A 57,671-nucleotide genomic window follows, 5' to 3' on the forward strand; every position below is an offset into this window, starting at 1 on the left:
TGCAGAAGAAGCAATAATCATGGAGTCATTATTAGCATTTAAGCGTGCTGGCGCAGATGGCATCCTAACTTATTTTGCAAAACAAGCAGCAGTTTGGTTAAAAAATAACTAATCTAAAGTAAATATTCTAAAAATTGGAAATTATTCCTATTTTATTAACATTTTGCATTTAATTTGTCATAGATTTTTCTTAAAGTACTGTGTCCCATATTGGGACTTTAAAAATACATACACGGGAAAAATAATGATAAATACAAAATTAACGCCGCTCGCGCTTGTTATTGCAAGCCTGAGCGCGCCTGCTTCTGCCAACCTAATCATCTCTGAATACGTTGAAGGAAGCTCTAACAATAAAGCGGTAGAACTTTACAACAACTCTGGCGCTGAACTATCGCTTGATGGTTACACTATCTCTTTATACTCAAATGGTAATGGAGACCTAGCAGATCCAAACAACAGCTTAGCTTTAACAGGTACACTTGCAGCAAATGCGACCTACGTTATTGTTAACGCTGGTTCTGTTGATGAATTGAAGACAAAAGCCGATACAGAATCAACAATTACTTACTTCAACGGTGATGACGCGCTAGTCCTAACTAAAGACGGTGAAATAGTTGATAGCTTTGGTCAACTAGGTGTTGATCCTGGTTCAGCATGGGATGAAGGCGGTGTAACAACAGCCAATAAAACACTACGTCGCAAAACGACTGTGACTTCAGGTCGTACTGATGCAACATCAGCATTTAACCCTAGCGAAGAGTGGGAACAATTCGACCAAAATGATTTTAGCAATATTGGTCAATACGGTGAAAGCACAGAACCAACTCCTGAGCCAGAGCCAGTTACTCCGCTTGAGTGTGGAGCAACAAAAACATTAATCAACGCAATTCAAGGTGAAGGCGGCGACAGCCCACTTATTGACACTGAAGTTGAAGTTGAAGGTGTAGTGACCGCAGACTTCCAAGCTGATGATCAGCTAAAAGGCTTCTTTATTAGCTCACTTGCTGCTGATGCTGATACAAACCCACTTACCTCTGAAGGTGTATTTGTTTATTTCGCAGATACTGATGTTGCCGTTGGTGATCATGTACGTGTTAAAGGTAGCGTAGCTGAATACTACAGCGCGACACAGCTAGGTGATGTAAGCCAAGTTGAAATCTGTGCTACAGGCCTATCTACAGATCCAACCGTTGTTACTTTACCAGTTGCTGAAGTTGCAGACCTTGAAGCCTATGAAGGTATGTTAGTAACCATAGATCAACCTTTAGTTGTCAATAACAACTACGGTCTTGGCCGTTATGGTGAGGTTGACTTAGGTACTGAGCGTTTATACCAAGGTACTCAAATTGCACTACCGGGTGATGCAGCAAATGCTGTTGAAGCTGAAAACCTGAAAAAACAAATCTTACTCGACGATGGTTCAACAAAACAAAACCTTGATCCAATCGCCTACCCAGGCACAGGTCTTGATGCCTATAACACATTACGTTCGGGTGACACAGTAAACACTGTTACAGGTGTGATGGGTTACAGTTTCAACCGTTACCGCATTCACCCTACAGTGCAACCTGAGTTTACAGCAACAAACCCACGTACCGATGCGCCAGAGCTTAACGAAGATGCAGATCTTCGTGTAGCGAGCTTCAACGTATTAAACTATTTCAATGGTGATGGCCAAGGCGCAGGTTTCCCAACTAGCCGTGGTGCAGACAGCGAAGAAGAGTTTATTCGTCAGCAAGCAAAAATTGTCAGTGCAATTACAGCTATCAATGCTGATGTCATTGGCTTAATGGAAATCGAAAACGATGGTTTCGGTGAAAACAGTGCTATTGCAAGCCTAGTTTCAGCACTTAATGACGAAGATGCAGAAAACACTTACGCATTTGTTGATTTTGATGTTGAAAAAATTGGTACTGATCAAATCACAACAGCTTTAATTTATCGCTCAAATAAAGTATCAGAAGTAGGTAAGGCAGCTCATACAACTGCTGAACCTTTTGATTACAGCAATCGTCCGCCTATTGCCCAAAGCTTCAAATCTCTTGAAAGCGAAGAAATCTTCACAGTTGCAGTTGCCCACTTAAAATCTAAAGGTGGCTGTGGCAGCGCTGAGGGTAATAATGCTGACTTAGGCGATGGTCAAGCCTGTTGGAATGAAATCCGTGTTGCGGGTGCTAATGCTTATGCAGATTGGTTAGCAACTTACCCAACTGAAGTTGAAGATGAAGATATCATCCTAGTGGGTGACATGAACTCTTACGCGATGGAAGATCCTATTCGTGCATTTGCAGACAAAGGTCTTAAGAGTGCGGTTGCTGAACTAGACGGTGATACATTAGGTTACTCTTATAGCTTCTCTGGCCGTATTGGTAGTCTTGACCACGCGCTAGTAACTGAATCTATGCTTGATAAAGTTGTTGCTGCGACTGATTGGCATATCAATGCCGATGAGCCAATCAGCCTAGACTACAACCTTGAGTATAAGTCAGCAACACAACAAGCAGGCCTTTATGCAGATAATGCATATCGTGCATCTGATCACGATCCTGTGATTATTGATATTCAATCTGCAGAGCCTATTCCTGAGCAACAAGCACCTATAATCGAAGCAGATCAAACATTCGAAATCGTAGAAAACAGTGAAATTGGCGCAGTTATAGGCCAATTAGTTTTCTCTGATGGCGATGCTGATTACACACCTGTAGTAAGTTTTAGTATTGTTGGTGAGCATGCAGATGCGATTGCAATCAGTGCCGCAGGTGAAATCACAGTTGCTAAAGAGCTAGATTTCGAAGAAGAAGATAAGCTTACGCTGATGATCCGTGCACAGGATAGCGCAGGCAACTTATCAGAAGCGCAACTGCTATACATCAACATTACTAACGATGAAGCAGATGATGTAACTGAAGAAGATGAAGCAGAGAAAGAGTCTAAAGATGATGATTCTGGTTCACTTGCTTGGTTAAGCTTACTAGCTTTACCATTTGCACTGCGTCGTCGTCTAAAGAAATAAACGACACAATATGAATAAATGGCCGCTTTCGCGGCCATTTTATTTGTATCGTTAAGCGATTTGTTCTTCTTTATTGTCAGGTTGGTAAAGTGCTGTTATCGAGCCCTGTTGCTGCTCATCAATTTGCCAATTAATAAACCTTAATACTTTGCCATTTTTAAGGAAAACCCTAAAAACAGTCAAAAATGCCACCGATTTAAACTCAATTTCCTTAATGTCCTCAGCATTTATATAACGCTTTCCTAAGCCTAATGAGTAACATATCCCTGCCTTATAACAATATAAAGAGCGCATCCCTAAATAGCTCAGCACAAGAAATATAAGTAATACAGGCAAAATAATAATTAATAATGATGTTCCAAAGGAGTTGGCAACTAATGCAATAAGCATAGCCAACGCGATCTTGATTCCTTGTAAAATCCAGTTTGGACTTAACTTGATCATTTTCATAAATATAAATCTTAATTTGATAGCTTTAGAAAATTAATACTAAATAACTAAAAATGGTTGTTATCACGATTCTACATTGCTGAAAATAGGTACACAAGTGAATAAAAATACTTTATAAGTGCATTTCAATATTTGGATTGCAACCTACTAAAAACACAGTCTTTTATGAAATATTAATTTTGTATGAAAATAACACTTAAAAAACCAACACCAAGACTTTAAGCTTAATGTTAGAGATATATAGATACTAAAGAATGAGATTATTGGATTGCGACAATTAATACCAATCCGCTTAATTAAGTAGTCTATTTTGAGGCAATTAAACCTCGTTGAGAACAAGGCAAAAATTTCGTTATTTAGTTGTTCTAAATGAGAAATTTTTAACGCAGTTAGCGACAGGTTTAATCCCTCAAAATGATTAAGTATTATTGCGGGTTGGTATAAGAAGGACTGAACAAAAATCAACCATTTACATTGAATAGTTTTGTTTATATCAATTAAATATCTTTTTAGAATATAAAAAACCCGCAACTAGTGCGGGTTTTTTCAAAGAATTAAAAGGCTAATTACTTAGCAGCTTTTTTCTCTTTTTCTGCAGCGATTACTGTTTCAGCAACGTTTGCAGGACATGGTGCGTAGTGTGAGAACTCCATAGAGAACTGACCACGACCTGACGTGATTGTACGTAAGTGGCCGATGTAACCGAACATTTCAGAAAGTGGTACATCACCCTTGATGCGAACGCCCATTGCGCCAGCTTCTTGGTCTTTGATCATACCACGACGACGGTTAAGGTCACCGATTACGTCACCTACGTTGTCTTCCGGAGTGAATACGTCAACTTTCATGATTGGCTCAAGAAGTTGTGCACCCGCTTTAGGGATAGACTGACGGAAAGCGCCTTTAGCAGCGATTTCGAACGCGATTGCTGATGAGTCAACTGCGTGGAAAGCACCGTCGAAAAGTTCAACTTCAACGTCTAATACTGGGAAGCCAGCTAGAACACCTTCTTGCATCATTGATGCGAAGCCTTTCTCAACTGCAGGCCAGAATTCTTTAGGTACGTTACCACCAACAACTGATGAAGAGAACGTGAAGCCTGAGTTTTGCTCGCCTGGCTTGATGCGGTAATCGATCTTACCGAATTGACCAGAACCACCAGATTGTTTCTTATGCGTGTAGCTATCTTCGATTTCTTTCGTGATAGTTTCACGGTAAGCAACCTGAGGTTGACCAACAACTAGGTCTACGCCGTAAGTACGCTTAAGGATATCTACTTTGATATCTAAGTGAAGCTCACCCATACCTTTAAGGATGGTTTCGCCTGAATCTTCGTCAGTTTCAACTTGGAATGAAGGATCTTCTGCAACCATCTTACCGATCGCGATACCCATCTTCTCGTTACCGCCTTTGTCTTTAGGAGCAACAGCGATTGAGATTACTGGATCAGGGAAGATCATCGCTTCAAGTGTACATTCGTGCTTAGGATCACAAAGAGTGTGACCAGTTTGAACGTTCTTCATACCAACAACAGCGATGATGTCACCCGCTTGTGCTTCAGTAAGTTCGTTACGCTCGTCAGCTTGCATCTCAACCATACGGCCGATACGCTCTGTTTTACCAGTTGCTGAGTTAAGGATTGTGTCACCTTTCTTCATGCGACCAGCGTAGATACGGATGAACGTAAGTGCACCGAAACGGTCGTCCATGATTTTGAACGCTAACGCTTTAAGTGGCTCATCTGCAGAAACAGTTGCTACTTCACCAGTAGGCTCACCTGTTTCAGGATCAGTTAGAGGTTGTGGGTCAACTTCTGTAGGCGAAGGTAGGTAATCTACAACCGCGTCTAGTACTAACTGCATACCTTTGTTTTTGAATGCAGAACCACAGTATGTTGGGAAGAACGCAAGATCACGAGTACCTTTACGGATACAACGTTTGATGTCTTCTAGAGAAGGCTCTTCACCTTCCATGTAAGCCATCATTAGGTCTTCGTCTTGCTCAACAGCAGACTCAACAAGCATCTCATGGTATTCATCAACTTTGTCTACCATGTCAGCTGGAACGTCTTGTACTTCGTAGTTTTCAGGAAGACCAGTCTCGTCCCAAACGTATGCTTTTTTCTCAAGTACGTCTACAACACCACAAAATTGGTCTTCGATACCGATTGGTAAAGTCATAACTAGTGGGTTAGCACCTAGTACTTTCTCAACTTGACCTACAACGCGGTAGAAATCAGCACCCATACGGTCTAATTTGTTTACGAAGATTACACGTGCAACTTCTGATTCGTTCGCATAACGCCAGTTAGTTTCTGACTGCGGCTCAACACCACCAGAACCACAGAATACACCGATACCACCGTCTAGTACTTTAAGTGAACGGTATACTTCTACTGTGAAGTCAACGTGTCCCGGAGTATCGATAACGTTTAAGCGGTGGCCTTTCCACTCACAAGTTACAGCTGCTGATTGGATTGTAATACCACGCTCAGCTTCTTGTTCCATGAAGTCAGTAGTAGACTCACCGTCGTGTACCTCACCAGTCTTATGAATTTTACCCGTAAGCTTAAGGATACGCTCAGTGGTGGTAGTTTTACCCGCGTCAACGTGGGCGAAAATACCAATATTTCTGTACTTCGATAAATCTGCCATTATTTTACTCTTAATAAAGTCGAAAAATTATTCGGCGGGAGTATAGCATTACTTAAAGCGAACATCACCATCGAAGTCGCTTAAAATGCAATCAATTTTATAAAATTTTTCTATGCTCAGGATAAGCGGCACTTTTTAACGTGCCGAACAGTGAGTTTATGCTACTAAAATCGCTAATTTAGAGCTGATTTGGCAATTAAATGATGCGATTAGCTGCTTGTCATTTTATAACAGCGCTCAGGTCGCCCGATACTCCCGTAGCTCTGATCAGCACTGACTTGCTCGGCTTCAAGCAAGTATTCGAGGTAACGGCGGGCTGTTGAGCGACTTACGCCCACTAAATCCCCCATTTGCTGAGCAGTAAAAGCCGTGCCAATATTCGCTTTAAAAGCTTTTAAGATCTTTTGCAAAGTAAGCTGATCCACCCCTTTTGGTAGCCTAACTGGCGTTTTTAACTGTTCTTGCGATCCAAATAAAGTATCGACCATAGATTGGGTTACTTCATCGGCATCTGAGAAACATTGTTGTCTTGCTTCGAATCGTGCCAATGCTTGATCTAAGCGATTTAGCATTAATGGCTTAACCAAGAAGTCACAAGCGCCAAGCTGCATGGCTTTTTCTAGTGTTTCTACTTCTTTTGCTGCGGTTAAAAGCATTACTTCGCTTTTCATTTCCTCGCGGCGCAACTCATTAAGTAAATCAAGACCATTGCCATCGGGTAAATGAATATCGAGCAAAATTAAATCGGCATTAACGGCCGATAATAACGCTTTCGCAGTGGCAAGATTGCCTGCAATACCAACAACCTGATATTGCCCTTGACGCAGTGTTTGCCGCGCCCCTTGTTGGCCAGCTACGCCATGAGGAAGTAATAAATATTGCGCCAATAATTGGGCAACTTCTACTTCATCTTCAACAATGACAACTGAGTAAGTCATGTTCTTTACCTTTTATTTATAGGCTGATCATTTTTATTATTTTGGAATGTAGACACTTAAACGTGCCCCCATCAGATCAGACTCACCTATTTCTAAACTACCACGACACGAATCTAAGTTGGTTTTGACTAAATAAAGGCCAATACCATGCTCAGCCCCTGACTTAGAACTGTATTGTGGTGTAAATATCACATCCTTGTCATCGCCTAAACCAAAACCGCTGTCTTCAACATCAAACAATAATGTTTTACTGGTTTCATCAACCGTAACACGAACCTTAGGGGTACGTGTATCGCTAGCTCGAATAGCGGCTTCAATTGCGTTATCAATCAAATTGCCAAGTATCGAGACAACCCGTTCCAGCATATCTTTACGGGTGATTGATCCCAATAAGCTATCTGGATTAAGCTCAAGTATTACGTTTAATTCACGGGCTTTATGGTATTTACCAACAAGTAACCCAGCAAGTACCGGATCTTGGATCCTTTCGAGTAAATGATGGATCTGTGCTTGCGAGCCCTTGCTTTCTTGTCCAATTAACTCAATAGCCTGCTCAGTTTGTCCCATTTGAATTAATGCACCAATCAAGTTTAGCTTGTTTGAGTAATCATGAGTTTGTACTCGTAATAGCTCAGCAAAAGCTTGCACTTTAGTTAGTTGCTGCGATAAATACTCAAGCTCATCCGCTGGGCGCATACTCAATAAAATCCCATCAGCCTGATCTTGAACTTGCAGTGCATATCGCGACAACACAATGCGTTTATCTGCAGCAAATAATTCAAAACCTACAATCGGACGCTGTTGGTTATGCATCAAAAACTCAGTATGTTCAGGAAGTAAATCTTCAAGCTTAAGTGGCTGATGAATACAGCTGATCGGTTTACCAAGGATTTCGCAAGCACGTTGGTTTAAGTTACGCACGTTACCTTCAGGATCGAGGGCGATAATGCCGCTACGAACAGTATTCAAAATAGCATCTTGCTCTGAGAACAGCCTTGCAATTTCGTCAGGCTGTAAACCAAAAATAGCGTTACGAACCCGTTGCCCGATATACACCGCAGCCAAAATACTTAAACCGACTAACAACAAGCCCCAAAGCATAATTTCAGCACTGCGAGCACGAATGAGCGGTTCAATTGATTGCACTAAAAAGCCAACCGATACCAAGCCGATGACTTCGCCTTGCTCTGAGAGCACAGGGACTTTGCCACGGATAGACTCGCCCAAACTCCCCTTTGCAATCGACACATAACGCTCACCACGTAGCGCCGCTTTACTATCCCCACCCACCATAGGTTTACCCAGCTTGTCAGAGTCGGGGTGAACAATGCGACGGGTATTCCTATCACCGATAACAATAAAACTAGCTGCGGTTAGTTCATGAATATGCTCTATTTGCTTATTTAACTCATTAAGCCCTTGCTTGGTTTGTAATGCGTTTAGCACGTCATCTCGTGAAGCAATACTGGTTGCTAGCGAAAGCGCTTTATCACCCATGTGGTTATGTAAGCTTTCTGCAGTGATCTGATACACCAAAGCGCCAAACAACACAGCCTGTAAAACACATAGACCGGTAACCCAAATGATGAGCCGCGTTTCTAAGCGCTTTGGTTTTTTAACCACATGCTGAAATGGGTTTAGCTTATTGGTGTATCTCATATCAGTGCCTTGTACTACGCATGTTGCCCTGTTTGCGTAGCTGCTTTGTCTTTACGACGTTGGACAATATAGTCTTTCAGTGGGAACAACAACACTAAGATCGAAATCACAAAAATACTCAGTGTTAATGGGCGGTCCCATAAAAAGCTCAGCGAGCCATCTGAAATCATCATCGCACGGCGGAAATTTCGCTCAATCATATCACCGAGGATAAAGCCAAGTAATAAAGGCGCCATCGGGAAAGCTAACAATCTAAGCACCAAGGCCACCAGCGCAAAGCCCACCATCATAAATAAATCAAAGGTGTTAAATGACACTAAATACACGCCAATTAAGCTGAAGAATAAAATCATTACTGTCAGCACAGATTTAGGCATTGCCAGCACTTTGGCAAAATACGGAATCAACGGCAAATTCAAAATAAGCAGTACAATATTGCCAAAGTACATACTGACAATTACCGCCCAAAACACACTTGGATTTTCTTGCATTAGCATAGGACCCGGCTGAATACCGTAGGCAATTAATGCACCTAGCATAATCGCAGTAGTGCCCGAACCCGGAATACCTAAAGTCAGTAATGGTACAAATGAGCCCGTACAAGCAGCATTATTAGCAGACTCAGGTGCGGCTAAGCCACGCATTGAGCCCTTACCAAATTTATCTTTCAGTGCCTTTGGAGCAAGGTTCCGCTCAGTGGCATAGGCCATAAAGCTGGCAATGGTTGCCCCTGCGCCCGGTAAAACACCGACAATAAAGCCAAGTAAAGATGATCGGCCAACCACAGGAGCCATGTCTTTTACTTCTTCTTTAGTCAGTTTTGTTGAGCCAATTTTTGGCGTATCAGGATCATCAATTTTTTTATCTGGTTCAGCTTCAGGGCGTGCCACATTAATCAGAGCTTCAGCCAACGCGAACGTTGCCATTGCTACTAATAAAAAGCTAATACCATCTAATAAATCAGCTTGGCCAAAGGTAAAGCGCTCGGTACCTGAAGAGGGATCAATCCCTACTGTTGCCAGCATTAAACCAAATACCGTCATCATCATGGCTTTTAGAAATTGCCCTTTATTAGAGAACGCGGCAATGGCCGTTAAGCCTAAAAACATCAGTACAACATAATCAGGCGATTGGAAACTTAATGACACTTTTGCTAATAAAGGCGCAGCCACCATCAGTAAAATGGCCCCAATCGTACCGCCTATAAAGGATGAATAAGCTGCAATCGCAAGGGCTTTACCTGCCTTACCCTGCTTTGCTAGCGGGTAGCCATCAAACGATGACGCTACCGTCCCCGCCACACCCGGCGCATTAATCAAAATAGAAGAAGTAGAGCCACCGAATATAGCCCCGTAGTAAACACCGGCCATTAAAATCATGCCCGAATCAGCACCGATGCTGTAAGTGATCGGGATCATCAACGCAATCGCAGTAATTGGACCTAGACCAGGTAACATACCGATGAACGTGCCAACAAAGCAGCCTACAATCACATATAACAAGTTGTTCCAGTCGAGTACGGTCGACAAACCTAACATAATTCCATCAAGCATAACTTAACTCCACAGATTGCCAGGTACTAAGTAGATGCCCAGTACTTGTGTCATTAAAAACCAAAAAACCACGGCCACAGGCACTGAAGCAAACAACAACACCTTCTTACGGCGTTCACCCATAATAAAAAAGCCAGCAATTAAAAATGCACTGGTGGCAATTAAAAAACCAAACGGTTCAAGCATGGCGCTATAAGCAACCATTAAAACCAACAGTGCAAAGGTACGTAGTAAGTTGCCTTTACTGAGTAGCTCTGCTTTTTCTGCAGGCGCCTGCTTTAATAAGTTGGCACCAATCGAAAGTACACACACCACGATACCGAATACTGCATACACTTTTGGTAAGGTTGCTGAAGTAACACTTTCGTACTCTTCAAATGGCATAAGTGGAATTTGCCAAGCCACAAGGGCGTAGAGGGTAAAGAGGACCAAGAATAAACTTGGTCCAATTAGTTCACGGTTTAACATTGTCTAACCTTAGCCTCGGATAAAACCAAGTTCTTTCATTACAACGCGTAATTGCGCTTCTTGCTGCTCAAGCGATTTAATAAACGCGTCTTTTTCTTGAAACAGATTTAGCCAACCATTACGGGCACGAACCGCTTCCCATTCAGGGGTTTGTTGCAGCTTACGCAGCTTTTCTGTGTACTCTGCTAGCTTATCTGCAGGTAAATCTGGGGTCGCAAAAAAGCCGCGCCAGTTTACGAACTCCATGTCGTAACCTAGCGACTTTAAGGTTGGAATTGCTGGGTAATCTGGCAATTTATCTGCAGAAGTCACCGCTAAAATCCGTGCCTGACCGCCATTAGCGACTTCGAGTGCCTCACTTAAGCCTGTCGAAAGTAAGTTGACCTCACCCGACAATAAACCTGCTTTCGCTTTACCACCGGCATCGTAAGGAATGTAACGTAATCGACGACCATCAATACCCGCTGCTTTCACCGCTTGTGCTGCTACTAAGTGATCCATGCTGCCGCGCGCTGAGCCACCCGCTACTTTTACAGAGCCAGAGTCTTTTTTCATTGCATCAATAACGTCTTGCCATGTTTTAAAAGGTGAGTCATTACGGACAACAAACGCACCATAATCAGCAATCATGCTGGCAACTGGCGTTAAATCGCGATAACTGTAAGGGATTTTTCCTGATAATGCGCGCAGTACGATAGGCGTTGAGTTAACCATCAACATATCGCCTTTTTTAGTGCCCGACTCAATCAAATAAGCAATCGCACGGCCACCGCCGCCGCCCGACATATTCTGAAACGATGCATTATCTTCAATGCCCGCTTTCACCATTGCTTCACCGACACCACGTGCTGTGGTATCCCAACCGCCACCAGGGCCACCCGGTACCAAAAAGTGTAAGTTTGCCAATGCTAGCGGGCTGGTTACTAATAACGAAGCTGCTAAAAGAGAGCTTTTTAATGATTTAAACTTAGTCATAATGCACGACTCCTAAAATAAGTACTGCATACGAGCACTGATGCCCATACCTGAATCTTCATCACCTACCAGCGTAGAAGCACCGGCACCATCAACATCGCTGTAAATCAGGTTGCCCATAAATTTGATATCGCTGCTTAGGTAATATGATGTGCCTACTGTGTAAGTGGTTACGTCGGTACCTTGCTGTTTGCTGCTGGCGTTCATTTGTGACACACGTGCAACAAGCTCCCATGCATCTTTAATCCCTTTTGGTTGCACAAATAATGCTGAACCTGCTTTGTAACGGCGCTGCTCACCGCCTAAGAAATAACTTGCCGAAACATGAAAGCCATCAAAACGCTCTCCATCAAGTTCATTGCTGCTATCAACCGTATCGAGATAACGGCTGGCATATTCAGCCTCTAGAGTGAATGCATTCGCTTGGTAGGCAAATTCAAGACCGCTTTGCGACATGCTATCAAGCGCAGCCGTTTCACCACCGACCGCGTAATCCACTAAGCGAACATTGGTTTCACGCACTTCACCACGGGCAAAACGAGCGCTTAAATCATTACCACCCATATCACGATAAGAGTGCCAAGCACCTAAATGAATCACATCACCTGGTGCTGCACTAGACCACGTTAAGCGACCTGTTACAGCCAATGTCAGTTTGTCATCTTCGTCGTGGCCTGAGGCACCAAACGCATCGTTCTTGTAAACACCCACGGCATAACGTAAACCTGAGTCTTTAAAGTATTGATAAGCCGAGATACCCCAACGGAAGAAAGGTGAGAAAGAATTAGCAAGGGTGCTGCGCTCAATAGTATTAATATGTTTTGAACTGGTTAGTGCATTGAGCGACATATCTTCGCGGATTTTACCGGCTTTTACTTTTAAGCCGTTGTCGAATGCATAACGTACACGCGCTAACACGATTTCAGCCGTGCCTTCAGCAAATTCGAGTAGTAGTTTGTGATCCCACTTGCCATGTTCACTTTCAACATAAGTACGGATACGACGAGGGAAGAATTCACTCCCCCCTGTACCTTCATTATTGGCATTGTAGGCACCATCAAAGTAGTTGTAGTCAAGTTGAACGCGACCGCCAAACTCTAAGTTAAAGCTACTTGATGCTTTCAATGAGTCCACTTCTTTTTGAAGTGCGTCGAGTTGTTGCTGTAATTGTTCAGTGTCGCTTTGTGCGAATGCTGATGTACTTGCTAACGCCGCTACAAAGGCTAAAGCGAGCTGTGTGTTACTTGCTTTCATGAATTACTCCACACCAGATTATAATTATTTGTTGTCGTTGATCGGCCTACTGCAAATGGCGATCTGGTTTGGAGCATAGTGTTAACGATAGATTAACGAAATGTTTAGGGGGTAAGTTGCATTGATGGTGATAAATAGCTTTTTGTTCATAAAAGTCATGAACAAAAAGCACATTATTGGGGTTTAGTATAAATTCTAGGCAAATTAACTGCTTAAAGTCGTAAAACTAGCTAAAAGTCATCTCAGGAATGTCGCCAGAGACAATAAGCTTGCCCTGTGTCTTAGCAATAATCTCATCAACCGAGACACCCGGGGCACGCTCTAATAAATGAAATGCACCGTCTTTAATTTCTAAAAGTGCCAAATCGGTAATCACTTTATTGATACAACCAACACCTGTTAACGGCAAACTACATTCGGTCAGCAGTTTTGATTCGCCATGCTTGTTGGCATGGGTCATGGTACAAATAATGTTTTTAGCACCGGCGACTAAATCCATCGCACCGCCCATTCCTTTAACCAACTTTTTCGGGATCATCCAACTGGCAATATTGCCGTTTTGGTCCACTTCAAACGCACCCAGCACGGTTAAATCAACGTGGCCGCCGCGGATCATGGCAAAGCTTTCAGCAGAGCTAAAAATAGCCGCCCCCGTTGCAGCAGTGACCGTTTCTTTGCCTGCGTTGATCATATCGGCATCAACTTGGTCTGCACTTGGGTATGGCCCCATACCGAGTAAACCATTTTCAGATTGCAGCATCACTTCGATGCCATCAGGGACATAATTAGCGACCAAGGTTGGAATACCTATACCCAAGTTAACGTAGTAACCATCCTGTAGTTCCATCGCCACGCGTTTAGCGATTTGTTCTCGTGATAATGCCATCAGCGTGCTCCTTATTGATTCTCTTGCTTAGTGGTAACTTTCTCGATGCGCTTTTCAAATTCACCCTTAATCACCCGATCAATATAGATACCCGGCGTGTGAATTTGGCTTGGCTCCAGCTCTCCTGGCTCAACAATTTCTTCAACTTCAAGAACCGTAACTTTGCCTGCGGTTGCTGCCATCGGATTAAAGTTCATCGCCGTATGACGATAAATGCAGTTACCGTAGCGATCTGCTTTCCATGCTTTAACTATCGCAAAATCGCCAGTAATGCTTGGCTCTAATAAATAATCGCGACCATTAATATTGCGGGTTTCTTTACCGTCAGCTACCGGGGTCCCCACCCCTGTTGCGGTATAAAATGCAGGGATGCCCGCACCGCCAGCACGCATTTTTTCAGCTAAAGTGCCTTGCGGTGTTAGCTCAACTTCAAGTTCACCATTTAATAGCTGCTGCTCAAATAGTGCGTTTTCACCTACATAAGATGCAACCATCTTGCTGATCTGTTTGTCTTCAAGCAGCACACCTAAACCAAAACCATCAACGCCACAGTTATTCGATACCACAGTTAAATCACGGGTGCCTTGACGTTTAATTTGTGCAATCAGACCCTCAGGAATACCGCATAAACCAAAACCACCCGCTATCACTGTCATGCCATCTTCAAGGCCTGCCATCGCTTCGCTGTAACTTGTAACTACTTTATCAAAACCTGCCATTGGCTCCTCCTATTGTGCAGTCCAACCGCCATCAATGGCGATTGCTTGGGCGGTAATATTGCGTGCTGCATCGGCCATTAAAAAGCTAACGGTATGCAGGATCTCATCTAAACCGATAAATGCTTTTTTCGGCATTGGTGCCAGCATAATCGTGTCAATCACTTGTTGCTCTGAAATACCGTGTTCTTTTGCTTGTGAGGCAATTTGTTGCTCCACTAGCGGCGTTTTTACATACGCTGGGCACACAGTGTTAATAGTGATATTGGCATCGCCAGTTTCCAGTGCCATAGTTTTAGCAAAGCCGATTAAGCCATGCTTCGCAGCGATATAAGCTGACTTATATTTGGACGCCACCATGGCGTGGATTGAACCAATATTAATGATGCGACCAAAGTCTTGTTCACGCATTCGTGGTAGCACGGCTTTGGTCATCATCGCCGGGCCAACGAGCATAACTTGCTGTAAAAACTGCCACTTATCAGCCGGAAAATCTTCAAGCTTTGCAACGTGCTGAATACCCGCATTATTAATAAGCACATCAATCGGCTGATTAAGCTCATTGAAAAACTGCTCTATTGCATCACTATCTGCCACATTAAGTGCATACCCTTCGGCGCTACCACCTTGCTCAACAATACCTGCTGCCGCCTGTTTTGCAGCTTGCTGATTTAAATCAGTGACAATAATAGTGTGGCCTTGCATCGCTAGTTGCTGGGCAACATATAAACCAATACCACTGGCTGCACCAGTAATTAAAACTGTTTTGCTCATCGGGCTACTCCTCTAAAAACTCACTGATAAGCTGCGCTTTAGGGGCTATTGAGAAAATGCCATCAAGGTGTCCCCAGCCCCCTTCAATTTCTGAAATCTCAACGTCTTTACCTGCTGATTTCATGGTGTCAAACACGGTGCGCATGTTTTCAGGGCGAAGCAGTAAGTCGTTCGTTGCGGGTAGTAATAATGTTTTGGCAGATACATTTTTAAGTGCAGTTGTTAAATCGCTTTGCATGCCAGCGGTAAATAGTTGTGATGCCCGGACCAAATAAAGTACATGATTTGCATCTTGGGTTTTCGCACGCGCCATTGCACGTTGTGCTAGTACTTGGTTTAACTTAGGCAAGGTACGAATATCTTTTAACGCGCCTTCATCAAGCACGTTAAAGTCAGGGAAGCTCGCGTTATAAATAATTGGATGCATCGCATCTTGCGTAATATTAAGCATGGTTGCCGCTAAGCCATCTAACGGACGCTCTTTGCCGTAATAATTACCTTGCTGCCAGTTTTTATCTAAACGAATTGGTAACGCCCATTTTTCAAGTGCTGCGACTGTCCATGCATCCATCGTTGCAGCGCCAATCACATGAATTAAACGCTCAACTTTATCTGGGTAACGTGTTGCCCACTCAAGTGCTTGAAACGACCCCATTGATGCGCCCATCACAGCATGTAACTTAGTGATACCTAGGCTTTCAAGTAAACGCTTTTGCACATTCACAAAATCAGTAATCGTAACCACAGGAAAATCTAAACCATAAGGTTTGCCTGTTTTAGGATTAGTTGATGCAGGGCCTGTGGTGATTACATTTTCATCATGCCAGTTGGCATTCACTAACGTATCTGAACTAATCACATAATATTTATTCGTATCGATAGCTTTGCCTGGGCCGATAATCGCATCCCAATAACCCGGTAGGGCATCATCCGCTTTATATTTGCCTGCGGCATGAGAAGTGCCAGAGAAATAATGAGTAATTAAAATCACGTTATCTTTATTGGCGTTTAGTTTTCCGTAACTTTCCCAGCCAATATCCACTTGCTCCAAGGTCACGCCAGACACAGTGGTAAAATCCTTTGTCGTAAAATGCTGTTTTTCCACTAGCATGGTTTCGGCTTTGTTTTCGGCACCAAACGCAGTACTACTAAATACAACCAGCCATAGCAAAATTATTAATTTGGTTTTCATTGCTGTTCCTTAAAAGAAAATAAAGAGTCCAAGTGCCAATGCGACACCGATAAGCGGAACGACCGCAGTAAGTGCTGCCATTGACCAATACGCTCGTTGATGCGTTTCTTTACAGATAGCGCGTATTGTTGTCACTACATAGCCATTATGCGGCAAGGTATCGAGAGCTCCAGAACTAATTGCCACCACGCGGTGCAGCTGTTCAGGATTAACTCCCATATCTAAATAACCCGGTGCTACAAGTGGTAATGCAATAGCTTGCCCGCCAGAAGCAGAGCCCGTTAAACCAGCAATTACACTCACTGCCACTGCAGCGCCAACCAGCTCATTCCCAGGCATATGAGTCATCACATCTACTGCTGCGGTAAATGCCGGTGATACTTTCGCTACAGCTCCAAAACCAACCACTGCTGCAGTATTACCGATTGCCACTAAAGCGCCTGTTGTACCAACATTAATTGCATTTCCCATATCGTGAAAATGCTTGAAGTTGATAATCACAATACTCAATACGCCACCAAGCAAGGCTACAATAAGTGCTGTTTGCTGCAGTACATCATGTAGAGTAAATGATAAAAGTAACACCACGATTAGCGGGATCACACCAGTAATTGGGTGCGGACGACGACGCTCAATAATGACAGGATCATCATCACGAGCTTCAAAAGTTTCACCATTGGCAACGGCTTTTTTGATCATCTTGTTTAACCAAAAATAACCTACTGTTGCCATGAAAATGGCCACCACTAAGCTCACTTCCCATGCTGCATATGGCGACGTGCCAAGGTGCTTAACCGGGATCCAGTTTTGAATTTCTGGCGAGCCTGCCGAAGTCATGGTAAAGGTCACCGAGCCAAATGCCAGGGTTGCTGGAATAAAGCGGCGCGGTAAGTTTGCATCTTTAAACAAACTTAATGCCATTGGGTAAACAGAAAACGCAACAATAAAGACGCTCACGCCGCCGTAGGTTAAAACTGCACAGGCGATCACCACCGCAAGAACTGCGTGTTTCATACCTAGTTTGCCTACAATATAGCTCGCAACACTGTCTGCAGCACCGGTGTCTTCCATGAACTTACCGAATAAAGAACCCAGCAAGAACATAAAGAACCACGCACTTAAGAAACCAGCAAAGCCATCCATATAGGCGTTAATAAAGTTTGTATCTGCCGATACAGGGAAAATGGCCATGCCACTACTAAGTGCGACTAACAACGCACAGATTGGCGCGGCGATAAATAAATTTACCCCACGCAGCGTTAAAATGATCAGCAGTATTAAACCGCCTAACAGTCCTATCATGCTCAGCATAGACATTCCTATAATTATTGTTATTACACAGATGAGGTGACATCGGAATAATGCTATCAGTCTTACCTTAAGCGCCTAAAAAATACATAACACTAAGGTACTATCTGCTTTAAAAATAGCTTAATTGCTTGATAAATAAAGAGCTGTGGTGGGTATAGCACTATGGTACTAATTCAATTTTTGCAACTATCTTCTACATTAACTGACAGGTGACACGGGCAAACTTATTAAGTCTTCGGCAACATCAACGAGAGTGGCCATAAGACTAATGACAACAATAACAAGGAATACAACATGATAAAGCTTAACCCAAAAGTCGCGCCACTTACTCTGGCTGTATCACTTGCATTAGCAGGTGTCAGTGCTCAAGCGGCAGAACAAGCCGAACCTGCAGCAAAAAAAGGGGAACTAGAACGTATTCAGGTAACAGCGCGTAAAACCGTTGAAAACCTGCAAGAAGTTCCTGTTGCTGTAACTTCAGTTGGTGCTGAAGAGCTTGCAGAAAACGGTATCGTCGTTATGACCGAAGTTCAGCAGTTCTCGCCAAATACCACCTTGCAAGCAAGCCGTGGTACTAACTCTACAATTACTGCGTTTATTCGTGGTGTAGGTCAGCAAGACCCATTGTGGGGTTATGAGCCGGGTGTTGGTATCTATATTGATGATGTCTATCTTGCTCGCCCACAAGGTGCGGTGCTTGACCTTCTTGATGTGCAACAAATCGAAGTATTACGTGGTCCACAAGGTACGCTTTACGGTAAAAATACCATTGGTGGTGCAATTAAATACGTCACCAAAGAAATGAGCGGTGATGCAACTTTAAATATACAAGGCACTGTAGGTAGCTATAACCAAAAAGATTTAAAAATTACTGGTCAACTGCCAATTATTGACGAAAAACTCTATGTAGGTTTTGGTTTTGCAACACTTAATCGTGATGGTTTTGGTGAGTTTTTAACATCAGCTCTTGATAACCAAGACCGCGAAAACTACAACAAAGACGTTACCGCAGCTCGTGTTACTTTAGAATACACGCCTACTGATGACCTATTTTTCCGTTTTGCGTGGGATAAAACAGAAGATAAATCTAACGCGAAAGGTGGCTACCGCTTACTTCCTAGCCTACTAACAGATGCACCAGTTCCAGACAGTGTGTATGACTCATACACCAGCTTACCAACATGGAACAAAGTTGAACTAGAAGGCTACAGCTTAACTGCTCGTTGGGATATGACTGACAGCACGAGCATAAAATACATAGGCTCAAGCCGAGAGAGCTACTCACCAACTAATATCGACTTTGATAATACGTCGTTGCCGATTTTCGATGTACCCGCTATTTACGATGATGAACAAACTACTCACGAATTACAGCTAAACCATCAAGGTGATAACTACAAATTTGTATCTGGCCTTTACTATTACGATGGTGAATCATGTGGCCAGTTTGAGGCAATTTTAGGTATCTTAGGTCAAAGCTTAGGCGCTCCTGGCCTCACTCGTGAAGTTAGTGGTTGTAGTAACTCAAATAGTAAAGCTGCGTATATTCAAGGTAGCTATGACTTTAATGATCAATGGTCAATGACATTGGGTGCACGTTACACCAAAGACAAAAAAGAGGCGCTTGTTAACAACGGCCTAATTTTTGACATTGTATATCCAGAATCAGGTTGGATCCCTGGTTATACTCGCCCAGAAGGTCAACTCGTACCAACCGTACTAGATGATGAAGAAGAATGGTCACGCTTCACACCACGTGCTGGTGTTGAATATCAGTATTCAAACGACATCATGTTCTTTGCAAGTTATGCGCAAGGCTTTAAGTCAGGTACTTTCAACCCGCGAGCAACAACCGCAGAGCCTGCAGCAAAACCTGAAATCGTTGATTCATTCGAAATCGGTATGAAGAGTGAGTGGAATAATAACTTACGTGCGAACGTAACCTTGTTCACCCTTGATCATAAAGACCGTCAGTATATTTCGGTGTTACCGGGAGACAGTGCATCTGATCTAAACCAACGCTTAGGTAACATTGGTGAGTCAACATCAGATGGTATCGAACTTGAACTTAACTACGTAGCCACAGAATCACTAAGCTTTGATGCATCAATTGGCTATATAGACAGTAGCTTTGATAACGTAATTGATTACGACCCTGAAACAGGTGAGGCATTCGACAAATCAGATCGCTTCACAGTATCAAACACGCCAGATTTGACCTTCAATCTAGGTGCGACCTATCGCATGTACACAGAAATGGGTGATTTTGTAGTAAATGGTAACTACTACCACCGAGGCGACTACGCTCTATTCGAAGAAGATAGCCTACTCACTCAAGATGCTTACGGTATCTTTAACATGGGTATCACTTGGTACAGCACAGACGGTCACTGGACTGCTGGTCTTTACGGCAAAAACTTAACGGATGAAGAGTACATGATTGGTGGTTACCAATTCGTAGCACCTGATCCAACAGATCCAACTGATACGAGCAAATACACCCCTGGTTTAGGTGGTGATAATACGCTAATCGGTTACTACGGCGACCCTCGCACTGTTGCCTTCACTGTTGGTTACCGTTTCTAAAAAAGAACCTAAATCCTTGTGTGAGAAAGGTTTGTCTGAAACTTCCCTTCAGGCAAACCTTGTTTCAAAGCGCAAAATCACTTATAACATAACGCATTGGAGAATCGAGGGAATGTCTTTAGCTGTGAACACTATAATCGCCGATGATCACCCGTTATTTAGAAGTGCACTGCGTCAAGCCGCCGCGACATCAGTGCCCGAAGAACATATTAAAGAAACAAGTGACATTGATGGCTTGTTCGCACTATTAAATGCACATCCTGAAATTGAACTGATATTCTTAGACCTAACTATTCCAGGTGCAAATGGCCTGCAAGCCCTTTCGCAATTACGAAATCACTACCCAGATATCTTAGTGATTATGGTCTCTGCCAATGAAACCCCCGCCATAATCAAACAAGCCATGAGTCTTGGCGCTGCAGGCTATATTCCTAAATCATCATCACTGGATGTGATAAGCGAAGCAATTAGCCATGTATTAAATGGCGACACTTGGCTACCACCCGAAGTTGATTTAACCGATGTAGTGATAAACGACGAACAAAGCGAATTTGCTCGCAATCTTGAAAAGCTTACACCACAGCAATATCGCGTATTGGCGATGATTGCCGACGGTTTATTGAATAAACAAATCGCTTTTGAAATGTCGATTCAAGAAACTACTATCAAACAGCATGTTTCAGCGATTTTACGCAAGCTTAATGTTTATAACCGCACCCAAGCAGGCATTTTGTTTAATCAACTTTCACAGGTTGGCAAAATCGAAGAAAGCTAATTTAAGCTTTCACTCCCAGTTTTAATTTGAAATTCCCATAAATGGGAATTCCTAAACCAAGATACAAAATAAAAACTATAAATTTCAAAACGTTAAATATTGGCATACTCCTCGCTTTAGTGCTCACATCAAAACTATCTAAGTAAAAAGTAATAGATAAAAATGAACACTAAGGACAACATCGTGTACACAGCTTGCAAAAAACTAGCAAAAAAATTAATTCTTCCGACCATAACACTGCTATCAGCCAGTTTCTGCGCCTTTTCTGCACATGCAGATGAGCTTGACCAATGGGTGGTTGAGTTAATGCAAAAAAGAAATATTCCAGGGCTACAACTCGCCGTCGTTCGAGATAATAAAGTAACTAAAGTTGCCAGCTACGGAGTTGCAAATATTGAAGATAATATCGCCGTTGATGGCAACACTTTATTTGCCATTAATTCTGCAACAAAAGCTTTTGTTGGTGTGGCGCTGATGCAGCTTGTTGAGCAAAAGAAATTAGATCTTAATGCGCCTATTGGCACTTATCTGCCAGAATTGCCAACTGAGTGGCACGCTATATCAACCAGAGAGTTAATGAGCCATATATCAGGCTTACCTGACATAATAAAAGGTGAAGTTGCTGATTTAATCTCAGATCAAGGACCCGATGATGCATGGCAACTAGTTCAAACCAAGCCATTAGAATTCGAAACAGGCACTCGCTTTAAATACAACCAAACAAATTACGTTATTATTGGTAAGTTAATTAACAAACTATCGGGGATGCCATTTCAGCAATTTATCGAAAGAAACCAATTACAGCAGGCTGAAATGAGCAGAACACTTGAAGCGGGCTTTAATAACCTCAACAATGCTGTAAAGCACTCAGCAAGACGATACGAAAATCAAGGCGATGAACTGTTCAACTCAAGAGAAGCCATTTTTTCTGAAATGTTACAAACCGCCGCAGGCATGGCATCAACAGCAGCAGAATTGGCAAATTGGCTAATCGCTTTACAAACAAATCAATTTATTAGTGAAGACAGTATACAGCAAATGTGGACTCCGACTCGCCTAAAAAGCGGTCACACTCAAGGCTTCAATCAACGTTTAAACGGCTACAGTCTTGGCTGGCCTGTTATGGACCGAGAAGAGCATCCTGCATTAGCCGCTGTGGGTGGTAACAGGGCTGGTATCTTTGTTTACCCAGAAGATAATATGTCAATTGTGATCTTAACCAACTTAATGGGTGCAATGCCATCGCAATTTGTAGATGAAATTGCTGGCTTTTATATTCCAGAAATGAAACAAGAGAATGGCTTTGGCCTGCCCAAAAATATAAAACGCTTATGGCAAGTTCTTGAAGTACAAGGCTACGAAAATGCAATTGTGGCTGCGGATCAATTAAGTAAAGAAAAGAAGATTCAATTTGCTGAAAACGATATTAACTTATGGGGTTATTCGCTTATCAACCAAGACAAACTCAATGAAGCATTAGCGGTTTTTAAGCTTAACACACACCTTTACCCTAATAGTTATAATACCTTTGATAGCCTAGCAGAAGCGTACTGGTATCTCGGTAACCTTAAACAAGCAATAGCCAACTATAACCAAGTACTCAAGCTTAAACCTGATAACGCACATGCTAAAAAACAACTGGCTAAACTTGCAGAATTAACCCAGTAAACACTGCATTATAGTTTGTCCCACTTTTGATTTTATTAATCCCAAAAGTGGGAAAGCCCACCTAATCACAAAATTAAAAAACGATAAAAATCAATAAATTAAACCTTGGCACGTTCCTCGCTTTTGTGTTGCTAAACTTACAACGCAATGAAATATAGCCAATGGATTTAGACAGCACTCTAAAACGTAAACCTCAGCAATCAAAAGCTAAAAAATGGCTTATTGGTGCAGCTATTAGCGTGTCAGCGCTTGGCGCTATAATGGTTTATCAATGGGCGACACCCACAGTAGTTTCTGCAAGTCAATTGCAAATAGCAACCGTAGAACAAGCCGATTTTGTAGTAAAAATACGTGGCTTTGGCCGTTTAAAACCGAAGTATCAACGCTATTTAACCAATACTGACACCGCAATGGTCGAAGCTATCCACGTTTACCCCGGCACTATTGTTAACAAAAACACGGTGATTTTAAGCCTAGTAAACCCTCAGCAAGCGCAGCGTTTATCGGTCGCTCGGCTAGAACTCGCTCGCCAAAAAGCCAGTGTTAATGAGCAAAAAATTAACCAGCAAAGTGAGCTACTTGAACGCCAAGCGAATCTCGCCATTTTAAAAAGTGAGCTACAAAGCGCAGAGCTTAGAGTCGATGCCGAAAGTAAACTGATCGAACAAGGAATTGTTTCAAGCCTAGATTATAAACGAAGCATGCTAAACGTTGCACAGCTTACAGAGCGCGTAAGTATCGAGCAGCAACGCCTCGCTCAGCTCAAAGAAATGCACTTACAACGTAGCAAAATACAGCAAGAGCTATTAAGCCAATTTGAGCTTAATTATCAAGTTGAGCAACATGCTTTTGATCAGCTGCAAATAACGGCAGGTATCGATGGCATGCTACAAGAATTGAATGTTGAACTTGGTCAGAACCTAGTGCCGGGCACCCGCCTTGCTGTGGTTGGCTCAAACAAAGCACTAAAAGCAGAGCTGAGTGTGAAGCAAGCTGATGCCGAAAAAGTGGCACTCAATATGGCAGCAAAAGTAAACACCTTTAGCCAAGCAAGCCACGGTGAAGTTGATGCCAAAGTCACCCGAATTGACCCTATCGTTACCGATGGTCGGGTTATTATTGAACTTGATTTACAAGGCACACTGCCTGCCAATGCCCGCCCAGATTTAAGCATTGAAGGCTATGTTGTTAGCAACATTATTCCCGATGCGTTAACCATTAACGTGCCGCAAAAAGCGCAAGCACACAGCGAAGCCACGCTATTTAAACTTAATCCAAATACCCAGTTAGCAACGCCAACGAATATCGAATTTGGTACACTCAGTGACAATCAAATTCAACTTTTGAGCGGTGCCACCGTGGGCGAACAGCTGATCATTTCTGACCTTTCTAAATGGCAGCATTTGGCAACAATAAAAATCGAACAGGACAGCTTATGAAAACCAACACGCTTATCTCATTAAACAAAATCGCCAAAGTTTATCGCGGCCAAAATGTTGAAACCTATGCATTAAAAGATATCAGCCTGAATATTAACCAGGGTGACTATATTTGCATTAGCGGCCCATCTGGCTGTGGTAAATCGACGTTGCTGTCATTACTAGGCTTACTAGATAGCCCAACTGCTGGCGACTATTTCATTAAAGAAGTCGACACAAAAACCCTCGATATGGATCAGCAAGCTGAACTTAGAAACCTTCACATTGGTTTTATATTTCAGTCGTTTAACCTAATTGATGAATTATCGGTGTTTGACAACGTGGCACTGCCGCTCACTTACCGAGAGCCAGCCATGAGCCCGAGCGAAATAGAGCTTGCGGTAAAACAAGCCCTTGATGAAGTTGAAATGGGCCACCGTGCTCAGCATAAACCAAACCAATTATCTGGTGGTCAACAACAGCGTATTGCCATTGCCCGCGCATTGGCTGGCAAGCCAAGCATTTTATTGGTGGATGAGCCAACCGGTAACTTAGATTCAAAAAATGGTGATGCTGTCATGGACTTGCTCGATGAGCTAAATAAAAAAGGCACCACGATTTGTATGGTAACCCATGACTTACGTTATGCCGGGCGCGCTAAAACGCAACTTAAATTGTTAGATGGTGAAATTGTTTCCTACTCTGAAGCTCGCCAAGCACCTAGCAGCGACACTGCTGAGCAAGTTCTCGAAAGCGCCGAGGTGATGTAATGAAATTAACCAAAACACGCGCCCAATTAAGCTTAGCGTGGGCATCATTAATGAATGCACCGGGCTTTGTCACTGCGGTTATCGCAACGCTTGCTTTAACACTGGCCACCTTGTTTGTGGTGCTTAGCCTTGTTAACAGCTACTTTTTAAAGCCCCTTGATGTGTACGATGAAAGCCGCATGGTGGTGGTTGAGCAATCACTTACCTATGATGACTATGATGCTACTGGCTTTCAAAGCTATCAGTCGATGGTGCATTGGCTTAAGCATAATCAAAGCTTTGAACAAAGTATGATGATCAATGCAGGTGAGCAAATTTTTGCAAACCTCGATGGCGAACCGAAAGAGCCGGTGCTGTATGTTGGCGGCAACTATTTTGACTTATTAAACACGCCATTTTTAATGGGACAAGGTTTTGACCTTGGAGAAACACTAGAAACTCCTGATGACCGGGTTGTTATATCTGCTAACTTCTGGCGCAAACATTACAACAGCGACCCGAACATTATTGGTAAAACACTCTCAGTCATGGCTGGTGAAACCGATTATGTTCACCGTATCGTCGGTGTTGTTGATGACTCATTCAGCCCACCTTACATGTTTAAAGCAAGTGATGTTGAAGTGTGGTTTCCATCCAGTGCTGACCGCCGTTTCTTTCACAATGACGATTGGCAAAGCCCATGGACAAACACGTTCAAAAACCTAAAACTAATTGCTGTTTTAAAGCCTGGGGTCACCATAGATCAAGTTAAAGTCGATTTAAAACAGCAAATTGATACGGTTAAATCAGAATGGCTAAACAACGGGGGGATCACCGATGTAAAACCTGAAGTAACCCCTTATCGTGACGTTGAGCTGGGTAATAACGATGACTTAAGCTTGATGATGTTAGCCGGTGCGGTAGGGCTACTGATTATTGCAGTACTTAATGTAAGCACTTTGTTCTTCTCACGCGCTCTTGCTCAACATAAAACCCTCGCCTTGCAGGCGGTGTTAGGTGCAAAACGCAGCACGCTATTTAAAAGTATCTTTTTACAATCACTGATTTTAATGACCTTATCGGTAAGCATTGCGCTGTTTTTATCGGTATGGGGCATACGTTTATTTAAAGTATTGGCAGAAGGGCGTTTACCACTGGTGAATAGCTTAGCCGTTGATACCACGTTAGTTATTGTTGCCATTATACTGTGTATTGCTCTTGCTTATATTTTCTCTGTAATTACAGCACGTTTGGTAAATTACAAAACCCTAAATACGCAAATGCAAAACAGTGGTAAGGGCGGTGTTTCGCAGGTATCTGGCCGCACAGTGCGTATTTTAATTGGCTCACAAATGTTTGTTGCCGCGCTGCTTGTAAGTTTTTCTGTGATGGTAGTCAGTAAAGCCATGGGCACGATTAACCGCCCACTCGGTAGTGATACCGAAAACCTATATTTTGCCAACCTGTTCCAGCCAAATAATCAAATGTCATTGGCTGAACGCTACGAACACATGCTGCAATACAAGCAGGTTTTGCTTGATAGCCAAGGTATTGATGATGTTGCCCTAGGTCACAGCCCTGTTTCGCAAAGACAAAACGCCAACACCTTGACTGATGTAAACGGTAAAAGCTCAGTTTTCTTCCCTAGTCAGTGGGTAGGGCCTGATTACTTTGCTTTAGTTAATACCAAAATTCTCGCCGGCCGCACCTTTACTGAACAAGCAATACGAGGTGAAACCAACGAGATACTGGTATCAGTCAGCGTGGCAGAGAACTTATTACCAGGCCAAGACTATAGAAATATTATCGGCAAGAGCTACCAAGGCTTAGAAGAAAAGATGTATGAAGTGGTGGGTGTAACCGAAGATTTTAATCACCCTAAATACTACGATGAATCGTTTGGTCGTCACATTTGGTGGCCTGCAACACCGTATAGCTACATGTTTACTATCAAAGCTTCTGAAGGCGTTAAGCTGACTAATAAACAAATACTTAATACGCTAAAAGAAAAGAACAGCGACTTAACCATGTGGCAGTTTAATGACCTGCAACAAGAGTACGACAATTTACTGTATATGAGCCGACTGACAGTGGTTCTGTGTAGTACCTTAGCGCTATTTACTCTATTATTAGCAGCAATCGGTATTTTTGGGGTACTGAGCTACAACCTCGGTCTACGCCGTTATGAGTTTGGTATTCGTATGGCATTAGGTGCGAAAAAAGCGCGCTTATTCAAGCTGATGAGTGTTGAAGCTATTATCCCTGTGCTCATTGGCTTTGCGGTTGCTCTCGCCGCGGTAATGGTGGGTTTTTACATGTTACAAGGACAGCTAATGTCATGGCTGATACTTGATGTAAGACTGCAATTACTCGCTTGGAGTATTACCTTATGTATTGCGCTATTCGCTTGCTTTAGACCTTTGGTTTTACTGCTTAAAGCAAAACCTATGGCCGCACTACGTAACGATTAACAGCACAAAATGGTGGCTTAAATTTAAGCCACCTCAACAGGATAATAAGAAAACATCATGGACAAAATCTTAGTCATAGACGATCAAGCTGATGTACGTCTGGCTGCTACTGTTGCATTACAACAACTGGGCTTACATTGCCTTGAGGCCGAAGGCCCTGAACATGCCCTTGAGTTATTAAAATCAGAGCACATTAGCCTGATTTTGCTCGATATGAACTACAAGCTCGACACCACCTCAGGTGAAGAAGGGTTACGCTTTTTAAAGCAACTAAATCAATTAGGATCGACCATACCTGTCATTGTGATGACCGCTTGGGCTAGCATTGATGTTGCCGTTAAAGCCATGCAATTAGGGGCTGTCGACTTTGTTGAAAAGCCATGGAATAACTTACGCTTAACCGCCGTTGTGCAACAACAACTCAAGCTCAAGCAAAGTAATCACGACAACGCGTGCTTAAAGGCGCTTACCAGTGACACACAAGCACATTACATAGCTAAATCAGAAATCATGCAACTGTTGCTTGCCAAAGCTGAGCGCGCAGCAAAAACCGATGCCAGCATTTTAATTACCGGCGAAAATGGTACAGGCAAAAGCTTATTAGCACATTATATTCATAAGCATTCTCTCAGATGTGATAAACGCTATGTAAGCGTGAATATTGGCGCTATTGCGCCAACGCTATTCGAAAGTGAATTATTTGGCCATAAAAAAGGCTCTTTTACTGATGCCAAAGAAGACCGCTTAGGGCGTTTTGAAATTGCCGAAGGCGGCACCTTATTTTTAGACGAAATTGCGACTTTAAGCCTTGAGCTGCAAAGTAAAATGCTCCGCGTGCTAGAAAGCAAAGAGTTTGAAGTGCTAGGCTCAAGCCAAACCAAAACCGCCGATGTTCGCATTATTTCTGCCACCAATAGTGAATTAGCTACGGCAATTGAGCAGGGTGAGTTCCGCCGTGACTTATTATTTAGACTCAATACCATTGAACTGCACATTCCACCGCTTCGCGACAGAAAAGACGACATCGCCCCCTTGGCAGAACACTTATTATTGGTGCATGGTAAAAAATACCAACGTGCAAATATGGCGCTAAGTCCTGATGCTCTAAACGCGCTAAAAAACTACAGCTGGCCTGGTAATATTCGTGAGCTAAGCCACTGCATTGAACGCGCGGTGATCATGAGCGATAACAACAATATTCAAGCCAATGACCTCATTTTAGATCAACCAAGTTGCGAGCAAACGAATAGTAATGCTGAACAAGCCTTGCCACTATTGCCCCTTGAAGAGCTTGAGAAACAAATGATTCAAAAAGCGCTGCTGCAATTTAATGGTAATGTTATCGCCGCAGGAGAATTTTTAGGATTAAGTAAATCGGCGATTTATCGTCGCATTGATAAACATCAGCTCGATTTAAAAGAAGTAGAACGCTAAATGAGTAGCAAGTTGTCGTTAGAGCAGCGTATTCGACGCTATTTTTTTATGGTTATAGCGGTGCTATTTACGCTTGGTATTGCCCTTTCGCTCAGCTTAAAACTAGATTGGTTTGCCAGTATTAGCCTATTATTGCCGTTTATCGGGATAAGCGCTTTTGCTTTAATTAAAAGCTACCGCGTGATCATCGATGTGATTGAACGCTTTGGTCTGCAACTAGATGCACTGGCAAATGACGAAAGTAATAGTTGGCATTTAGCGTCTTATCAAAGTGGACGAGTCGCAGCGCTTAAGCAAGATTTTGCCAAGCTCAGCAATAAAATAGCCAAAAATAAGCGCCATTATATGCAAACAGAAGAGTTTGTGTTTGAGTTTGCCAGCATGCTGGACTTACCCATCGTTATACTAGACCCCCATGGCTTGATTTACTTTAGTAATAAGGCGTTTAAAAACAGTATTATCCATCGCCAGATTGAAGGTAAATCGGCCAGCGACTTAGGCATTGCCCTGCATGATGGCGAATGGCAACAAAACAACGACTCACTGTTTAAACAACGCTTTCAAATCTCATCGCAGACTTTTTGGCGGACCGGCAGAAACTTTGAATTACTGACCTTCTTTTCAATTGAGCAACAGCTTCGCGATAATGAACAACTTGTTTGGCAACGGTTAATTCGAGTGTTAAATCATGAAGTGCGTAACTCACTCACGCCGATTTATTCAATGAGTCAATCATTGCAAACCCTTAAGCGCCAAGGACAAATTAGCAGTCACGATGATCTCGCCCAAGATATGCTGCAAGTTATAGAAAAACGCGCTCAGCACTTGCTTGATTTTGTAGCCAGTTACAGTGCGTTTGCCAAGCTACCCCCCGCACAAAAACAGACAATCAGTAGCGAGCAACTAAACACACGTTTAAGCGCTATATTTCCTGAACTAGTGATAAATAGCAGTGAAGAATTATATGTTGATGCCGACTTAGGCCAGCTAGAACAAGCATTGATCAACCTGATAAAAAATGCCTTTGAAGCAGGCAGCAATTCAGCCCCTAGCCTCACTTGGTCAAGGCAAGGTGATAGCTTAAATATTGCAATTAGCGACCAAGGTTGTGGCATTCAAAACCCTGATAACTTGTTCGTGCCATTTTACTCAACCAAAGCAAATGGCACAGGTATAGGGCTTGTGATCACCCGAGAACTTGTGCGCAACCAAGGTTTTGAGTTATCGATAAACTCAAAACCCCAGCAAGGCACAGAAGCTAACATCACCGTACCTACTTAAGCAACAAAAAGGTTAGTACTTTAAACAAAAACAACAGATTGTTGCGCTTATAAAAAAACCACGCTATGTTTATTTTTTAAACTACGGAAGGTCATAAAAATGAAAAACGCCATAAAACCCATCGTATTAGCAACATCACTTATTCTAGTTACAGCCTGTAATTCAACGGCCCCTATTAATAAAACAGCAACGACAGCTATTAACCAAGAAAAATTTAGCCAATTTCATCAGTACGATGAAAAATCAAATATCACCCTTGAGTACACTGACTACGGACAAATATTAAATGCCTCAGTGATTGATTTAGGCATGTCAGACCGCTATCGCATTTCACAAAACACAACCAAAATTGGCACCCGGTTGTCGTCGAACCCAAAACCGTCGACTGCAACAGAAGCAAACCGCTTTTATTATGATTCGTACAAAAAGAATCCTCAGATGAAGCAAGACTTGCAAATAGTGCAAGAAAATATGGCCGACCTGCCAAACAAAATTAATTTAAGTAACTTACCAAAATCAGAGTTACTCGCTTACTGGCTCAACCTCTATAACGTGACGGTACTCAATGAATTAGTGCAGCAGTACCCTGTTAAAAACCTGACCAAGTTATTAAACGAAGAACCAAGTTTTTTTGATAAGCCACGCTTTAACTTTAATGGTAACCAGTATTCATTAAACGATATTGAGTACAACATTGTTGCACCGCTATTTAACAATGACCCGCTATTAATATATGGCTACTACCGTGGCTACATTGGCAGCCCAAACTTGCTTGACCACCCATATACAGCAAAAAATGTGTTTACCGCCCTGACCACCAATGCAGTGCAATTTGTAAATTCAAACCGCGGTAGTGTGATAGGTAACCATAGCACTCGAGTTTCTTCTTTATACCTTGAAAAGAAAAACTATTTTCCTAACTTTGAAGAAGATTTAGCTGACCACCTTCAATCGTTAGTAATTCAAGAGCCAGATAAAGACCAAGTTGTGCAAAACCTCTCTTTTAGTATCGATAACTACGATATTACCGACATTCTAGGTAGCGATGTTGAATATGGTGGAGGTAACGCGACTGTCGCCGATCCGAGTATAGTAGCAGAGGGCTTCGATACTAATTTTGTTACTTATGGTGAAAGCTTAACCAAAGAAGTCGGCCATGTAAGCCCGTTACGCCGCGAGATTTTGCAAAAAATCACGCAAAAATACTATGAAGCAAATACTCGCGTTGAAATAAAAGACTTACCAACTAAAGAGTCTGAAGATAAATAATATAAACCTAAAGCGGCTCGCTATGAGCCGCTTTAATCCCCCTGAAATACCCAACTAAAACACTTAGCAAAACCGCAATAGCCAACTTTAAGTCTTGTTTTTTCTGTGTTAATTACCTGGATATTGCCAATTTAAAGTAAAAGTAATATGTTTATTTTCTGTACTAAGGAAGGTGGTAAAAATGAAAAGCGCTATAAAGACCATCGCATTAACAACATCACTAATTTTAGTTACGGCCTGTAATTCAACGGCTCCTATTAATAAAACAGCCATCACAGCAATTAACCAAGAAAAATTTAGCCAATTTCATCAGTATGATGCAAACTCAAACATTACTCTTGATTACGCTGGCTATGGGCAAATATTAAGTGCTTCGGTCATTGATTTAGGCATGTCTGACCGCTACCGCATCACCTCACACACCACGACGATTGGTACACATTTATCATCCAACCCTAAACCTTCAACAGCAACAGAAGCAAACCGCTTTTATTATGATTCATATAAAGACAATCCTAAAATGAGGCAAGCCTTGCAGGTCATACAAAAAAATATGGCCGACCTGCCAAATAAGATTAACTTGAGTAACTTGCCAAAGTCTGAACTGCTAGCTTACTGGTTCAATCTTTATAACGTGACGGTACTCAATGAGTTAGTCCAGCAGTACCCAGTAAAAAACTTATCTAAGCTAATAAACGAAGAGCCAAGTTTTTTTGATAAGCCACACTTTAACTTTAACGGTAACCAGTATTCATTAAACGATATAGAGTACAACATTGTTGCACCGCTATTTAACAATGACCCGCTATTAATATATGGCTATTACCGTGGTTATATTGGTAGCCCAAATTTACTTAACTACCCATATACAGCGAAAAATGTATTTACCGCCCTGACTAACAATGCAGTGCAATTTGTAAATTCAAATCGAGGCAGTGTTATTGATACTCATAGCACACGTGTTTCTTCGTTATACCTTGAAAAGAAAAACTATTTCCCTAACTTTGAAGAAGACTTAGCTGACCATCTTCAATCATTAGTTATTCAAGAACCAGATAAAGACCAAGTTGTGCAAAACCTCTCTTTTAGTATCGATAATTACGATATTACCGATATTTTAGGTACCGATGTTGCTTATGGTGGAGGTAATGCAGTTGTTGTCGATCCTAGTATTGTGGCACTGGGCTGGGATAAAACATTTACGACCTATGGTAACCACTTAACTAAAGCTGGCACCGTAAGCCCGTTACGCCGCGAGATTTTGCAAAAAATCACGCAAAAATACTATGAAGCAAATACTCGCGTTGAAATAAAAGACTTACCAACTAAAGAGTCTGAAGATAAATAATATAAACCTAAAGCGGCTCGCCGTGGGCCGCTTAGACTCACCTCTTCCTACGAGACCTACCTATAAATATTTAATTTTTATTTGGCTCATGCCGTGAAATTCAGTAATTTGTCATATAAAACTAAACGTAATTAGAAAATAACAATGAAATGGATGCACTTACAACTTAAGGTACTGGCTGTTTTTTTATTCTTTGTGAGCTGCTTTGCAGCCGCTGAAGATTATCAGATTGCACCTGCAGCTAACTGGGTAAAACAACATAAGTTACTAACCCCTGAGATTCCTCGAGACCAAATAAAAGACGGGACTTTCTACCTGATGCTCGACACTCAGCTTCAGGTATCTGAACAAGCCCCACAGCAACGCTTTAATCGCACTGTAATGCAGGCAGTCAATCAGTCTGGGGTTGATTATATTAGCCAGCTAAATATTGATTTTGACCCAAACTACCAATCTCTTACGCTCAATAGTTTAGGCATTATTCGTGACGGCCAATATATAGATAAACTAAATAGTGCCGAGCTTCAGGTGTTACAGCGCGAGACCGACTTAGCAAGTCGTATATACAATGGCACCTTAAGCCTAAATGTCATTATTGATGATATGCGGGTCATGGATATTTTAGATTACAGCTATACGGTTTCGGGCAGTAACCCGGTTTATCAGCACTTCAGCACCATGCGTACACTTAATTGGTCTGTGCCGATAGTGCAGCAATTTATGCGGGTAAAGTGGCAAAAGCCTACGCCCTTATATATCAACTTTATGAATGGCGAGTCGCCAGTTACTAAAACCAAGTTAGATACGGGTTTTGACTACCAAATTAGCCAACACAATGAGCCGACCCTTAGCTCTGCAAGCGAAGTACCGCATTGGTATTCGCCTTACAAGGAAGTGTATTTTTCTGAAGTAAATAATTGGCAAGAGGTAGTCAATTGGTCGTTACCTTTGTACCAATCTGCCATCGAAGTTAGCCCTGCTATTGAAACAATTGCCCGTCAAATTAAGTTTCAACATGCCGATTTAGAGTCTCAAATTGTCGCAGCCCTGCGCTTTAGCCAAGACGAAGTACGTTATTTGGGCCTAGAAATGGGCACCAACTCGCACCAGCCTACTCCTGCATCAGAAACCTTGGCACTGCGCTATGGCGACTGTAAAGACAAAACCGTCTTGCTCATTTCTTTACTTAAAGCGCTCGGCGTAGAGGCTCACCCTGCTTTAGTTAACACTGAAGACAGAAAACGTACTGCTAGCTTACCGGTCTCCCCTAGTTTATTTGACCATGTCATTGTCACCTTAGAGCACCAAGGTAAACGCTATTGGCTTGATCCAACCATTTCGTATCAGCGCGGCGATTTAGAACATTTAGCTCAACCGAACTATGATGTCGCGTTAATCATAAAGCAAGGTGAAACAGGCTTTACAGATATGTTCACAGAACCTGCCCTAAAACGCGTTCAGGTTTTTGATAATTATCAGATCCCAGAAGGTATTAATGAGCCAGTTAGTTTTTCAACTCAATATAAATACGGCGACTTTGAAGCAATTAACCGCCGCAGTTCAATCGCTAAAAACAGCTTAAAAAGCGTAGAAGATGATTACCGCGAATATTATCAAGATACCTACAAAGGCTTACAAACAGCCAAACCTATGCTGGTTGAATCTCCAAAGGACACCGGTCAGCTAATTACCAATGAGTACTATACTATCGATGACTTTTGGCGACCTGAGGGTAATGATTTTCAAAACGACTTTTACGCCAGTGAAATTCAAAACTCAGTTTATAAGCCAGAACAGCGAGAGCGTAACAATGCACCAATGTGGTTTCGTTACCCAAATAATATCGAAACAACCATAAAGGTTACGTTTACGGACTCTAATTGGCAGTTTGATGATGAGCAGGTCACAGTCGACAACCCATTTTTTCATCTCGAAAAACGCGTGACATTTAAAGACTCGGTGTTGACCTTATACTTTGATTACAGTGCGAAACAAGATCATATTCCAGCCGATCAAATAGACCTTTACCTAAGCGAGCGCAAAAAACTCAATAACGCGACCCATTTCGGCATCATTAAATACGGCACAAATAGCGCCACAACCACACCAGCGGATGACGAAGCCAATTGGTATAGCATTTTTATTTTAAGTTACTTGGCGGCAATCATCTTTTTCATCGCGGCTTGGCGTATAGAAGCAAGTAACCGCCCAGTTTTTGCTGAGCAACAGTTCTACCCTGTCAGTAACAGTAAGTTTGTTATTTACAGCTTATTGAGCTTAGGAGTATTCATTAACTACTGGAGCTATCGCAACTGGAAAGCGATAAAAGAGCAGCAACAAAGCCATATTATGCCGATTGCTCGAGGGATATTCGCACCACTGTTTTTTATTCCGTTGTTACTTGAACTTTGCAAGCACAGCGAACAAACCTTTGGCAAAAATAAGATCATGCCCGTCGCGGTTGGGTTCGTGTTATGGCTGGCGATTATCATTTCTGAAATCGTAAGCTATAACTGGGAATATGGTACTTGGCTGTTTTTAGTTATACCTATTCTATGGTTGCCACTGGTTAATTACATTCAAAACCTCAAGCAACCACAGCAGGCTCTTGAGTACCACTCTCATTGGCGAGCGAGGCAGGTTATCATTTCGATATTCATGTTGCCTTGGTTATTTTATGGCTTAATTTATGAGCTATATTTGTTGCCAAGTTCAACCATAGTAACCGGTGATAAGCTTTGGTCTTATCAAGTTAACTTTTTAAAAAGAAAAGAAATTATTCCTGCTAACGAGAATGTACATTATTTTTATAGTGACGCATTTTTCGATTTTAAAACTGATGGAAACGGCATCACAGAAAACACCATTTTTAGTTACTGGGAAAATGAGCAAGGTGTGCTCGAAAAAGATCAACGCCGCTTTAGTGACATTAAAGAGCTCAACGTTGATTATGCTAAAAGCGCCCTACTAACCTCTACGCTAACTGTCATTGACCACAATGGCGATGAAATGCTGTTATTTTTGAGCCATGAAGATGACTTAGATAAGAAGTTTGTCGCTGAGGTAGAGCGCTTAATTAAAGCTAATACCCCAGCAACTGAGCAAAACGCAGATTAAGTCAGTCGCTTAATCATGCGTTTTAAAGCGGGCGCTTTCAGAGGCTTATAAAGCAATGGATAGCCCGCATCGAGCACTAACTCGCGTATTCCTTCGTCATGATTCGCGGTATTAACGATGGCAGGTAAGCGTGTTAGTGCAGCTTGCTCAATCACTTCAAGGCCCGTTACCCCATCATCAAGCTGATAATCAATAATCAACAATTGCGGCAGGGCTTGGCTTGCCTTTAACTGCTCAAGCTCCGCTAAGTTAGTGGCCGTTGATATTTCGCAGCCCCAATTTTCGAGTAACTGCTTTAGTGCCTCTAACACGTTGCGGTCGTTATCAAGCAACCAAATACGCAATTGCCCCAGCTCTGTTTCTTGTGATGCCTCAGCACCTTTCGCTTGCGCTGGCGCAGCACTCACTTTACAAGGTAGAGTGAGGGTAAATTGCGTGCCTTTACCAAGCTCAGACCCCATCACTAGGGGGATTTTAAGTAAGTCACATATACGTTTAGTGATTGCCAGCCCTAAGCCTAAACCCTCGGCGCTTGGTTTTGCACCAAGCTGTTTAAACTCTTGGAAAATAGTTTGTTGATCGCTCGATGCAATACCGATCCCTGTGTCTTCAACAATAAAGGATACATGGTCGTCGTCGTACTGCATTTTTAAGCGCACTTCACCTTGCTCGGTATAACGAATCGCATTACTCAAAAGGTTACGCAGCACTCGTCGCAGCAGCGCTTTGTCGGTATGCAAGCGCACATCGCAGGTTTCAATAATAAACTTTAAGCCTTTTTCGCGGGCAAGGGCTTCGTAGTCATTACGCAGCGGCTCAACCAACGAGCTGGCAGCAAACTCACTCATTTGTACTTTAAACGAGCCCGAATCGAGCTTGGTTAACTCTAAAATACTCGATAACAACTCTTCGGCGCTGCCCAATGAATTCTTAATATTCATCGCCAGCTCTTTAAGTTCGGTATCTTGGGCTTTTTCATTCATTAAAGAACAAAACAAGCTCGCAGCATTGAAAGGTTGCAGCAAATCATGGCTAGCAGCAGCAAAAAAGCGCGTTTTACTGACCGTTGCTTGCTCCGCCACTTGCTTTGCCATCGACAACTCTTGGTTTGCTTGGGTCAGAGCTAAGGTGCGTGCCGCTACTTTTTCTTCAAGGCTAACATTTGCTTCGGTTAACGCTTTTTGTTGTTTTACGAACTCGGTGATGTCGGTATAGGTTGTTACAAAGCCGCCACCAGGCAGTGGGTTACCTTGCATTTCAAACACACGGCCATCATTGTGCGAGCGCTGATATTTATAAGCACTACCTTGGCGTAAATAAGCTAAGCGTTTTTCGACTTCGCTGGTCATACTCTCACCGCTAAATAAGCCGCGCTCGGCATTAAATCGAATAATATCAGCTACTGGGCGGCCAATGTATAAAGCATCGTCAGGATAAGCGAACATGCTTTTATAACCCTGGTTCCAAGCAACAAGACGCAGCTCACTATCAACCACACTAATCCCTTGTTGAATATTTTCGATTGTTGACTGCAATAAATCACGATTAAACTTAAGTACTTGGCTCGCTTCATCAACAAATTCAGCAACCTGCTCTAAAGGCTGACGCTGCTCATTTTTAGCCACATCTAAAATAAGCCGTGCTGATGCTCCCCCAATCACCGCTGACATCTCGCGCTCAACTAATAGCTCTAACTCAACATTGGCAGGACGCTTCCACTTACTTTTATCATCCGGAAAGTAATGATTTACCAAAGACTGTGCAGCTTCTTTTTCGGCAAATCGCTGCATTAGCGCGCCTAAGTCATGGTAACTCAAAGGCTGTAGATGATTACTCACTCGAGAATCACTAAGCTGAGAAACAAACTTATTGCTCTGCAAACGCTCAGCCAAAGTTGCACGACTAAATAACGGCACTAGGAAATACACTAAACAGTTCGCACCTAACGATAACAGTAGCGCCTGGCTGATGCTTTCCATACCTAAAGAGAATAAATCAGTAGGTGCTAACCAGCTTATTCCCCAAGGTCCATTCTCAAGCCATAAGCTATCGCTACCTAAACCTCCAGCGATATTCGGCAGTAAAAGTGTGTAACCCCAAATAATAAAGCCGCTCAAAATCCCCAGTTGCGCACCACGACACGATGCTTGTCGCCACCATAAGCCAATGATCATGGCCGGTGAAAATTGCGCGACTAAGGTAAACGACATCAAACCCACATTTGCAAGGGTTGTGCTTTCACCCAGCACTCGGTGAGTAAAATAACTAAGCAATAAAATCAATACGATAACGATTTTACGAGCATGTAATAGATTGTTTTTATCAAGCCCGCGGCTACTCGATGTAAGTTGAGAGCGGCGTAAAATAAACTGGTTAATAAAGTCATTGGTGATCATCACTGAAAGCACAATTGATGACACTATCACCATACTGGTTGCCGCTGAAAAGCCACCTAAAAAGGCTAATAACGCCACAAAGGCATCATCAGCTGCCATAGGTAAAGCTAATACAAAGGTGTCGTAACCGACTTCTTGGCCTTGAAAGTAAATTAATCCGGCGTATGCAATCGGTAGAATAAACAGATTAATGAGTAATAGATAAATCGGAAATAGCCAACGTGCCGAGGCCAGTTCTTTATCGTTATTTTTTTCGATAAAGCTCATGTGGAATTGTCTTGGCAAACATAAGGTCGCCAAAATACCGAGTAAAGTATGGGCAACATACACATAGGTTGGACTTTGCGTGGCAGCCACTTGCTGATCAATATTTAGATCTCGGGCTTTTTCAAACAGTGCTACAGGACTGTCGAACAAAGCAAAACAAACATACAAACCCACCGCTAAAAACGCCAATAACTTAACCACTGACTCAAAAGCAATACTGGCTATCAGGCCTGGGTTATGCTCACTGGGTTTTAAGCGCCGAGCACCGAACAAAATAGCAAAAAGTGCCAACACGATGGTGATATAAAAAGTACTATCGGCCCACACTTCGTGGCTTTGCATCATTGAGCGGTTAGTTAGTAAATTAATACTTTGTGCAGTTGCACTTAGCTGTAAAGAGATATAGGGCACAATCGCAATCACTGAAATAAGTGAAATTAGCCCAGATAAGCTAGACGACTGACCATATCGCGTAGCGATAAAATCAGCCATCGAGGTTATTTTTTGTTGCCTACAAATATGCGCTATACGGCAATACACTTGCCAACCAAAAATAAATAGCAAAATGGTGCCGGCATAGGTCGGTGCCAACCACCAGCCGTTATACGCAGCTTGTGCGGTAGTACCAAAAAACGCCCATGAAGTGCAATACACCCCAAGAGACAAACCATAGGTTAACCCTTTGAAGGGTAATACTTTTCTTTTATCAGCCCACCCAGCAACCGCAAATAAAATTGCCAGATACACAATTGCAAGAAGGCTTATTGACCAAATTGAGAACATCGTATGTGATTATTTTAATTGTTATAGCCCCCAGCATAGTTTTTATTGCTAGTAATTTACAGCCTAACTTTAGTGCTAATGCACTGTATTACAGAAGTTTAAAAAACAGACATAAAGAAATGAGAATTATTTTCAATTGAGTATTGACAGATATGCAAATCTAATTGATAATCAATATCAACAAGACAACGAAGTACTTGTTCGGAATAAACTGATTTGTTTCTCGACCCTGAAACACGTGTGGCCCACGATAAAGCTAAGATCGCCTGTTGCTAATCGCAACGCCCCTTGATGTTGGCAACAGGTGGTCGCCCTACTATTTTACTTGCTACATTGCTCATATCGGTGACGGTAGATATGAAACTAAAAAAGCCCTTATAGGGCTTTTTTTATGTCTAAAACAAAACGACGAGTTATTAACGACGGTTTTTACGCGCACGCGCTCGGCGTTGCTTTTTTTCTTCTTCTTTAGCTGCTTTTTTAGCCTCAGCAGCAGCGCGAAGCTGAGCAACCATTTGCTCTTCTTCTTCTCGCATAGCCGGGGTTTCCATGGTAATACGGCCAATAATGCCATCGCGTAATTCATTAATAAGAATTTCAGACATTTTGTAAGTATCGATTTGATTACCACCGCGGATACAGCCACGCTTTTTACCTGCCATTTCAACAAACTCCCAGTCAGACTCTGGTAGCTCATCAATTTTATAACGGCTTTTTAAAAGCTCTGGGTATGCATGCAATAAATATTCAGCGGTGTAACTTGCCACTTCTTCATAATCGATAGCGGTATCACGAATTGCACCGGTTGCACCTAAACGATAACCTGAGTTTTCGTTCTCTACTTTCGGCCATAACATACCCGGCGTGTCGTAAAGCATAATACCATCGTCAAGCTTAATACGTTGCTGCGCTTTTGTTACCGCAGGCTCATTGCCTGTTTTTGCCACAATACGGCCAGCTAAAGTATTAATAAGTGTTGATTTACCAACATTTGGAATACCCATGATCATGGCTTTAATTTGTTTATCGGCACCCACTTTATGCGGCACTAATTTTTTACAAAGCTCATTAATACGGTGCACTTCACCTGCTTTATCATTACCAAAATCAATCGCTTTCACACCACTTTGCTGCTCAAAGTAGTCTTTCCAAGCTTGCGTTAACTTAGGATCAGCCAAGTCCGCCTTATTCATGATTTTGATCACCGGCTTATCGCCACGCAGCGCAGTAACCATTGGGTTTTCACTACTATAAGGAATACGGGCATCAAGTACCTCAATGATCACATCCATCTGTGGCATGATTTCTTTAATTTCGTTGCGGGCTTTGTTCATGTGACCCGGGAACCACTGTATTCCTGCTCTACTCATTTAATTATTAAGCTCTTATTTTAAAGGCTAACGCCATGGGGATTTTGCTGATAGGTATAGTTTACTACATCAAGCAGGATTGTTTAAAAATAAAATCACGCCTTCCATCACCACGAAAGACGAGCGACTACATGCGCTGTATCTGCATGCAGTGAGAATGACCAACCATTGCGCTCACATAAGCGTTGCACAATACCTAAACCTAAGCCATAGCCGTGAGAAGCTGTTTCAGTCGCCGTATGCTGGGCATCACCGCCACTGAACTGATTGGTGATTAATAATTCATGCTCTTTAATCAAAATTGCAATCGGTACCTGTCCTGCAAGGGTATGCTCAAATGCATTTCGCACCAGGTTATTAACCGCAATAGAAAATGCCTGTGCATGCCCATAAATTATGGGGTTGGCAAGCTCATCAAGTTCAACACCAACGAGTTTACCGTTTAACAAATAGCGTTGCTGCTCTACTGCTTTTCTTACCAGTGGCATTACTAAAAACTGCTCATCATACAAGCCATCATCAGTTTCACGAGCAAGACACAAAAACATTTCGATCATTTTATTCATGTCGTATGTTGCCCGCCTTACACGATCTATCACCTTCATATCGGCAGGAGTCAATTGGCTTTGTTCTAAAAGCTCTAGGGCGCCGGTAATGACTGTCACTGGCGTGCGCAATTCATGGCTTGCTGAGTCTGTAAAATAGCGTTCTCTTGCGATGAATGCACTAACTCGCTCAAAAGCCTGCTCTATTGTACTTGCGAGCATGCCAACTTCATCATTTGTATATCGGTTAGCATCTATACGCTTGTAATCTTCGTTTGATAATTGCTCAGGATCAATGTCGGCCACAGCTTTAGCAAGTTGAGTTACGGGAGCCAAAGCTCGACGCATCACAACAATTCCAAGCCCAAAGCCTAGTAACCCCAATGTTCCTACAAGGCTGCTAATAATGAATAATAACCACCAATCCTCTGACGAAGAAGCCTCAATCTGCGCGACATCAAACACTACAAACCCATGTGACTGCTCATTACCTGTATCAATAACGGCAACATGTAATTCTTCGCTATCAAATTCATACAACCCAACTGCTGGATTTGTTTGCGCCCACGTTTGAAGTGATTGAGGTAAGTTATCTACTTTATCGTACGCCTTAAGATTTGTAGTAATGGCAGGGTAGTTATCTGATGCAACTTGCAATTGCTGGGTTAGCACTCGATCTTCACTCAATCTTATTGCAGCAAAGAAAGCAAAACCCCATGCAATACTCAGCACAGCCACACACATTGCAAATGCGATAGCGACACGTTTGTGCAAACTATGCCGATACATTATTGGAAGTCCTTTGCAATTCGATAGCCGATACGGTGCACTGTATGAATCAATGGCGTATCAAATGGTTTATCAATTGCCTGTCTTAACTTGTACATGTGCGAACGAAGCGCATCACCATCAGGAGGCTCATCTGCCCATAATAAAGTTTCGAGACTATCGCGTGTAACAACAGAAGGAGATACCTCCATTAACCGCTGCAATAACTTCATACTTGCAGGATTAAGCTCAATAAGCTGACCAGCACGATATACTTGCAAGGTGGACTTATTCATCGTTAGATCAGACACAGTCAATACTTTGTTGGTATTGCCGTGACTCCGCTTATAAAGAGCTTGCAGGCGCACATGTAACTCTTGCAATGCGAATGGCTTTACCAAATAATCGTCGGCTCCTACTGCAAATCCTCTCAGTTTATCATCAAGCGTGTCTCTCGCAGTGAGCATAAGTACAGGTGTTTCAACGTCAGCTTCAGCTCGCAACTTTTGACAAAAGTGTAAGCCATCCATCCCTGGAAGCATTAGGTCTAAAACAATGACATCAAACTTGTTGTTCATCGCTAGTTGCATTGCACTTATACCGTCATAAGCAAAGTCCAAGAGGTAACTGTGCCTTTCTAGATACGCAGCAATATTCGCACTAATGTCACGGTTATCTTCAACAATCAAAGCTCTGATCGGCTCAGTATTCAAAGCATCTAGCATTTTTATTCCTTACCAAGCGTAATCAAATCGCAACCCGATCAGCGGTTCAGCTTCGCTATCGTCAACGACTTCAATTCCTCGGCGGTAATCAAACTCAGTGTCATCAGCTGATGAAGCTGCCGTGACATTTATAACATCAAGAAAGGCGGTAACATCAATAGGACCAAAGGCACGTCGGTAATCTACACGAACATTCAATGAGCCTGATCCTTCTTTGCGGCCAACATTACGCTCTGTAATTTCCTTAGAGTAACGTAAAGGCTGTCCTGGCCCCAAAACATCTTCATGTACAATAAATATGTCATCTGGTCTGCCAGAAAGGTATTTATATCGTCCAGCAAGCTTCCAACGGTCACTTATCTCCCATGTCAGCCCTAACGTGGCAACATGTTCACGACTAAATTCAGCAGCTACGTCGCCAAAACCATCCTTTCGGTCTACGACCGCATCATTGTAAGAATAGGTTGCACTGGCGTAAAGACCTTCGAAAATAGTAGCATTAAGCACAAAATCAGCACCATATGAAGTACCATCACCATCATTTGCATAAGTTCCACTGGTACGGTCTAGGTCAACCACTAAGTTGCTAAGCTGCTGATAATAAACTTCCGTTAGTAATGACCAGTTGGCATTAGGGAAATATTTAAAGCCAACACTCGTATGGGTTATTTTTTCAGTTTTAAGATTATTAGTCTCGTTAGCCGCGAGTTCTAAATATCGCGGTGACTGATGAAATAACCCCGCCGTTGCAAAATACCTTACCTTTTGACTTGGCATCCAGTTAATGCTGAATCGAGGTGATATAAAACTTTCATCAGCAAACCCATCTCGTTCAAATCGTAAACCTGTACCAAAATCCCAATCACCCATTTCAAAAATTTGTTCTATATAGCCTGCATAGTTTACTTCTTTCAAAGACGTGACTGAATTAAGGCTTTCAGGTGTTAGTACAATAAACTTTTGCTGTGAGTCAGGTCTATAATCGTCACTATCATAAACAAACCGATTCCATTCACCATCTAAAAATGTGCTGTAATCTAGTTCAATTTGCGTAATTCGGGCACCGACGCTCAACATCCCTAATTGATTTTCTACCTCAAAATCACTTCTCCAACCAATTTCTGTTTCACCTTCAGATATAGTAATAATGTCTTCTCGACTAGGGTATTCAGAAGCTGGCGTTCCCTCGGGTACAAGATCTGGATAAGCCTCACCTTCAGAGCTCAATTTATCACTTTTTCGGTAGTAAACTTTATTAGTCAAAACAGCGGTTTCACCAAGCAACGTAGTCAATGTTAAACCATACAGGTCACTATCTTGCTCAGCATTTTGCAATGCAGTATCTTCAAAATTAGGTGATTCAGAAACATGCTCAACGCCACGAGTATATTTCTCATGCGTATCCATGAGTAACACTTCAAAAGTGTTATTTTGATTAATGGGTATCACTGATTTAAAAATAATATCCCTTAAAACAGGTTCACCAATATCTAGCTCTTCGATAGTTTCAAACAAGGCACCAAAATCTAGCCGCCTTGCAGAAAAAAGCATAGTTGCTTCATCAGTGATATTTATAGGGCCGTCATAACCAACTTCATAACCAGCAAGGTCGTAGCGAAAACTTGCAGATGGGCTAGGGTTACCATCGGCCACTTCTAGCTTCAGCAAAGATCCTGCACGACCACCATAAGCTGCTTGCCACCCGCCAGGGGAAAATTCTGCTCCATTTATTACATTTGGGGCAAATATAGAAAAGCGACCACCGCCTCCTACATCTTCCTCTTCACCTAACGTCGCATCAAAGTGAATAGCTTTATCAAAAGGAAAATCATCAACAAAGAGTAAATTATCTCTTGGGCCTCGACCACGCACACTAAAACTTGCAAATTCACTGTCAGATGCGACACCTGGCAATCCATCTAGAGAAAGTAGTGGATCTGCACCTCCTCCCACGGCACTTCGCAGAAATTCTCTGTCGAGATAGGTGCTAGAACCTGAAGTAAATGTATCAGCTTGTTGGGCTCTTACTTCAACTACCTCTATGGCTTGTTCTCTAAGGTCAAATTCAACCTTCGTATTTTTTCGTGTTACAACGCGAATACTTGGTTCGTATAAAGCCGCAAAACCACTTTTTGTAATCTTTATTGAGTAAAGGCCCGGATCGAGTTGTTCAACAACAATACGCCCTTGTAGATCAGTTTGTAAGGTTTGTATTGCAGAGGTTTCTCGTTTCTTAAGTATGACTTGTGCGTTTGGAAGTGGTCGATCTGTAGTCTGATTTTTGACAATAACCGTTATTGCCCCCGGCTCTTCTACTGCGTAAGAGTAAAATGCCAAACTACTCAACAATAGCCATGCAAGTGACCAGAGTATCTGTCTAAATTGTTCTCTCATAATTGCGTCCCTCTTGGCATCAACCATGATCTTGATTTCAATAACTTGCACATACTTTCATCCTCCCAAATAGCCCTAATTATTGAATTCGAGTTAATCAACTTTAGACGTTAGCAAAGTAAATGTGACTAAAATGTCACCGAAGTAATTTAGGTTTACGAATACCGCTTGTGATAATAAATAAGGATTAACCTAGAGTTTCGCTGGAGATATTTAAGTGTCGGTAAGATTAATTGCGCTATAATGGCGCAAATTTTTTCAAGTAAGCAATTATGGCTCTTAAATCAACCATTATTAAAGCGCAATTATCGTTAAGCGATATGGACCGCCACATTTATCAAGATTTCAATTTAACACTGGCACAACACCCATCAGAAACCGAACAACGCTTGATGATCCGCTTGTTAGCTTTTGCACTTAATGCTCGTGAAGGCTTAGAGTTTACGAAAGGCTTATGCGCAGATGACGAGCCTGAGCTTTGGCACATTAACTACAGCGAAGAAATTGAACTATGGATTGAGCTTGGACTACCTGACGAAAAGCGCCTGAAAAAAGCCTGCAATAAAGCCAAGCAAGTTATTTTGTATACTTACGGTGAAAATAACCAAGCAATTTGGTGGCAAAAACATCAGCCTAAGTTGTATGATTTTAAAAACTTGAGTATTTTTAGTCTCGATTATGCTGCTACTCAGGCATTAGCAGAGTTAGCCGATCGCAATATTAAGCTCACTATCACAGTTCAAGATGGCGAAGTATGGGTTAGCTCAGATACAGCAAATATCGAAATTAAACCGCAACAGTTAATGTAAGGAATGCGATGGCAATTAGGCAGGTTGTAGTATTACACGGACTTTATATGTCGGGCTTTGTGATGCGTCCACTTTGCGCGCGCCTTGAAAAGTCAGGTTTAAAAATACTCAATTTGACCTATAACACGCTCTCTCCCGATAGAGCGGCAATTTTCGATAAGATTGATCGCTTTATCGGTGGTAAGCCGACCGCCTTAGTTTGTCATTCTATGGGCGGCTTGGTTGCTCGCGCTTACTTAGAGGCCAATTCTCTTCAAAGTCGCCATGTCGAAAAGGTGATCACCTTAGGCACCCCGCATAAAGGCAGTCATATTGCTAAGCAAATGCAGCAAAAGGGCTTTGAAATGCTGTTAAAAAACAGTGTGGAATTTTTATTATCAGAGAATGGGGATTGGCCGTTTGATGCCAAGCTTTATAGTATTGCAGGCGATTTACCAATAGGTCTAATGCCGCTTATTGCCAAAGGTAGTATCTCTGATGGTACGGTGTTGATGGATGAAACTAAGCTCCATGGCATGGCAGAACACAAGGTGTTTCATTTAAGTCACACCAGTATGATCTACTCACGCCAAGTGATGGATTACATTATTAAGCTTATAAATCAAAGTGAGTGATACTTTAATCTTCAGCACTTGCAGCCACTTTATATGAGATTAAAACGATGATCCCTAAGATCAGTGGCACAGGTGCAGCAATGTAGCCAAAGGTATCAAAGTTTGCGAAGCTAGCCCCAGCTAGATGACCTACCAAACCGATAACAAATGCAAGTAATGCAATCACTACAACAACTATTTCAGCTTTGCTTTCTTTAACTGTTTTACCGTCCATTTTTCTTCTCCTGGTTAAATGCGGTAAAGTCATTATGCGCTTCTGGTTCGTTGATTTTTTGACCCAAATCAAATTCTAAATCAGCGTGTTTGTAAGCAGATGCAAACCTTGTTTTAGATCATACTTTCTGCCTAATTTTTGGATATTTATTAAATAAGGTAGATTTTTTGCTCAGTTGCCCCAAGTCTATATAAAAGTAATTCAAAGTTATGTTGATAGTGCATAAATGGACAAAACAAACCTTTGATAGTTAAAACCTATCACTGTGTTCGAATTAAACCATTTTACAGATTAATCAAGATGACTAATACTTAACGTCAAGCACTAGCAAGTTAACACTTAACGGTTTTTTAAGGAGCAATCTATGTCACAGGTAAATGCAATTGGTTTAAACAGCGCAAAAAGTGAAGACATCGTAAATTCACTAAACTCTTTACTAAGCTGCTACCAAATTCAATATATGAACGCACGCGGCTTTCATTGGAATATCAAAGGTCGTAACTTTTTTGAATTACACCTTAAATTTGAAGAAATTTATAACTTACTACTTGAGAAAGTAGATGAAATTGCAGAGCGTATTTTAACTTTAGGTGGTACACCTGTACATGCATTCTCTGAGTACATCGAAGATAGCAAGATTAGTGAAGCAAAAAACATCACTGAAGGCACTGCTGCAGTAGAAAATCTATTAGCAGGTTACAGCACGCTTATCCAAATGCAGCGTGAAATCTTAGCACAAGCAGGTGATGCAGACGACGAAGGTACAGCATCATTAATGGGAGATTACATCAAAGAACAAGAGAAACTTGTTTGGATGCTAAAAGCTTACCTTGATTAATATTCTGAATTGACACGAAAAAGCCCTCAAATGAGGGCTTTTTTATATTCAGAAGGTATTACTTTAACCACTTTCTTAAATTATCGTACTCGGGTCTTGCTTGAAAAAAGCTTTCAGCATCTGGGTGAAAATTAATATCCATCTCTACACCTGACCAAACGGTTTCTAACAAATTGCGAGCAATAATATTTGCTTTAATATAGTCAACACTTTTGTAACCCCGCGCTTTTACGGCCTGAAAGTAAGCCCTTGCAATCTCAATACTATCAGCAGTCGCTAATTCAAATTGCTCCAAATTAACCACAGCATACTGAATTGAATGTTCAGGGTATTTCATGATTTCTTGACCAACTTCGATACTAAATGAAGCAACAGCTTCTTTGTTAAAGCTGCCACTAATTTCCACATAAATCACCGGCGGCTCAACAAAATAACGCCAATCACCATGGGCTTTAAACATGCTCACCCCTTTGAAATACAACTTAAGTTTTATGCTTATAGCATCTATTCACTTATTTATCTAAGTCTTAATTTGGTAATAAAGCAATAAAAAATGCCATTTCTAATGCCTTTTCTTCAAGACTTTTAAAGCGTCCCGATGCACCACCATGACCTGCATCCATGTCGGTTTTGAACACCAAGATGTTGTCATCGGTTTTAAATTCACGCAGCTTTGCGACCCACTTCATTGGCTCCCAATATTGTACTTGAGAGTCATGGAATCCGGTGGTGACGAGAATATTAGGATAAGCCTGGGGCTCGATATTATCGTAGGGCGAATAGGCTTTAATCACATCATAAAACGCCGGGTCATTTGGATTCCCCCACTCGTCATACTCATTCGTTGTAAGTGGAATACTCTCATCAAGCATAGTGGTTAACACATCTAAAAATGGCACATGGCAACCTATCCCTAAATAAAGCTCAGGCGCTTGGTTGACCACAGCTCCCATTAGCAAACCACCAGCACTACCGCCCGATGCAAATACTTTATGCGGGTGTGCATAGCCTTGCTCAGTAAGCACACGAGTAACATCAATAAAGTCACTAAAGCTATTTTGCTTATGTTGCTTCTTTCCTTGCTCATACCAATGGCGACCTAGCATTTCTCCACCACGAATATGGGCAATCGCATAAACAAAGCCACGGTCTAGTAAGCTTAATGAGCTACTTGAAAAGCTAGGATCGATGGTAATACCGTAGGCACCATAGCCATACTGTAACAGCGGGTTCGTGCCATTTTTATTAAATTGATCAATACGGTAAACCAATGACACTGGCACTTGCTCGCCATCTCTTGCTCTAACCATTAAACGTTCTGAGCGATAATGCTCTGGATTAAAATCCCCAAGCACTTGCTGTTGTTTTAATAAGGTTTTGTTACCTGTTTTTAAATCAACATCATACAAAGAGCCCGGTGTTGTTAAGCTTGAATAATAAATACGTGCAGAGCTCACATTCGGCTCAGGGTTCATTGCAATTGCAGCATAATAACAAGGGTCATCAAACTCTAACGTCAAGCGTTGAGCATGCTGATTGACCACCACAAAACGTGTTTGACCTAGCTCTCGTTCTGTAAGAATAAGGAAATTATCAAAAATCTCGACCCCTTCTAACAACACGTTTTCACGATGTGGAGTATGCTCTTGCCAACGCGTTTTATCGGCAATAGTGCTTTGCGTTGCAGTCATTAAGCGAAAGTTTTTCGCTTGCCAGTTCGTCACAATATAGAAGGTATCACCCAGTTTATCGACATCAAATTCATGGCCTTCTTCGCGTGGCATTAATGCGCTGAATTCACGCTCTGGGTTATTAGCGTCAAGCACCCACATATCATTTGTTTCTGTGGTCGCAAGATCAATAATAATTAGGCTTTCATCACGGCTTTTTCCTAGTCCCATAAAGAAGCTTTTATCTTGTTCTTCGTATACAAGTACGTCATTTGCTTGTGGCGTACCTAAAACATGGCGGTAAACTTGAAAACCCAACAGGGTTTGTAGGTCCTTTTTAACATAAAAAACTGTTTTATTATCATTAGCCCACACCACTTGACCTTCGGTATTTTCGAGAACATCGCTAAACATTTCACCACTGGCGATATTTTTAAAACGCACAGTATAAATACGGCGGCCCTCAGTATCTTCAGAATAGGCAAGTAGCTGCTCGTCTGGGCTAATTGCAACCTCGCCTAGTTCATAAAATTCGTAGTCAGCGGCTAATTGGTTTACATCTAACAATAACTGCTTATCACGCGCTTCAATTGAACTGCTGCGATAATGACGTGCATATTCATCATCGCCTCGTACTTCTGAGTGATACCAATATTTGCCATCTTTAACGGGTACCGTGTTGTCATCTTTTACAATACGGCCTTTTAACTCATTGAATAACTGCTCACGAAGTGGTTTTATGTCGGCTAGTTGCTTATCGCAATAGTCATTTTCAGCATTTAAGTGCGCTAATACATCTGTATTTTCACGCTCATCATCACGCATCCAATAATAATTATCGGTGCGCGTCTGTTGGTGAGTAGTTAATTGGTGTGGCTGTTTTTTTGCAACAGGAGGGTGCGCTAATAAAGACAAAGAATACGAATTTGACGACACAAGAAAAAACCAAAATAAAAAACGAATTGCTGGCAGTTTATCACAGAATTATACCAATCAGCTTAATTAAGTAGTCTATTTTGAGGCAATAAAACCTCGTTGATAACAAGGCAAAAATTTCGTTATTTAGTTGTTCTAAATGAGAAATTTTTAACGCAGTTAGCGGCAGGTTTAATCCCTCAAAATGATTAAGTATTATTGCGGGTTGGTATTAAAAAAGCCCACTCAAATTGAGTGGGCTAAGCAATGCTAAAATAGCATTTAGGGGGAAACTTTTAATGCGCTACTTGCTAATGCGATACTTGTTGCCAAGCCATAGCCCAGCTTTTTCCTACACCCGGTTCAAATAGCGGATTGTGTGAATCTTTAACACGACAAAACTCGCTAAATGGCCATGGTTTACACATGTAAATATGGCCTGTTTTGGGCTGTAGAACTTTAACACCCGCACTGTAATCGCTGCATGCTTGTGGGTATACATAGTCGTAATCTTGTAGACTATCTTGCACTCGCTCTTTACATTTTGCGATGCAATTAAACGCCACTTTCACATGCGTAATGCCCGAGCCTTCAAGGGCATAAATTTGGTTTGAACGGTACGCAACCACTAAACCTTGTTCAGTCATTTTGCCCGCTTTTACTAGCGGAATATGCACGTTTATATGCTCAGCAACAGAACGTGGCCAATTATGAGGCTCACCCTGATCGGAACTGCTGATCGGGTATTCGAATGATAAATCGACTAGCTCTCCTTGCATGTCATAAAAGGTCACAATCACCCTATCACCAACAAACAGTTGGGTATGATGATTCAAGCAACCAATCGGCAACCACTTCCCGGAGGCCATTGACGTATGCATAAACAAAATATCACCCTAAGAACAACTAATAGGTATTATCCAACAACCGAACAAAAAATACTTTTAGTTTGAGGCAAGTGAACCAAAGCACTAGATTATGTGCTTATCAGCGGCCCCGCTATCATAGTATAAAACCTTAGACCGGAAACTTTGCGTCCTAACCTTTCAGTTAGTTTGCCAAAAACAAGATTGAGTATAATCGTGACCGAATCACAAATCAAACAAAAGAATGTAACCAAACATCTTATATAGCAAATAGTTACTAGAAATGCATGAGATACAAAAAAGCCAACCGCTTGGTTGGCTTTTAAACTGATGAGACTTTTAATCTCTTGCTAGATTTCTTCTGGTCACTACTCTGTGGCCTGCACGGAATATATTCAAGAAGCCATTACCTATATCACTCATAACAATATACAAACAAGGTACTAGTACTAAAGTGATTAGGGTTGCAAACATAACCGCAAAACCAAGTGCGACAGCCATCGGAATTACAAATTTAGCTTGCAGACTAGTTTCGAACATAATTGGTAAGACACCGGCAAAGGTTGTAATTGAAGTCAGGGTGATTGCCCTAAAACGCGCACAACCTGCTTCAATAACCGCTTGGCGAGTTGAAATACCTTCGCGGCGTGCTTGGTTCACAAAGTCGGTCATAACTAACGAGTCATTAATTACAACACCCGCTGCAGCAATCAAGCCAAAGCCTGACATCAAGCTAATATCTAAGCCAAACCAGAAGTGGCCCCAAATAGCACCAGTTAAGCTAAATGGAATAACCGACATAACAATAAGAGGTTGTGAATAGCTTTTAAGCGGCACTGCAAGCAAGATATACACTAAAATCATACCGCCTATGAAGAACATGATTTGCTCGTTAGCTTGCGCTTGTTGTTCTTCAATAGAACCACCTAGCTCAGTTTTAACTGATGGGTATTCTTCTTTTAACTGCGGTAATAAGTTCTCATCAACTTGCTTAACAACTTCACCCGGTTCAATCGCTTCTTCATCGATACTGCCGTAGATATACACAGTACGATAGCCACCTTCACGGCGAATATAGCTAATACCAGGTTTTTCGTTCAGTTCAACAACATCACCTAGCATCACCTCTTGGCCGGCTGGCGTTGTAATCACGGCATGCTTTAATGATGCAAACGCTTCACGGGTTAGTTTAGGGTAACGAACCATGACACGCACTTCTTCGCCGCGACGAATAACACGTTGTGCTTCACCACCATAGAAGCTTGCGCCTACTTGGTTAGCAATGTTGGCAAGGTCTAAACCTAGATCGTATGCCACAGGTTTTAAGCTTAATTGTACTTCTTTGCTCGCCGGATCGATGGTCGAACTAATATCAAACAAGCCTTTTTGCTGTTGTAATAGTTGGATAAAACGACGACCAGCATCATTTAAGGTATCGATATCTGGGCCGTACAGTAAATAACCAAACTCACCATCCATACCACCACCATTCACGTCATCGTAAATTTGCAGTGATTTCACGCCAGGGATACTTGGCATTTGTTCACGCCAACGACGAGATAATTCAAACGCGTTGTACGGACGTAACTCTTCGTCTACCAACGGAGCAAGTAACTGTGCTTCAGTACGACCTTGGTTGAACACTAAGATATCGCGAATAAGCTTTTGACCAAATTCTCGCTCTGTCTCTTGATCTACTTTTTGCACCATGGCTTCTATGTCACGAATAGCATTGATTGTTTGTATATCAGATGCATTTTCATTCATTTCTAGGCGAATTTGCGGGAAGTCATGAGGTACTTTTGGTGTTGGCACCACTCGCACTTGGTTTGATGAAATTAAGCCAAACGTCAAAATCAATAAACCGATAAATGCAAATAGAACAAACCAACGCCACTCTACACAAAGCTCAATAAAACGTTTATATGGACCATTAACAAAGCTAAAGAAACGTTTGTTAAAACGAGCTCGCCAGCTATTGGGGTTAATTGGTGGAAACTTAGTATGAGCAATGTGAGCGGGTAAAATAAGTTTCGATTCAATCAAACTAAATACTAGGCACAAAATTACCACAACCGCGATACCGAAGAAGAATGCGCTCTCTGGTCCACTTGATAATGTAAATGGTGCGAATACGGCAATTGTTGTTAAAACACCAAATGTTGCCGGGGTAGCAACACGCTTTGCGCCATTTACCACGTTCACAACACCACCGCCTTTTTTCTCAATTTCGGTATAGGCGCTCTCTCCTATTACTATGGCATCGTCGACCACGATCCCGAGTACCATAATAAAGGCAAATAACGACACGATATTAATACTGATACCAAATAATGGCATCATCATCATTGCACCTAAGAAACACACAGGTAAACCAATCATTACCCAAAGTGCTAGCTTAAAGCGTAAAAAGATAGACAACATAATGGCAACCAAGATAGCACCTTGAATTAGGTTGGTTTTCATCATGTCTAAACGTGCGTTAAGGTAGTAGGTCATGTCCATTAATGGCTCTAGACGTAGACCCGCTGGTAACTCTTTATTCTTTTGTTCGATAAACGCTTTAACCGAATCAGCAACCGGGATCATATTTTGTTCTTTGGTTGCTTTTACTGATAAATAAACGGCATTTTCACCATTAAATTTAAAGTAACGCTCACCTTCAATGAATTGGTCTTTGATTACAGCAATATCGTTTAAAAGCACTTTAGCGCCATTAGCACCAATTTTTACTGGGATCTGGCGGAACTCATCACCGTTATAATATTGGTTTTCAACGCGCACCGAGATAATACCTGCGTCAGTACGTAATTGACCTGCTGAAATATTAGCAGAGTAACGACGCACAGCACTGGCCACATCACTCAGTGTAAGGTTGTATTGACGCAGAGAGTCAGGATCGATTTCTATCGCAATTTCATCGAGTGGTACATCATTTTGTACAAGTGATACATTTGATAATTGCAGTAATTCATCTTCAATTCTGTTTGCAACTGGCTTTAGCTCAGTAAGCGGAATATCACCAACGAGCGTCATACCGATCACGTCCTGGCGAAATTCAACCTGGCTGATGGTGACAGGCTCCATTCCCGCAGGGAAAGTAGCAATACTGTCTACACGTAGTTTCACTTTATCGAGAACATCAGTAAGTTCTGCGTCCGTGTTGATCTCTAAACTCGCACGGCCACTATTTCGAAACGAGCGATATACACCACGCTTAATCTCGGTAACGTCTTTTAGTGACTCTTCAATTTTGATCAGAATACTTTCTTCAATTTCCTGTGGCGAAGCACCCGGATAATTGGCCTGTACTTCAATATAGTTAATTTCAACATTCGGGAACATCTGGCGTTGAATAGTGAAATAACTAATAATCCCCATGATGATGATAAACACCATCATTAAGTTCGCAGCGACCGAGTTATTGGCAAAATAGGCAATAAGGCCAGACTGTTTTTCTGTGTTTGTATCAGTCATAATGCTACCTTAAAGCTTTTCAACCGCTGCAGTTTCTGCATCGCTTGTCATTTCTTTCATACCAGCAATCTTCACTTCCATACCCTCTTGAGGATACTCAGGTAAAGTAAGAACCAACTGGTCATTCACTTCAAGGCCATCACTAATATAAAAGTACTCACCTTCTTCACGCACTACGGTTACTTTGCGTGGTTCAAGTTTATTCTCATCGTTAACAATCCACACTGTTTGGTTGTTCACCAAAGACTGCGGTAAACGGTAGATATTTTGTAATGTTGCACCAGCAAAGTTAACTTGTACGTAAGCACCAAATTTAATTGGTTGCACGTCGTGCTTTAAGCCATATGGGTCATCAACACGAACTACTAGGTTGCTCATACGAGTCGCGTTATCAACAACACCTAAGTCACGATCAATTTCAGCTTCACGAGTAAAGCTGTTTAATCCTTTATTGATAATGGTCGCTTTTACGCCTTTTAAGCGTTTTGGTAAAAATACACTATCGAAACCAGCGATTGGTACGATGATTTCTGCGCTTTCAATATTATTAATTTCAGCAACTTGGCTGCCCACATTAATGTATTGACCGACACCTATTTCACGGCTAATCACAAGTGCATCATAAGGTGCTTTCACTTCGCAGCGAGCAAGGTCACGCTCGGCACGTTTTAATGCAGCTTGCGCTGATTTAACAGCGGCTTGCGCGCTTAACACTTGAGGTTTACGTAGGAATAAGTCAGTGCGCTCACGTTCTGGGTAACGTCTTGCTTCATCTTCTGCTACTTTAGCTTGTGCTTGCTCTTCAATCAGTGCCGCTTGAGCACTGGCAAGTGCTGCTTCAGCTTGTAGTACAGCCGCTTCGTAGTTATCTTTTTCGATGGTGAATAACACTTCACCGCGAGCTACGATACCACCAGCAACAAAGTTTGGATGCCAGCTCGTTACTTCACCTGCCACTTGCGAGGCAATCAAAGTACTTTCTAGCGGTTTAACTTCGCCGTAACTGTTAATGATCACTTGATGATCATCGCTTGCTACTGGCTCAACCTGCACCAAAGGACGCACATCAACTACATCCTTGTCTTTAGGCTCTTGAGCAATAGCGTTGATTGCCATAAAACCAGCAACACCAACAATTAATGCAACAAATGGTAAGATCCATTTTAATAAACTTGTGCGCATAACTTACACCTATAATATTTTAACTGGCTCTATCATACCAAAGCTGACAGAAACATTAATGCGACATTTGTAAGGAACTGTTACAAAAACGGTTAAATAAAAAATATAAATCAGAAAAATGACTTAAGAACAATTTGTTACAAACAAAACGAAAGAAATATCAAAAGCTTACAACCATACTTTCACACTTGTTAACAAATGACCTTTTATCAAAGAGTTAATTCATTAAACTTGATTGAGAAATAATTAAAGGAACGAGTTAACAATGAAAATAACAAACATTGCGCTGGCACTAAGCCTAGCACTTGCCATGAATGGCCACGCAGCCGAAGCTAAAAAAGAAGAAAAAAAGCCAAAGACGCTGGCTGAAATGATCAAAGATAAAAGCGAGTTTGCTGGTGTTTTCAGCATTTACCAAGATGCGAAAACGGGCGACAACTTAATGGTGATCGACCAATCACAACTAGATACCCCGTTTGTGTATTTTGCTCACACGGTCGATGGTGTTACTGATGCAGGTCACTTCAGAGGGGCATACCGCGAGACAAAGCTCATTGAGTTTCGTAAGTATTTTGACCGTATCGACATTATTAGCAAAACGCCACGCTATAAATTTGATGAAAGCTCTGCCCTAGCACGATCTGCTGATGCCAATATTAGCGAAGCTGTACTTGCTAGTATCAAAATTGAAAAAGAAGAAGATGGTAAAATCGCATTTAATGTTGATAAGCTATTTTTAAGTGAAGCACTTCATAAAGTGTCACCTTGGTCGAACCCAAAAGATAAAAATGCAAGCAAACGCTTTAAACTTGGTAAATTAGATGACAAAAAATCACGAATTGTTAAGCAACGACCTTATCCAAATAATCTAGATGTTGTGGTTGATTACGTATTTTCTAATGCCAACCCAACAGTACGAGGTTCAAACGCCGTAAGCGATCCTCGTAATGTTTCAATTAAAGTACAGCATTCATTTGTCGCGTTACCAAAAAATGATTATCAAGCTCGCCAAGATGACGCGCGTATTGGTTATTTCACTAACGAATTCGACAATATGACATCCGCTGATTGGGCACCTTATGAAGATGTAATCAAACGCTGGGACTTACAAAAGAAAGACCCAACAGCGGCACTTTCTGAGCCAGTTAAACCTATTACTTGGTGGATTGAAAATACCACGCCAGTTGAGTGGCGAGACACTATTCGTGATGCAGTGCTCGCGTGGAATAGCTCATTTGAAAAAGCGGGCTTTAAAAACGCCATTGAAGTAAAAGTACAACCTGATGACGCTGATTGGGATGCAGGCGATATTAACTACAACGTATTACGTTGGACTGCATCACCACGCCCACCATTTGGCGGTTATGGTCCTGCCCTTGCGAACCCATTAACCGGTGAGATCTTAGGTTCTGACATCATGTTAGAGTATGTTTTCATGAAAAACCGTTGGATGTACGACACCTTATATACCCAAGGTGCAGCCACGCTTGAAACTAGCCAAAGCAGCACAGAATTACATTGCTCACTAGGTCACAGCATTCAAGAAAACATGTTACTTGCAAAAGGCTTAGGCACAGGTGCAAGCATTGAAGACAAAGAGATTTTACGTCAAGGTTTAACTCAGCTTGTTTTACACGAAGTGGGTCATACCCTTGGTCTTAACCACAATATGAAATCATCTATCTTGTGGGATGAAAAAGAAGTTCACGATAAGAGTAAAACGCAAGGTATCGTAACGGGGTCAGTTATGGACTATGCCCCAGCAAATATCGCCCCTATTGGCATGCAGCAAGGTGATATCTTCCAAACAAAACCAGGCCCTTATGATGATTGGGCAATTGAATATGGCTATAGCCAAGCTTTAGCTGATAAAGCCGCT

Annotated in this window: 41 protein-coding genes and 1 riboswitch (2 of these 42 cut by a window edge); of the genes, 17 read left to right on the top strand and 24 right to left on the bottom strand. The window is 42.0% G+C overall.

From position 1 onward, the window contains the following. Both hemB and J3455_RS16250 read left to right on the top strand, forming a co-directional pair. On the top strand, positions 1-112 hold the final stretch of the coding sequence (hemB, locus tag J3455_RS16245) for a porphobilinogen synthase (protein ID WP_130050243.1). Its footprint begins 899 nt before the window's first position; only the last 112 of its 1,011 coding nucleotides appear in the window; its start codon lies off the left edge, out of view; it ends in the stop codon at positions 110-112. A gap of 132 nt (positions 113-244) precedes the next feature. Continuing rightward, positions 245-3,013, top strand: coding sequence for an ExeM/NucH family extracellular endonuclease (locus tag J3455_RS16250; protein ID WP_349562041.1), 2,769 nt, complete (start codon positions 245-247; stop codon positions 3,011-3,013). 51 nt (positions 3,014-3,064) lie between these two features. On the opposite strand, the gene J3455_RS16255 is transcribed toward J3455_RS16250, so the two are convergent. The 13 genes from J3455_RS16255 to J3455_RS16315 all read right to left on the bottom strand — a co-directional run bounded on the left by J3455_RS16255 (position 3,065) and on the right by J3455_RS16315 (position 17,843). Continuing rightward, positions 3,065-3,463 carry a hypothetical protein gene (locus J3455_RS16255; RefSeq protein WP_130050241.1) on the bottom strand — a complete coding sequence of 133 codons (399 nt, stop codon included), beginning with the start codon at positions 3,461-3,463 and terminating at the stop codon, positions 3,065-3,067. Positions 3,464-4,029: 566 nt separating this feature from the next. Continuing rightward, positions 4,030-6,117, bottom strand: coding sequence for an elongation factor G (fusA, locus tag J3455_RS16260; protein WP_130050239.1), 2,088 nt, complete (start codon positions 6,115-6,117; stop codon positions 4,030-4,032). Between the two features lie 209 nt (positions 6,118-6,326). Beyond that, positions 6,327-7,055, bottom strand: coding sequence for a response regulator (locus tag J3455_RS16265; protein ID WP_130050238.1), 729 nt, complete (start codon positions 7,053-7,055; stop codon positions 6,327-6,329). A gap of 36 nt (positions 7,056-7,091) precedes the next feature. Next, positions 7,092-8,714 (bottom strand): ATP-binding protein, encoded by a 1,623-nt coding sequence (locus tag J3455_RS16270; protein WP_349562042.1) that lies wholly within the window; start codon positions 8,712-8,714, stop codon positions 7,092-7,094. A gap of 14 nt (positions 8,715-8,728) precedes the next feature. After that, complete coding sequence (locus tag J3455_RS16275) at positions 8,729-10,267, bottom strand: tripartite tricarboxylate transporter permease (RefSeq protein WP_167658247.1); 1,539 nt, start codon at positions 10,265-10,267, stop codon at positions 8,729-8,731. A gap of 3 nt (positions 10,268-10,270) precedes the next feature. Next, the gene (locus J3455_RS16280; RefSeq protein WP_063700962.1) at positions 10,271-10,735 is read right to left on the bottom strand and encodes a tripartite tricarboxylate transporter TctB family protein; all 465 of its coding nucleotides are present in this window, start codon (positions 10,733-10,735) and stop codon (positions 10,271-10,273) included. A 9-nt stretch (positions 10,736-10,744) separates the two neighbouring features. Then, on the bottom strand, positions 10,745-11,710 hold the full coding sequence (locus J3455_RS16285) for a Bug family tripartite tricarboxylate transporter substrate binding protein (protein ID WP_286260124.1): 966 nt from the start codon (positions 11,708-11,710) through the stop codon (positions 10,745-10,747). A gap of 12 nt (positions 11,711-11,722) precedes the next feature. Next, on the bottom strand, positions 11,723-12,964 hold the full coding sequence (locus J3455_RS16290) for an OprO/OprP family phosphate-selective porin (RefSeq protein ID WP_178926384.1): 1,242 nt from the start codon (positions 12,962-12,964) through the stop codon (positions 11,723-11,725). 226 nt (positions 12,965-13,190) lie between these two features. Beyond that, the gene (locus J3455_RS16295) at positions 13,191-13,850 is read right to left on the bottom strand and encodes a 3-oxoacid CoA-transferase subunit B (RefSeq protein ID WP_130050233.1); all 660 of its coding nucleotides are present in this window, start codon (positions 13,848-13,850) and stop codon (positions 13,191-13,193) included. Positions 13,851-13,861: 11 nt separating this feature from the next. After that, entirely contained in the window at positions 13,862-14,569 is a 708-nt protein-coding gene (locus J3455_RS16300) for a CoA transferase subunit A (protein WP_130050232.1), read from the bottom strand. A gap of 9 nt (positions 14,570-14,578) precedes the next feature. Continuing rightward, positions 14,579-15,340, bottom strand: a complete 762-nt coding sequence (locus J3455_RS16305) for a 3-hydroxybutyrate dehydrogenase (protein ID WP_130050231.1) — start codon at positions 15,338-15,340, stop codon at positions 14,579-14,581. A gap of 4 nt (positions 15,341-15,344) precedes the next feature. Further along, on the bottom strand, positions 15,345-16,532 hold the full coding sequence (locus J3455_RS16310; RefSeq protein WP_349562043.1) for an E22 family MetX-like putative esterase: 1,188 nt from the start codon (positions 16,530-16,532) through the stop codon (positions 15,345-15,347). A 9-nt stretch (positions 16,533-16,541) separates the two neighbouring features. Continuing rightward, a complete protein-coding gene (locus tag J3455_RS16315) occupies positions 16,542-17,843 on the bottom strand; it encodes a GntP family permease (RefSeq protein ID WP_130050229.1) in 1,302 nt (433 codons plus the stop codon). A 294-nt stretch (positions 17,844-18,137) separates the two neighbouring features. Between J3455_RS16315 and J3455_RS16320 the strand changes: the two genes are divergently transcribed. The 11 genes from J3455_RS16320 (at position 18,138) to J3455_RS16370 (ending at position 35,959) form a co-directional block, all read left to right on the top strand. After that, entirely contained in the window at positions 18,138-20,429 is a 2,292-nt protein-coding gene (locus J3455_RS16320; RefSeq protein WP_130050228.1) for a TonB-dependent receptor, read from the top strand. Between the two features lie 112 nt (positions 20,430-20,541). Beyond that, a complete protein-coding gene (locus J3455_RS16325) occupies positions 20,542-21,204 on the top strand; it encodes a response regulator transcription factor (protein ID WP_130050227.1) in 663 nt (220 codons plus the stop codon). A gap of 162 nt (positions 21,205-21,366) precedes the next feature. Further along, complete coding sequence (locus J3455_RS16330; RefSeq protein ID WP_286260125.1) at positions 21,367-22,872, top strand: serine hydrolase domain-containing protein; 1,506 nt, start codon at positions 21,367-21,369, stop codon at positions 22,870-22,872. Between the two features lie 161 nt (positions 22,873-23,033). After that, a complete protein-coding gene (locus J3455_RS16335; RefSeq protein ID WP_178926386.1) occupies positions 23,034-24,311 on the top strand; it encodes an efflux RND transporter periplasmic adaptor subunit in 1,278 nt (425 codons plus the stop codon). Beyond that, entirely contained in the window at positions 24,308-25,060 is a 753-nt protein-coding gene (locus J3455_RS16340) for an ABC transporter ATP-binding protein (protein WP_130050224.1), read from the top strand. The genes J3455_RS16335 and J3455_RS16340 overlap by 4 nt, the downstream gene beginning before the upstream one ends. Continuing rightward, on the top strand, positions 25,060-27,510 hold the full coding sequence (locus tag J3455_RS16345) for an ABC transporter permease (protein WP_167658252.1): 2,451 nt from the start codon (positions 25,060-25,062) through the stop codon (positions 27,508-27,510). Before J3455_RS16340 ends, J3455_RS16345 begins: the two co-directional genes overlap by 1 nt. Before the next feature lie 57 nt (positions 27,511-27,567). Continuing rightward, the gene (locus J3455_RS16350) at positions 27,568-28,944 is read left to right on the top strand and encodes a sigma-54-dependent transcriptional regulator (protein ID WP_167658253.1); all 1,377 of its coding nucleotides are present in this window, start codon (positions 27,568-27,570) and stop codon (positions 28,942-28,944) included. Then, on the top strand, positions 28,945-30,225 hold the full coding sequence (locus J3455_RS16355; RefSeq protein WP_130050221.1) for a sensor histidine kinase: 1,281 nt from the start codon (positions 28,945-28,947) through the stop codon (positions 30,223-30,225). It abuts the gene before it with no gap. Positions 30,226-30,324: 99 nt separating this feature from the next. Further along, the gene (locus J3455_RS16360) at positions 30,325-31,494 is read left to right on the top strand and encodes a DUF547 domain-containing protein (RefSeq protein ID WP_349562044.1); all 1,170 of its coding nucleotides are present in this window, start codon (positions 30,325-30,327) and stop codon (positions 31,492-31,494) included. A gap of 181 nt (positions 31,495-31,675) precedes the next feature. Then, entirely contained in the window at positions 31,676-32,842 is a 1,167-nt protein-coding gene (locus tag J3455_RS16365; protein WP_349562045.1) for a DUF547 domain-containing protein, read from the top strand. Positions 32,843-32,986: 144 nt separating this feature from the next. Then, a complete protein-coding gene (locus J3455_RS16370) occupies positions 32,987-35,959 on the top strand; it encodes a DUF3857 domain-containing transglutaminase family protein (RefSeq protein ID WP_349562046.1) in 2,973 nt (990 codons plus the stop codon). On the opposite strand, the gene J3455_RS16375 is transcribed toward J3455_RS16370, so the two are convergent. From J3455_RS16375 to J3455_RS16395, 5 genes are all read right to left on the bottom strand, one after another. Further along, a complete protein-coding gene (locus tag J3455_RS16375; protein ID WP_130050218.1) occupies positions 35,956-39,405 on the bottom strand; it encodes a PAS domain-containing hybrid sensor histidine kinase/response regulator in 3,450 nt (1,149 codons plus the stop codon). The genes J3455_RS16370 and J3455_RS16375 overlap by 4 nt on opposite strands. A gap of 416 nt (positions 39,406-39,821) precedes the next feature. Continuing rightward, a complete protein-coding gene (ylqF, locus tag J3455_RS16380) occupies positions 39,822-40,775 on the bottom strand; it encodes a ribosome biogenesis GTPase YlqF (RefSeq protein ID WP_138558098.1) in 954 nt (317 codons plus the stop codon). Between the two features lie 107 nt (positions 40,776-40,882). Beyond that, complete coding sequence (locus tag J3455_RS16385) at positions 40,883-42,109, bottom strand: sensor histidine kinase (protein ID WP_233786769.1); 1,227 nt, start codon at positions 42,107-42,109, stop codon at positions 40,883-40,885. Further along, positions 42,109-42,813 (bottom strand): response regulator transcription factor, encoded by a 705-nt coding sequence (locus tag J3455_RS16390; protein ID WP_130050215.1) that lies wholly within the window; start codon positions 42,811-42,813, stop codon positions 42,109-42,111. The genes J3455_RS16385 and J3455_RS16390 overlap by 1 nt, the downstream gene beginning before the upstream one ends. A 9-nt stretch (positions 42,814-42,822) precedes the next feature. Next, on the bottom strand, positions 42,823-45,207 hold the full coding sequence (locus tag J3455_RS16395; RefSeq protein WP_349562047.1) for a TonB-dependent receptor: 2,385 nt from the start codon (positions 45,205-45,207) through the stop codon (positions 42,823-42,825). Between the two features lie 272 nt (positions 45,208-45,479). Between J3455_RS16395 and J3455_RS16400 the strand changes: the two genes are divergently transcribed. Next, entirely contained in the window at positions 45,480-46,016 is a 537-nt protein-coding gene (locus tag J3455_RS16400) for a YaeQ family protein (RefSeq protein ID WP_130050213.1), read from the top strand. A gap of 8 nt (positions 46,017-46,024) precedes the next feature. Further along, a complete protein-coding gene (locus tag J3455_RS16405; RefSeq protein WP_130050212.1) occupies positions 46,025-46,630 on the top strand; it encodes a PGAP1-like alpha/beta domain-containing protein in 606 nt (201 codons plus the stop codon). A gap of 4 nt (positions 46,631-46,634) precedes the next feature. Here the strand turns inward: J3455_RS16405 and J3455_RS16410 are convergent, their stop codons facing one another. Continuing rightward, complete coding sequence (locus J3455_RS16410) at positions 46,635-46,844, bottom strand: hypothetical protein (protein WP_054562952.1); 210 nt, start codon at positions 46,842-46,844, stop codon at positions 46,635-46,637. 364 nt (positions 46,845-47,208) lie between these two features. On the opposite strand from J3455_RS16410, the gene J3455_RS16415 reads away from it, so the two are divergent. Beyond that, a complete protein-coding gene (locus J3455_RS16415; protein ID WP_167658259.1) occupies positions 47,209-47,682 on the top strand; it encodes a Dps family protein in 474 nt (157 codons plus the stop codon). Between the two features lie 58 nt (positions 47,683-47,740). On the opposite strand, the gene J3455_RS16420 is transcribed toward J3455_RS16415, so the two are convergent. From J3455_RS16420 to J3455_RS16440, 5 genes are all read right to left on the bottom strand, one after another. After that, the gene (locus tag J3455_RS16420; RefSeq protein ID WP_349562048.1) at positions 47,741-48,142 is read right to left on the bottom strand and encodes a hypothetical protein; all 402 of its coding nucleotides are present in this window, start codon (positions 48,140-48,142) and stop codon (positions 47,741-47,743) included. Positions 48,143-48,209: 67 nt separating this feature from the next. Continuing rightward, complete coding sequence (locus J3455_RS16425; protein WP_349562049.1) at positions 48,210-50,288, bottom strand: S9 family peptidase; 2,079 nt, start codon at positions 50,286-50,288, stop codon at positions 48,210-48,212. 290 nt (positions 50,289-50,578) lie between these two features. Then, positions 50,579-51,148 carry a chitin-binding protein gene (locus J3455_RS16430; RefSeq protein ID WP_250661439.1) on the bottom strand — a complete coding sequence of 190 codons (570 nt, stop codon included), beginning with the start codon at positions 51,146-51,148 and terminating at the stop codon, positions 50,579-50,581. Positions 51,149-51,253: 105 nt separating this feature from the next. Then, positions 51,254-51,337: riboswitch (cyclic di-GMP riboswitch) on the bottom strand. A 135-nt stretch (positions 51,338-51,472) separates the two neighbouring features. Continuing rightward, the gene (locus J3455_RS16435) at positions 51,473-54,610 is read right to left on the bottom strand and encodes an efflux RND transporter permease subunit (protein ID WP_286260146.1); all 3,138 of its coding nucleotides are present in this window, start codon (positions 54,608-54,610) and stop codon (positions 51,473-51,475) included. Positions 54,611-54,619: 9 nt separating this feature from the next. Further along, complete coding sequence (locus tag J3455_RS16440) at positions 54,620-55,792, bottom strand: efflux RND transporter periplasmic adaptor subunit (RefSeq protein WP_130050206.1); 1,173 nt, start codon at positions 55,790-55,792, stop codon at positions 54,620-54,622. A gap of 265 nt (positions 55,793-56,057) precedes the next feature. On the opposite strand from J3455_RS16440, the gene J3455_RS16445 reads away from it, so the two are divergent. Beyond that, positions 56,058-57,671 carry the 5' portion of a zinc-dependent metalloprotease gene (locus J3455_RS16445; RefSeq protein WP_349562050.1) on the top strand. 897 nt of this gene lie beyond the right edge of the window, so 1,614 of the gene's 2,511 nt are visible here — the first part of the coding sequence; the start codon lies at positions 56,058-56,060; the stop codon falls past the right edge of the window.

Source organism: Pseudoalteromonas sp. NFXS39, from assembly GCF_040148775.1.
Classification (GTDB): Bacteria; Pseudomonadota; Gammaproteobacteria; order Enterobacterales; family Alteromonadaceae; genus Pseudoalteromonas; species Pseudoalteromonas apostichopi.

Bases quoted from the DNA above. Each gene is read 5' to 3' on its own strand.
- J3455_RS16285 (WP_286260124.1), bottom strand. From the start codon at position 11,710: ATGACTAAGTTTAAATCATTAAAAAGCTCTCTTTTAGCAGCTTCGTTA.
- J3455_RS16420 (WP_349562048.1), bottom strand. From the start codon at position 48,142: ATGTTTAAAGCCCATGGTGATTGGCGTTATTTTGTTGAGCCGCCGGTG.
- J3455_RS16390 (WP_130050215.1), bottom strand. From the start codon at position 42,813: ATGCTAGATGCTTTGAATACTGAGCCGATCAGAGCTTTGATTGTTGAA.
- J3455_RS16290 (WP_178926384.1), bottom strand. From the start codon at position 12,964: ATGAAAGCAAGTAACACACAGCTCGCTTTAGCCTTTGTAGCGGCGTTA.
- J3455_RS16430 (WP_250661439.1), bottom strand. From the start codon at position 51,148: ATGCATACGTCAATGGCCTCCGGGAAGTGGTTGCCGATTGGTTGCTTG.
- ylqF (WP_138558098.1), bottom strand. From the start codon at position 40,775: ATGAGTAGAGCAGGAATACAGTGGTTCCCGGGTCACATGAACAAAGCC.
- J3455_RS16270 (WP_349562042.1), bottom strand. From the start codon at position 8,714: ATGAGATACACCAATAAGCTAAACCCATTTCAGCATGTGGTTAAAAAA.
- J3455_RS16360 (WP_349562044.1), top strand. From the start codon at position 30,325: ATGAAAAACGCCATAAAACCCATCGTATTAGCAACATCACTTATTCTA.
- J3455_RS16340 (WP_130050224.1), top strand. From the start codon at position 24,308: ATGAAAACCAACACGCTTATCTCATTAAACAAAATCGCCAAAGTTTAT.
- J3455_RS16300 (WP_130050232.1), bottom strand. From the start codon at position 14,569: ATGGCAGGTTTTGATAAAGTAGTTACAAGTTACAGCGAAGCGATGGCA.
- J3455_RS16275 (WP_167658247.1), bottom strand. From the start codon at position 10,267: ATGCTTGATGGAATTATGTTAGGTTTGTCGACCGTACTCGACTGGAAC.
- J3455_RS16330 (WP_286260125.1), top strand. From the start codon at position 21,367: ATGAACACTAAGGACAACATCGTGTACACAGCTTGCAAAAAACTAGCA.
- J3455_RS16335 (WP_178926386.1), top strand. From the start codon at position 23,034: ATGGATTTAGACAGCACTCTAAAACGTAAACCTCAGCAATCAAAAGCT.
- J3455_RS16310 (WP_349562043.1), bottom strand. From the start codon at position 16,532: ATGAAAACCAAATTAATAATTTTGCTATGGCTGGTTGTATTTAGTAGT.
- J3455_RS16345 (WP_167658252.1), top strand. From the start codon at position 25,060: ATGAAATTAACCAAAACACGCGCCCAATTAAGCTTAGCGTGGGCATCA.
- J3455_RS16440 (WP_130050206.1), bottom strand. From the start codon at position 55,792: ATGCGCACAAGTTTATTAAAATGGATCTTACCATTTGTTGCATTAATT.
- J3455_RS16405 (WP_130050212.1), top strand. From the start codon at position 46,025: ATGGCAATTAGGCAGGTTGTAGTATTACACGGACTTTATATGTCGGGC.
- J3455_RS16410 (WP_054562952.1), bottom strand. From the start codon at position 46,844: ATGGACGGTAAAACAGTTAAAGAAAGCAAAGCTGAAATAGTTGTTGTA.
- J3455_RS16385 (WP_233786769.1), bottom strand. From the start codon at position 42,109: ATGTATCGGCATAGTTTGCACAAACGTGTCGCTATCGCATTTGCAATG.
- J3455_RS16305 (WP_130050231.1), bottom strand. From the start codon at position 15,340: ATGAGCAAAACAGTTTTAATTACTGGTGCAGCCAGTGGTATTGGTTTA.
- J3455_RS16320 (WP_130050228.1), top strand. From the start codon at position 18,138: ATGATAAAGCTTAACCCAAAAGTCGCGCCACTTACTCTGGCTGTATCA.
- J3455_RS16435 (WP_286260146.1), bottom strand. From the start codon at position 54,610: ATGACTGATACAAACACAGAAAAACAGTCTGGCCTTATTGCCTATTTT.
- J3455_RS16295 (WP_130050233.1), bottom strand. From the start codon at position 13,850: ATGGCATTATCACGAGAACAAATCGCTAAACGCGTGGCGATGGAACTA.
- fusA (WP_130050239.1), bottom strand. From the start codon at position 6,117: ATGGCAGATTTATCGAAGTACAGAAATATTGGTATTTTCGCCCACGTT.
- J3455_RS16355 (WP_130050221.1), top strand. From the start codon at position 28,945: ATGAGTAGCAAGTTGTCGTTAGAGCAGCGTATTCGACGCTATTTTTTT.
- J3455_RS16325 (WP_130050227.1), top strand. From the start codon at position 20,542: ATGTCTTTAGCTGTGAACACTATAATCGCCGATGATCACCCGTTATTT.
- J3455_RS16415 (WP_167658259.1), top strand. From the start codon at position 47,209: ATGTCACAGGTAAATGCAATTGGTTTAAACAGCGCAAAAAGTGAAGAC.
- J3455_RS16250 (WP_349562041.1), top strand. From the start codon at position 245: ATGATAAATACAAAATTAACGCCGCTCGCGCTTGTTATTGCAAGCCTG.
- J3455_RS16315 (WP_130050229.1), bottom strand. From the start codon at position 17,843: ATGCTGAGCATGATAGGACTGTTAGGCGGTTTAATACTGCTGATCATT.
- J3455_RS16255 (WP_130050241.1), bottom strand. From the start codon at position 3,463: ATGAAAATGATCAAGTTAAGTCCAAACTGGATTTTACAAGGAATCAAG.
- J3455_RS16265 (WP_130050238.1), bottom strand. From the start codon at position 7,055: ATGACTTACTCAGTTGTCATTGTTGAAGATGAAGTAGAAGTTGCCCAA.
- J3455_RS16375 (WP_130050218.1), bottom strand. From the start codon at position 39,405: ATGTTCTCAATTTGGTCAATAAGCCTTCTTGCAATTGTGTATCTGGCA.
- J3455_RS16365 (WP_349562045.1), top strand. From the start codon at position 31,676: ATGAAAAGCGCTATAAAGACCATCGCATTAACAACATCACTAATTTTA.
- J3455_RS16280 (WP_063700962.1), bottom strand. From the start codon at position 10,735: ATGTTAAACCGTGAACTAATTGGACCAAGTTTATTCTTGGTCCTCTTT.
- J3455_RS16370 (WP_349562046.1), top strand. From the start codon at position 32,987: ATGAAATGGATGCACTTACAACTTAAGGTACTGGCTGTTTTTTTATTC.
- J3455_RS16395 (WP_349562047.1), bottom strand. From the start codon at position 45,207: ATGAGAGAACAATTTAGACAGATACTCTGGTCACTTGCATGGCTATTG.
- J3455_RS16350 (WP_167658253.1), top strand. From the start codon at position 27,568: ATGGACAAAATCTTAGTCATAGACGATCAAGCTGATGTACGTCTGGCT.
- J3455_RS16400 (WP_130050213.1), top strand. From the start codon at position 45,480: ATGGCTCTTAAATCAACCATTATTAAAGCGCAATTATCGTTAAGCGAT.